Origin of the sequence: Neorhizobium tomejilense, assembly GCF_964254135.1 — a bacterium.
Lineage (GTDB): Bacteria > Pseudomonadota > Alphaproteobacteria > Rhizobiales > Rhizobiaceae > Neorhizobium > Neorhizobium tomejilense.
Genome location: NZ_CAXUSO020000001.1, coordinates 3,662,250 through 3,717,596, shown reverse-complemented (window position 1 = coordinate 3,717,596; position 55,347 = coordinate 3,662,250). Strand labels below are relative to the sequence as shown.

Sequence of the window (55,347 nt, the reverse complement as noted above, 5' to 3'; positions counted from 1 at the left end):
CACCTACAGCTTCTACCCGACCTATAGCCGGCTCTACGATATCGACGTCGTCGAAATTCCGCTCGATGAGGGCTTCCGGATCAGGCTTGCCGACTACGACCGGCCCTGCGGCGCGATCATCATCCCGAACCCGAATGCGCCTACCGGTATCGGCCTGGCCCTCCCGGAGATCGAGGCGCTGGTGGCCGCGCATCCCGACGTGCCGGTCGTGGTGGACGAGGCCTATATCGATTTCGGCGGCGAGACGGCCGCCAGCCTGATTGCCCGCTATCCAAATCTCCTCGTCATCCAGACGCTGTCGAAATCCCGCTCGCTGGCGGGCATGCGCGTCGGTTTCGCGCTCGGCCAGCGGCATCTGATCGATGCTCTGGAACGGGTGAAGGACAGTTTCAATTCCTATCCGCTCGACCGGCTGGCCCAGGTTGCCGCGACCGCTGCGATCGAGGATGTCGCATGGTTCGAGACCTGCCGGCAGAAGATCATCGCGACGCGCGACCGTGTCAGCAACGAATTGCTCGCGATGGGTTTCGATGTTCTGCCGTCGCAGGCCAATTTCGTCTTCGCCAGGCATCCGGCTCTCTCGGGCGCCGAAGTCTATTCAGCGTTGCGGGCCGAGGGCGTTCTGGTGCGCCACTGGAACAAGCCGCGCATAGAAGACCATCTGCGCATCTCGATCGGCACGGATGCCGAATGCGACCGGCTGCTGGAAGTCCTGAAGACCCTGCCGGCCGCCGGCTGATCGCGGTTCTTCTTTCTCCACATCGGATCTCTCTGCGGGGTGTCTTGATCGGTCCGGTTCCGGCCGTCCTTTGGGTCAATGACGAAGATATGCCGGCCTCCTCGCTATTGCCGCAATTCATGGTAAATGAGGTGGCACCACTGACGACGGGGACATTTGTTTACATGCTGAAGAAAATCGCAATCGTCGCACTTTGCGCGACCTATCTTTCCGCCTGCACCACGACCGACCCCTATACGGGCGAGCAGAAGGTTTCCAACACGGCCGGCGGCGCTGCCATCGGCGCGGGCCTCGGCGCGCTTGCCGGCGGCTTGACCGGCGGACGCCATGCGGGCCGCAATGCGCTGATCGGTGCCGGTATCGGCGCGCTCGCCGGTGGCGGCATCGGCGCCTACATGGACAATCAGGAAGCGGAACTGCGCGCCCAGCTGCAGGGCACCGGTGTTTCGGTGACCCGCGTCGGCGACCGCATCATCCTCAACATGCCGTCGAACATCACGTTCGCCACCGACCAGGACCAAGTCATCCCGCCGTTCTACCGGACGCTGGATTCCGTCGCGATCGTTCTGAACAAGTTCAACCGCACCCTGATCGACGTCAACGGCCATACGGACTCGACCGGCAGCCTGCAGCATAACCAGGCGCTCTCCGAACGCCGCGCCGGTTCCGTCGCCAACTACCTCGGCAGCCGTGGCGTGGACCAGCGCCGCATGTCGACGATGGGCTTCGGTCCGTCGCAGCCGGTTGCCTCCAACGCGACCTCGGACGGCCGTGCGCAGAACCGCCGCGTCGAAGTGGCGATCGCGCCGCTCACCCAGGGCTGATCATAAAAGTCTGAGGGAAGGCGAGCCGCTCAGATGCGGCTCGTCAGCAACTTCAGGCCGGCGACGCTGTAGAAAACCGCCATCGTTCCTTCGATCCAGCGCCTTGCGGCCTTGTAGCCGCGCAGCGCATGGGATGTCGAAAACACCATCGCATAGGTGGTGAAGATCAGCAGGCTCGAACTCATGCAGACGGCGATGATCAAAAGGATCGCCGAGGTCGGCGCATTTTCCGGCAGGCCGAGCGAAATGATCGCCAGCCATGCAAAGATCGCCTTCGGATTGGTGACGTGGACCGCATAGCCGCGCAGCCAGAGCTGGCGGGCGGTATAATTCGTCCGGGCATTGCCGAGGGCGACCTTGGAATCCGGCAGGCGCGCGGACTTGTAGGCCTTCCAGGCCAGGTAGATCAGGTAGATGCCGCCTAGCACCTTCATGATCTCCAGCGCGATCGCATAGTTGCGCAGCAATGCCGCGAGACCGAGTGCCGCGGCCGTCGCCCAGGTCAGCGAGCCGCTGGCGATGCCGAGCGCGGTGATCAGGCCGGCGCGGCGGCCTTGGGAAATCGAGGTGCCGATGATCGCGAAATTGGCCGGGCCGGGGCTCGCGACGTTGATGACATAGGCAACGTAGGCCGGCCACATGTAGGGCAGATAGCTCAGGACATCCGGCATTCTCGTTTCCTATCCCTGTCTAGTTTTCCCGGCTGGCGATGAAGCGCGCGGTCTCCTGCAGAATGGACGCCCTTTCGCCATAGGGCGCAAGCAGTTCCACGGCCTCGGCCGTCAAAATGTCCAGCCGGTTTTCCGCCCAGGTTATGCCATGCAAGGCTACGAGTGTGCCCTTGCCGCGGCCCGCATCCTTTCCGGTTGCCTTGCCCAGGGTGGCGGCATCCGAGGTCAGGTCGAGCAGATCGTCGGCGAGCTGGAAGGCGAGGCCGATCTTCTGGCCGAAGAGCCGCAGCCGCTGGCGATGCTCCGGCTCGGAACCGGCGATGATCGCACCCGCTTCGCAGGCAAACCGCAGCAGGGCACCTGTTTTCATCGCCTGCAATGTGGTGATGCCGGCCTCGTCGGGCGGCGATTTTTCCGCGGCAAGATCAAGCGCCTGACCGCCCGCCATGCCGCCTGGTCCCGCGGCGCGGGCAAGCGACAGGACGAGTTCCGTCTTCAGCCGGTCGGCGAGTACCGTCTCCGGTGCGGCGACGATGTCGAAGGCGTAGGTCAGCAGGCTGTCGCCGGCGAGGATGGCGGTCGCCTCGTCGAAGGCCTTGTGCACGGTCGGCTGGCCGCGGCGCAGGTCGTCATTGTCCATCGCCGGCAGGTCGTCATGGATCAGCGAATAACAATGCAGGCATTCGAGCGCCACTCCGACCCGAAGCGCTGCCTCTGCCGGCCCGCCGAGCAACGTCGCGCTCTCGCGCACCAGGAAGGGCCTCAGCCGTTTCCCGCCATTCAGCGACCCATGCCGCATGGCGGCCATCAGCTGCGCCGGGCGGGTCGTCTCGTCGGAAAGAGGGGTATCGGACAGGAGAGACGAAAGCAGGGCTCCCGTCTCGGCGGCGCTCTGCCGCAGGCGTGTTTCGAATGCCGTTTTCGCGTCCGTCATGGCCGCTGTTTGGCATGCCGAGTGTTGGCTGGCAACGGCGATTCACCAGGACGTGCGAAGTTTTCGGCGCCAGACTCGCCTTGGCCACGTTGAACGGTTATGAAACTCAAAACGAGGGACGAGTGCGATATTGGACATCACACCCGAACAGCAGTTGCAGGAGGAGGAGCCCGTGAGGGCCGGGTGGAGACGGCGCCGGGTGTCCGGCAATCTGATCCGCCGGATCGTGCAGATCGCGATCGCGCTGGTGGTGCTGCCTTATCTGTTGATTTTCGTTTACGCGCTGCCGTTCACTCGTCCGGTCTCGACGCTGATGCTGTCGGAACTCGCGCTGTTTCGTGGATACGACCGGCGCTGGGTAAACCTCGAAGAGATTTCGCCCAACCTCGTCCGATCGGTAATGATGTCCGAGGACGGCCAGTTCTGCTTCCATGGCGGCGTCGACTGGAACCAGATGCGCGGTGTGGTCGAGGATGCGCTGGACGGCGAGGCGACGCGCGGCGCGAGCACCATCCCGATGCAGACCGCCAAGAACCTGTTCCTGTGGAACGGCCGTTCCTTCATCCGCAAAGGCATGGAACTGCCCCTGGCACTGGGCGCAGACCTCGTCCTGTCGAAGTGGCGGATGATGGAAATCTATCTGAACATCGCCGAGTGGGGGCCTGGCATCTATGGAGCGGAGGCGGCCGCGCAATATCATTTCAAGGTGCCGGCTTCGAAACTGAGCCCCCGGCAGGCGGCGCTTCTGGCCGTGGCGCTTCCCAATCCGATCACCCGCGTTGCAAGCAGACCGAGCCGCGGCGTGCAGCGGCTTGCCGGTGTCGTCGAGCGCCGGGCGCGCGGATCCGGCGACTACATCAAATGCATTTATGGGTGAGGTTTATCGTTTTCATTGGTCGCACCGAGCAGGGGCCACTATAGGCTAATAAACCAACCGGAGAGCGGCCCATGGAAAAGCTTACCCTTTATATCGGCAACAAGAATTATTCCTCCTGGTCCTTCCGTCCATGGATCGCGCTGACGGCGGCCGGCATTACCTTCGAAGAGGTGCTGATCCCGTTCGATTTTCCCGCCGGCAATCCGAAATACAAGCCGATCTCGCCGACCGGCAAGGTGCCGGTGCTGCACCAGGGCGACATCCGGGTCTGGGAATCGCTGGCGATCATCGAATATGCCGCCGAGCTTTTCCCGGACAAGAGCATCTGGCCGGAAGCTGCCGCCGATCGCGCGGTCGCCCGCTCCGTCTCGATGGAAATGATTTCCGGCTTCCGGGCGCTGCGCAATGCCTGCCCGATGAACATGCGCCGGCCGAAGGGCAGGATCGAACTTGCCGACGGAGTGATGGACGACGTTGCTCGCATCGAGACGATCTGGCGCGAACTGCGGGCGAAATCCGGCGGGCCTTTCCTGTTCGGCGAATTTTCCGGAGCGGATGCAATGTTTGCGCCTGTCGTCAGCCGTTTCGACGTCTACGATCTGACGAGTGACGCGGAGGCGCTCGCCTATATGACGGCAATGAAATCTCATCCGGCCTGGCTCAAGTGGCAGGAGGCCGCACTTGCCGAAACCTGGGTCGTCCCGGAGGACGAGGCTTAAGTCGCATATTTCTCAAAAAATCCGGGCAGGGACTGGTCAAAGCCCGGTAGGGCATGTATAAGCCGCCCAAATTTCCGAGATCGAGACATGTCCAATCGGCCTCAGTTCCGGCCGGGGATTATGTTTTGCACGCAAGTGGAGTAACGAAAATGGCTGTACCGAAGAGAAAAACGAGCCCGTCGAAGCGCGGTATGCGCCGCTCCGCAGACGCACTCAAGGCTCCGACCTATATCGAAGACAAGAACTCCGGCGAACTGCGCCGTCCGCATCATGTCGATCTGAAGACCGGCATGTATCGCGGCCGTCAAGTTCTGACGCCGAAGGAAAGCGCATAAGCGTTTTTCGTTCTATTGCATCAAAGGTCGGCTCCGCCGGCCTTTTTTGTTGCGCGAAGACTTGTTTTGCCGCGCCGAAGACTTGCGAAAGCAAGGCAAGCACGTACAGTCCGGCCATATCGACTGGAGTCCGAGACCATGCTTGCCGCATTGCCGCTGATGATCATCCCGTTCATTCTCTATAACCTGGGCATGCTCGGCATTCTGGGTGGCGGCGGGGTCGCGTCGCTCGGCAACGTCATCAGCTCGCTTCAGATGCTGTCGGGTGCCGTCTGGACCATGACGCTCGGCGACGTGATCATCGTCATCTCGCTGGTCTTCCTGTTCGTGGAAATCCTCAAAGCAAGCCGCAACGGCCGCGGTTCGCTGATCAACCACATGCTGTCGATGCTGGTCTTCATCGCCTATCTGGTCGAATTCCTGCTGGTGCGGGATGCCGCGACGCAGATCTTCTTCATCCTGATGACGATCACCTTCGTCGACGTCATCGGCGGCTTTGCGGTAGCAATCCGCTCGGCCGGCCGCGACGTGTCGATCGGGCTCTAGGCGCCCTTCAGGTCAGAGATTATCGAGGCGGCTCTGCAGGTTGCGGAGCTGTTCCTTCAACTCGTCGATATCCTTGGCGTCGGTCTTCTTGGCGGCCGGTGCCTGCGGCTGTCCGGCAAACGGCGAGAACATCTGCATGGCCTGGCGGAACATGTCCGTGTTGCGGCGCACCTGTTCTTCCATCATCTGGATCGGCATCTGCAGGTTCTTGCTGAGCGGCGTATCGCCGAAGGCGCGTGTCATCTGTTCGCGCATCTGAACCTGCTGGTCCGTGAAAGCCTTCATCGAGTGTTCGAGGAAGGTCGGAACCACCATCTGCATCTGGTCGCCGTAATAGGAAATCAGCTGCCGCAGGAAGGAAATCGGCAGCAGCGTGTTGCCGGTCTTCGATTCCTGCTCGAAGATGATCTGCGTCAGAACCGAATGGGTAATATCGTCGCCGCTCTTGGCGTCCTGAACGGTGAATTCCTCGCCCTTCTTCACCATCTTCGCCAGGTCTTCCAGCGTCACGTAGGTGCTGGTGCCCGTGTTGTAGAGGCGCCTGTTGGCATATTTCTTGATTATGATTTCGCCTTCGGTCTTTGCCATGATTGCCTCCTGCTCCCGTCAATATGGTTTGGTCATTATCGACTGCCATGCTTCTCCCGACAGGAATGTAAGCCTAAATGACGAGGACTTACAAACGATTTGTGCGGCGCGGCGACGGGTTTGTTGCGCAGCAAACCCGTGAAATCTAACGGGCATTTTCGAAACGCCCGACGGGTTGGCAGCGGCGTTCGGCTGCCGTTTGACTCTCGGCTCAAGCTTTGCCAGTCTCGCAGGCAAATAACGGATAAGAGGAAACGTCCATGTCCAATCCATCCATCGTGATCGCAGCCGCTGGCCGTACCGCGGTTGGCTCCTTCAATGGCGGCTTTGCCAATGTGCCGGCGCATGAACTGGGTGCGGCGGCGATCAAGGGTGCGCTGGCGCGCGCCGGCGTCGAGGCGGCTGAGGTGGACGAGGTCATCCTCGGTCAGGTCCTGCCGGCGGGCGAAGGCCAGAACCCGGCCCGACAGGCGGCGATGAAGGCCGGCGTGCCGCAGGAAGCCACCGCCTGGGGCATCAACCAGCTCTGCGGCTCGGGCCTGCGCGCCGTAGCCCTCGGCATGCAGCAGATCGCGCTTGGCGACGCCAAGATCATCGTTGCCGGCGGCCAGGAATCGATGTCCATGGCGCCGCATTGCGCGCACCTTCGCGGCGGCGTGAAGATGGGCGATTTCAAGATGATCGATACGATGATCAAGGACGGCCTGACTGACGCCTTCTACGGCTACCACATGGGCATCACGGCGGAGAACATCGCCCGCCAGTGGCAGCTCTCCCGCGAGGAGCAGGACCAGTTCGCCGTGTCTTCCCAGAACAAGGCGGAAGCCGCGCAGAACGCTGGCCGCTTCAAGGACGAGATCATCCCCTATATCATCCAGACGCGGAAGGGTGACGTGACCGTCGAGAACGACGAATACATCCGTGCCGGCGCGACGCTCGATTCGATGGCTAAGCTGCGGCCGGCCTTCGACAAGGAAGGCACCGTCACGGCGGGCAACGCATCCGGCCTCAACGACGGTGCGGCGGCTGCCGTGCTGATGACAGAAGCCGAAGCCGCCCGCCGCGGCATCACGCCGATGGCCCGTATCGTCTCCTGGGCGACTGCCGGCGTCGATCCGCAAATCATGGGAACGGGTCCGATCCCGGCCTCGCGCAAGGCGCTCGAGAAGGCCGGCTGGCGCGTTGCCGACCTGGAACTCATCGAGGCCAACGAGGCGTTCGCGGCCCAGTCCTGCGCCGTCACCAAGGATCTCGGCTTCGATCCGTCGCTCGTCAACGTCAATGGCGGGGCGATCGCGATCGGCCATCCGATCGGCGCATCGGGTGCGCGCATTCTCAACACGCTTCTTTTCGAGATGAAGCGCCGCAACGCAAAGAAGGCACTCGCGACGCTCTGCATCGGCGGCGGCATGGGCGTTGCCATGTGCCTCGAAGCCATGTGACGCGATAGGATGATTGTGGATAATCCCGCCGGCGTTGCAAAACTTCGCGGCGGGCCTATCTCCCCGACGAAAGCAAGTCCAACTAGGTAAGTATCCAGTCACATAGAAGGACCGGATCACAACGCAAAAGGGGAAGACCGCATGAGCAGGGTTGCATTGGTTTCGGGAGGAACGCGTGGGATCGGGGCCGCCATCTCCGTCGCGTTGAAGGCGGCAGGTTATCGTGTCGCGGCAAATTTTGCGGGCAACGAGGAAAAGGCGAAAGCCTTCCACGACGAGACCGGCATTCCGGTCTTCAAGTGGGATGTCTCCAGCTATCAGGCCTGCGTCGACGGAATAGCAAAAGTGGAGGCCGAGCTCGGCCCGATCGAGGTGCTCGTCAACAATGCGGGCATCACCCGTGACGGCATGTTCCACAAGATGACGCCTGAACAGTGGAACGAGGTGGTCGGCACCAACCTGACCGGCCTTTTCAACATGACGCATCCCATCTGGAACGGCATGCGCGACCGGGGCTTCGGCCGGGTCGTCAACATCTCGTCGATCAACGGCCAGAAGGGCCAGATGGGTCAGGTGAACTATTCGGCGGCCAAGGCCGGCGATCTCGGCTTCACCAAGGCGCTGGCCCAGGAAGGTGCTTCAAAGAACATCACCGTCAACGCCATCTGCCCTGGCTACATCGCTACCGAAATGGTGCGGGCGGTGCCGGAAAAGGTGCTGAACGAGCGGATCATTCCGCTGATCCCGGTCGGGCGCCTCGGCGAGCCGGAAGAGATTGCCCGTTGCGTCGTATTCCTCGCCTCCGACGATGCCGGCTTCATCACCGGTTCGACGCTGACGGCGAATGGCGGCCAGTTCTTCGCGAGCTGATCTCCGGCATTAACCTTTGAGCGGGTTTCGGCGCATGGTGGTGCGCCGAAACGCTCGGCCTCTATGGTTAACAAATTGTTTTTGCACGACATCTTGCGGTGAACAAACCGCGAAACGGGTGATGTCGCCGATTCGTCGGCGATTCGTTCCGGCTTTGGCCAAGGGTTAATGGCGACGGCCTCTCAAGGCAAAACAAAACCGGCGCCGATTGCTCGGGCGCCGGTCCTGAGGGACTGGATTGTTGCTCGCGATTAGCGGCAACGGGCCTCGTAACGACGGCCGTAACGGTCGCGATAGATGCAGTAGCCGCGGCGTTCCGAGGACTGGCCGATCGCAGCGCCGACCAGGCCGCCTGCAACTGCGCCAACCGCCGCGCCACCCCAGCTATTGGTCACGGCGCCACCGATAACCGCACCCGTGCCGGCGCCGATTGCGGTGCCGCGTTCAGTTGCAGTACAGGAGGCGAGCGTGCCGATCATGCAGCCCGCAATCAGAATCTTCTTCATCATGTCAGTTTCCCTTCCCTTTGGTACACACGGCTACGCCGCTTTTAAATCCTGCCCATCAGCAGCAGGATAATGATGATAAGCACGACAAGGCCCAATCCGCCCGACGGACCATAGCCCCAGCCTCGGCTATAGCCCCAATTCGGCAACGCGCCAATGAGTAGCAGGATGAGGATGACGAGCAACACGGTTCCGAGCATGATTTTCTACTCCGCTAGACAATCCAGTATGGATTTGGCGAGGAAACGTAGCGCCGTGATTTTTGTTCCATCGGCTTGCAAACGTGTGCTCTCACGTGTGGTTAAACTGCGTTAGCCAATGTTAATGGCACCTGAACGCATTCGCTTCCGAGGTCTTTACCGCGACGATTTTCTTGCGGGTCTCTCGTGATGAGACCTACCATATCTTGTAAGAACAAATAGCGAAGATAGAGATGTCTGTGATTCGTCGGCGATTCGTTCCGCCTTTGGCCTGAATCTTAATTTCGTGCTTGAAGGAGGGCGGAACAGCCTGAATAGGTTGATGAAACATTAACCATATCAATGCATTGACTCTTACGATTCTTCGTGAAAGCGCAGCTTCGGGATGAGTCACGCGGTTGTATGCATCCAATCTTGATGCAGATTCACGATGTCGTGGGGAAATCCGGAGTCACATCAATATATAGCGGTGAACAAAAGCTGAATCGTCTTGAGTCTGCGATTCGTCTCCGATTCGTTCGCGTCTGTTCCTTTACGTTTAAAATTCGAATCGCCGAGCGTTGATTTGCGGCCTTCAGCGATCACTCTTCGGCCGCAAAACTATTCTTCAGGCTTGCGTTTGCCAGCCGAGATCGCCATGTGTTGCGTGGCTTCCAGTTTTGGGCGAAGGCGCGAGACCCAAGCCGTATGTGATGCGCGGAACCAGGCATTGAATTTCCAGCCCATGATGCTCAGCGGGCGCGGCGTCACCGCCGTCCTCGGACCCACCAATACCGGCAAGACCCATTATGCCATCGAGCGCATGGTGGCGCATGGCACCGGTGTGATCGGCCTGCCGCTCCGGCTGCTGGCGCGCGAGGTCTATACGCGCCTTGTCGAGAAGGTCGGTGCCTCGCAGGTGGCGCTTATCACCGGCGAGGAAAAGATCACTCCGCCCAACGCCCGCTTTTCCGTCTGCACCGTCGAGGCCATGCCACGTGAGACGAAAGCCTCGTTCGTCGCAATCGACGAAGTGCAGCTCGCGGGAGATCTCGAGCGTGGCCATATCTTTACCGATCGTATCCTGCATCTGCGCGGCCGCGATGAGACGCTGCTTCTGGGGGCGGCGACCATGCGGCCGATCCTTGAGAGGCTGTTGCCGGGAATAACCGTCGTCGAGCGGCCGAGGCTCTCGCAGCTCTTCTATTCCGGGCAGAAGAAGATCACCCGCCTGCCGCAGCGGTCGGCGATCGTGGCGTTTTCAGCCGACGAGGTCTATGCGATCGCCGAGCTTATCCGCCGCCAGCGCGGCGGCGCGGCGGTGGTGCTCGGCGCACTCAGCCCGCGTACCCGCAATGCCCAGGTCGGTCTCTACCAGTCCGGCGACGTCGAATATCTCGTCGCCACGGATGCGATCGGCATGGGGCTCAATCTCGATGTCGACCACGTGGCATTCGCCCAGGACCGGAAATTCGACGGTTATCAGTTCCGCAGTCTCAATCCGGCAGAACTGGCGCAGATCGCCGGCCGCGCCGGGCGGCATGTGCGGGACGGGACGTTCGGCGTGACGGGGCAGGTGGCGCCTTTCGAGGACGAATTGGTCGAGCGAATCGAAAGCCACCATTTCGATCAGGTCAAAGTGCTGCAATGGCGCTCGAAGGCCCTCGATTTTTCGTCGCTCAGGGCTCTGCGGGAAAGCCTGGATGCCTCCCCGACGCTGCAAGGATTGACACGGGCGCTTCCCGCGACCGACAGCCAAGCCTTTGATTATCTTTCGCGTTATCCCGAAATCAAGGACATCGCGACGACGCCCCAACGGGTCGAGAAGCTCTGGGAGGCCTGTGCGCTGCCGGACTATCGACGAATTGCGCCGGCACAGCACGCCGACCTTATTTCGACTCTTTTTTCCGATCTTGTACGCTTCGGGACGGTGAATGAAGAATTCATGGCGGAACAGGTCCGCCGCGCCGACCGCACCGACGGTGAAATCGACACATTGTCGGCCCGCATAGCGCAGATCCGGACCTGGACCTACGTCTCTAATCGCCCTGGTTGGCTTGCTGATCCGACACACTGGCAAGAAAAGACACGGGAAATAGAGGATAGGTTATCGGACGCGCTACATGAAAGGTTGACGAAACGCTTTGTTGATCGCAGGACATCTGTGCTCATGAAGCGCCTGAGAGAGAATGCGATGCTGGAAGCTGAAATCAGTGTGAATGGCGATGTCTTTGTAGAGGGACATCACGTCGGGCAATTGGCCGGTTTCCGGTTTACGCCCGTTTCGGGAACCGAGGGACCCGACGCCAAGGCGGTGCAGGGTGCCGCTCAGAAAGCGCTGGCGCTCGAATTCGAGGCGCGGGCCGCGAGGCTTTATGCCTCCGGCAACAGCGATCTGGCGGTCGGCTCCGACGGGTCCGTTCGCTGGCTCGGCGAGCCCATCGCCCGTCTTGCGCCGACCGAGCATGTCATGCGGCCGCGCGTCATCCTGCTCTCCGACGAGCAGCTGACCGGCAATGCCCGCGAACATGTGCTCGCCCGCCTCGAGCGCTTCGTCAACCATCACATCGCCACGGTTCTGAAGCCGCTCGACGATCTGTCGCGCGCCGAAGACCTGCAGGGCCTCGCCAAGGGCCTCGCCTTCCAGCTGGTCGAAAGTCTCGGCGTGCTGTTCAGGCGCGATGTTGCGGACGACGTGAAGTCGCTCGATCAGGATGCGCGCGCCTCGATGCGTCGCTACGGCATCCGTTTCGGCGCCTATCACGTCTTCATGCCGATGCTTCTGAAGCCCGCACCGGCGGAGCTCATCACGCTCCTCTGGGCGCTGAAGAACGACGGCCTCGACAAGCCCGGTTACGGCGATCTCATCCCGGCGCTTGCCGCAGGGCGCACTTCGGTGGTCGCCGATCCGACGTTTGAGCGGATGTTCTACAAGCTCGCGGGTTTCCGCTTCCTCGGCAAGCGTGCCGTACGGATCGACATCCTGGAACGACTTGCCGATCTCATCCGTCCACTCCTGCAGTGGAAGCCGGGCTCGACGCCGCGTCCGGAAGGGGCATATGACGGCCGCCGCTTCACGGCCACGACCGCGATGCTCTCCATTCTCGGCGCGACGCCGGACGATATGGAAGAAATTCTTAAGGGCCTCGGATATCGTGCCGACGCCGTGAAGCCGGAAGAAGCGCAGGCATTCCTGGCGGGCCAGGATGCAGGTTCCGTGAGCGCTGTTCCTGCAGCTGCTTCGGCTTCGGCAGGAGACGCGCCGGAAGCCTCCGACGGCGATGACGCCGATGCGAGCGACGCTTCGGCCGAGACGACGGCAGAAACCCCTTCGGCAGAGGTTGCGCCTGAGGCCACCCCGGTAGAGGCCGTGGCTGATGCTGCGCCGGCTGAGACGGCTACTGCAGAACCGGTTGCTTCGGAGGAAGCTCCGGCTGAGCACGCTGCGGCTGAAGACGTCACGGACGAGGCAAAGGCTGCCGAGACTGGAGAGCCAAAGCCGGTCCTGCTGTGGCGTCCGGGCGGCGGCCGTGAAAACAACCAGCGCGGCGGCCGGCCTCAGCATGGCGATCGCCGTGGCCATGGCGGCCAGCGCAACAATGCCGGTGGCGAAGCCGGCCAGCCGGCCCCGGGCCGTCGTGATGAGCGTCGCGACGGTGGTGGCGAGCGGCGTGATGCGCGCCCGGCCGGCGAACGCGGTGGCGAACGCAAGGACGGCGGCAAGCCGAACCGCGACAACAACCGCCGGCCAGACAACAACAATACCAACAACCGCGGGGGCGATCGCCCCAACCGCGGGGAGCGCCACGAAGGTGGCCCGCGTCCGGACCGCAACGACCGCGGCAAAGGGTCGCAGCCTGCGCGCTTCGAGGCCAAGCCGCCCCGCAAGGAGAAGCCGATCGATCCGGATTCGCCCTTTGCAAAGCTTGCAGCTCTCAAGGAGCAGATGAAGAAGTAAGGCCCATGACGGAAAAACAGCCACAATCCGGTTCGCGCCAGCGCATCGACAAGTGGCTGTTTTTTGCCCGCATGGCGAAGTCGCGGTCGATCGCCCAGGATCTCATCCGCTCGAACCACGTGCGGGTGAATGGAGACCTGGTGTCCCAACCCAGCTCCCAGGTGAAGCCGGGCGACCGTATCGATCTCAAGCTCGAGCGTCGCGATCTCGTGCTGGTGGTCAAGGCCGGCGGGGAAAGGCGAGGACCTTTCGAAGAGGCCCGGCTGCTCTACGAAGATCTCAGTCCTCCTCCCGAAGAAGCCAAGAGGCTGACGTTGTTCGAACAGGCGCAACGCGCGCAGGGAAGCGGCCGACCGACCAAGAAGGAGCGTCGCGACACCGATCGGCTGTTTCCGGGTATGGACGCGGACCTAGATTAGAAAAAACGACCCGCTGCGCCTAGGTTTTCAGCACGGATATCCTTGCTAAGCCAAGCCAAAGGCTTTACCTGACTGTCGAAAAGCCGGATCGCCTACCTCCTGTCATTTTTGCAGTTGGGTTTTCGCCTCTCCCGGCTTTCCGGTGTGCCGGCGCTTCCCATCCGTCGACGTGCCGTTGATCCGCGATAGTCCTGGAGTGCCGCATGACGTATGTCGTGACCGACAATTGTATCCGCTGCAAATACACCGACTGCGTCGAGGTCTGCCCGGTCGACTGCTTTTATGAAGGTGAAAACTTCCTCGTCATCCATCCCGACGAGTGCATTGATTGTGGCGTCTGCGAACCGGAATGTCCCGCCGAGGCGATCAAGCCGGACACGGAGCCAGGCCTCGACAAATGGCTCAAGATAAACACCGAGTTCGCTCAGATCTGGCCCAACATCACGGTCAAGCGCGATGCGTTGCCCGAAGCCAAGGAGATGGACGGCGTCACCAACAAGTACGAGCAGTATTTCTCCGCCGAACCCGGCAAGGGCGATTGAGATTTGCCGCGACGGAATGGCTCGGAAGCAGTTTCGAATCACTTTGCCTTTTTGTTGGGCAGAGCGCGGCTATAGTGCTCTGTGCACCTGCAAAAGCAAATTATTGATTTCCGCACTTTTTTGTGGTAGACAATAAGAACTGTTCCACAAGGCGGCACGTGCGTGCCCAAAAAACATCACGAAAGCAACAGACCACCCAAAGCGCGGTTTCCGTGACATTGCAACGCTTGAATGTTGTCGGTCGCAGTACCCCGATGGGTGTTTTTTCGCTCGCGTTGGTCGGACCAGTATGGAGTGACCCGACGGTTTCCCCCGTCTCATCCGGGCCTGACAGACCCGGTTCCCCCGACCCGGCAATGGGTGAGTAACAGGGAGTTTGTGAAACGAATGACGACTCAGCAGAAAAAGACTTCTCCCGCACGCCAGGGCTTCAAGACTGGTGAATCGATCGTATACCCCGCTCATGGTGTAGGCACTATCTCTGCGATTGAAGAGCAGGAAGTTGCCGGCATGAAGCTTGAGCTTTTCGTAATCGATTTCGAAAAGGACAAGATGCGCCTCAAGGTGCCAGTCGCAAAGGCCGTCAGCATCGGCATGCGCAAGCTGTCCGAAACGGATTTTGTCGAACGCGCTCTCAAGGTTGTTCAAGGCAAGGCTCGCGTGAAGCGCACCATGTGGTCGCGCCGCGCCCAGGAATATGATGCAAAGATCAATTCCGGCGATCTGATCTCGATCGCGGAAGTGGTTCGTGACCTCTATCGCGCCGACAACCAACCGGAACAATCCTATTCCGAGCGTCAGCTTTACGAAGCCGCTCTCGACCGCATGGCTCGTGAAATCGCTGCCGTGAACAAGATGTCCGAAACCGAAGCCGTTCGCCTTGTCGAGGTCAATCTCGCCAAGGGTCCCAAGCGCGGCAAGAATGTAGAGGAAGATGAGGCGCAGGAAGAAGCGGCCTGATCATCCATCCATAGTTCTCCCAAAAACCCGGCCTTCGAGCCGGGTTTTTTATTGGAACTTTTTCTCCGCCTCCGCGTTAACCCGCCGGAACGGCGAACTGATGTGCGTCGGTTTGCGTTCGGGACAGCTAAGTGCGGGGCGGAAGATCGGTCTCTTGAGCCGGTTGTGAATCCCCCGCGGAACATAAGACGAGGGGAGCAAAAGCGGCAGGATATTCATTCCATCATCGTTCGGGCTTGTCGCGTGCACGGTGTCCCTGGTTTGTGCCTCGCTGTTTTTGTCGGATCAGACCGTTCACGGAGAACACCATGACAGCCATGTCCGCAGACCGCACGATGATCAAGATAGCAATGTCCGCTCCATATCTCGCCCGCGAGGAGGAGCGCGATCTGGCGGTCCGCTGGAAGGACGATCAGGACCAGGATGCCCGAAACCAGATTGCCCTTGCGCATATGCGTCTGGTGATCGCCATGGCCTCGAAGTTCCGTGGCTTCGGTTTGCCGATGAGCGATCTCGTACAAGAGGGCTATGTAGGGCTGCTCGAAGCGGCGGCAAGGTTTGAACCGGCTCGCGACGTGCGTTTTTCCACTTATGCCAGCTGGTGGATCCGAGCCTCGATGCAGGATTACATCCTTCGAAACTGGTCGATCGTGCGGGGCGGCACCAGTTCCGCGCAGAAAGCGCTGTTCTTCAATCTTCGCCGGCTGCGCGCCAAGCTCGCCCGCGGCGATTCCAATCTCACCGCCCGGGCAATTCACGAAGAGATCGCAGTGGCGCTCGGCGTCAGCGTCTCCGATGTCCAGACCATGGATGCCCGCCTTTCCGGCAATGATTCCTCGCTGCAGGCGCCGTCGATCGCTGGCGATGCGGATAGCGGCGAACGGCTCGACATGCTGGCCAGCGCCGAACCGCTGCCGGATGAGCAGGTTTCCGGGATGATCGACGGCGAGCGGCGGCTGAAATGGCTGCAGGGCGCGCTCACCAAGCTCAACGACCGTGAAAAGAAGATTATTCGGGCCCGCCGCCTGACGGACGATGGCGCGACGCTCGAAGCGCTCGGCGCCGAACTCGGCATTTCAAAGGAACGTGTGCGCCAGATCGAGAGCCGGGCGATCGAAAAGCTCAAGTCGGCGCTGGTGTCGGCCAATCCGCAGATGGCTGCGGCCGCCTGCTGAGGCGGCCCCCGATCCTATTCGGAAATGATCTTGAACTTTTGGCCCGGGGAGATCGTCGCCCCGGCCGGCAATGCATTGATCATCTTGAAAAGATCGAGCTTGCGATCCGTTCCCATCACCCGCGCCGACAGCGATGCGATGGTGTCGTCCTTGGCCGCCGTGACGATGCGTACCCGCAGCGGCTTCAGCGTCGCGATTTCCGGAGGCGTCATCCGGCGGAAGGTCGAACGCAGAATCTCGGCAGTCGTATCGAGCGCCGGACTGCCCTTCGGCACCGCCGTCAAGAAGCGGAAGATCTGATTGTCGACGCGGATGACGGTCACATCGAAATCCCAGCGTTCGGCTGAAGCCCTTGCGGTTGCCGCAGGCATGCCATTCACCTGGATCTCCCGCACCGTCTCCGGCTGCAGGCCCGCGACCCAGCCGCTCGTCAGATAGTTCGGCAGATTGTCGTTATCGCCCGCCGCAACGCCGTCGAAGCGGATCGCCGTTTCGCCGGGGCCGGTCGCCAGCACCGCTTCCACCTTGTTGTCGATCCGGAAGTCCGGCGGCACGTCGAAACGGATGCCGAGGCCGCCATGCAGGAAAGTCTGGCCGCGGACGTAGCCCTCCTGAGGGCTGTCGCCATAAAGCAGGCCATCGATGCCGGCGATGTAATAATCACGGCCCTTGTCGCCGACGGTGCCTTCCTGGCCGAAATTACGAGCATGGCGGCGGGCAAGATCGACACGCTGGGTGGAGTTCGGATGGCTCGACAGGAAGTCGAGGCTCTGGTCGCTGTCCGGATCGACCGCCGAATAACGGGCATAGGCCGCCATCGAATCGAGGAAACGCGCCGCAGCATAGGGGTCGTAACCCGCTTCGCCGAGCATCCGGACGCCGATCACGTCGGCCTGCAGTTCCTGCTGGCGCGAGAATGCCGCCAGGCGAAGCTTGCCGCGGGCCAGCGCCTGCTTGCCGGCAAGGTCGCTGGAGAGGACTTCGGCGACGACGCGGCTCGCGATCACTTCCGCCTCTTCGCGGCGCTGGCGTTCGATGCCGTGGTTGGCGGTGACGTGGCCCATCTCGTGGGAAAGCACGGCTGCGACTTCCGATGCGTCATTGGCAAGCGCCAGAAGGCCGCGCGTCACGTAAAGATAACCGCCCGGCAGCGCGAAGGCGTTGATCGCCGGCGAATTCAGGATGGTGATGCGGAAGGACTGGTTGGGATTTTCCGAAACGGCCGTCAGCGCGCCGGCGATGCGGGCGACTAGCCGCTCGGTCTTGGCGTCGCGATATTCGCCGCCGTAGCTCGCAACGATACGCGGATGCTCGCGCGCGCCCATCTGCGCCCGCGGATCGTTCTTCTGCACCTCGTCGACGATCTGCGGCGAGTCGGAGGGAGAGACATTCGGGGTATAGGCCTGGTCGAAGAGCGACTGGCAGCCGGAAAGGATCGCACCGCTGAACAGCAGGGCGCCCAAGGCCCGCCGACCGGGCAGGGCACGGACAATCGTCCAGACAGCCGGGATCGCTGTGTCGCGCCTCATCGTCCTCGTCTTCCGCACCATCATTCCCAAGGTCCGCCATCCGGCTTGACAGAGGTCCTCTCGATCCAAGCCGGCTCCTTCTCTATGTCGCTTAGCGATTTTCGCGTCGAATGCACAGATGCTGTTGTTGAAATATGTCTTGCTGGTGCGTTTGCAATGAAAATCCCCGCTACCTTTCCGCGATGCCATCGTGGCACGTCCAAATTGTGGCGAGTTCCATAACGGTCCGGCCGTCCCCGTCGCCAAACGTGATCACGCAGATAGTGACTTGCAAATTGCAAGTTACTTGTGCCACAAGGCAACGTCGTGCCGGAGAAGAACCCATGAAACGGACAGGTCCCCTCGACACCGGATGCCCGGTGTTGCGCAGTCTCAAACATGTCGGCGAGGTCTGGAGCTTCCTGATCCTGCGCGATGCACTGGGAGGTGCGACACGTTTCGACGAATTCCAGCGCAACCTCGATATCGCCCCGAACATCCTGACCAGCCGTTTGAACTCGCTTGTCGAATCCGGGCTGATGGAACGACGGCGCTATTCCGAGCGGCCGCCGCGGGACGAATACCACCTCACGCAGCGCGGTCGCGACTTCAAGCCTGTGGTGCAGGCGATGCTTGCCTTCGGCAACCAGCATTTCGCGCCGGAGGGGGAAAGCGTGGTGATCGTCAACAGGGAGACCGGCGATCAGGCCGACCCAGTGATGATCGACCGCCGCAGCGGCCGGCCGCTGAGCGATCCGATCTTCACCAACGCGGCCGGCCCGGCGGCAAGCGAGCGCATCCGCCGCCGCTATCCGTCCATGAACGAGCTAATGCAGCATAGAGAGGCCGATCGATGAGTGCCGTGACCACCGAAGCCGTCGAGGCGGCGTCTCCTTTCGAAGACGCGGACGCGGCACCGATCAATCCGCGGACCCGGCAGCTGCTGCAAGATCCGATCCTGCCGATGCTGATCCGGCTCGCATGGCCAAATATCCTGATCATGCTCGCCCAGGCATCGACAGGCCTTATCGAAACCTGGTGGATTTCGCATATGGGTACCGCGGCGCTGGCGGGCATGGCCCTGGTCTTTCCGGCCGTGATGCTGATGCAGATGATGTCTGCCGGCGGTTTCGGCGGAGCTATTTCCTCGGCAATCGCCCGCGCGCTCGGTGGCGGCCGGCGTGACGATGCCGATCTGCTTGCCTGGCATGCCGTCGTCGTCAATGTCGCGATCGGGCTGTTGTTTTCGGCGATCATGCTCGCCTATGGCCGGCCGATCTATCGGGCGCTCGGCGGCGAAGGCGCGGAACTCGAGGCTGCGCTCGTCTATTCCAACGTGGTGTTCGGCGGCATGATCTTCGTCTGGCTGATGAACGGCCTGGCGAGCGTGGTGCGCGGCACGGGCAATATGCTGTTCCCGGCGCTGGTTACCTGTGTCGGTGCCGCACTCCTCGTGCCCGTATCGCCGCTTCTCATTTTCGGCTTCGGTCCGTTCCAGGGGCTCGGCATCGCTGGCGGCGGTCTGGCCCTGGTGCTCTACAGTTTCGGCAGCACCGCGGTGCTTGCCTGGTACATCCTCTCCGGCCGCAATCTCGTGCGCTTCGGCGTCGGACCGCTTCGCTGGGCGATGTTCCGGGATATCGTCCGCCTCGGCGCTGCCGCGGCGATCAATTCCGTTCTCACCAATGTGACCATCGGCATTGCCACGGCTCTGGTGGCGACAAAGGCGGGCGTCTCGGCGGTGGCCGGTTTCGGTACCGGCGCGAGGCTCGAATATCTGCTGATCCCCGTGATCTTCGGCATCGGTGCGCCGATGGTGGCGCTTGTTGGCACCAACATGGGCGCCGGCCAGAAAGATCGCGCAATGCGCATCGCCTTCACCGGCGCCGCCATTGCCTTCGTCATCACCGAAGTGATTGGCCTGATCGCGGCGATCTTCCCCGTCGCGTGGATTTCGCTGTTCAGCGAGGAGCATGGAGCGATCGATGCGGGAGTCGCCTATCTGCAGATCGTCGGGCCAGTTTATGGTTTCTTCGGCGGCGGGTTGGCGCTCTATTTCGCCTCTCAAGGCGCGGGCCAGCTACTCTGGCCGCTTGCCTGTGGTTTTCTGAGACTCGCCATTGCAGGTCTCGGGGGCTGGCTGGCGCTGGAATTTACCGGATCGCTCAACGGTCTGTTCTTTGCGCTGGCAGCTGGTCTGGTCGCCTATGGTGGGATCCTGTTCCTCGCCATCCGCTCCGGTGTCTGGTTCCGCGGAAAGGCTGCCTGATCAGCCGGCAAGAAACTCGGCAAGTGCCGGAATATCGCGCCGGGCGAGGAATTCCTCGGCCGGCGCCTGCAACAGGATATGGCCGTGGTCGATGAAGATCGCATGGTCAGCCAGCCGGCCGACCTCATCCGGATCATGGGTCACGACCAGTACCGTATTGCCCGTCTCGCGATGCAGGTCGATGAGGAGGCTGGCCATCGAAAGCCTGAGCCCGGGGTCGAGCGCCGCGAACGGCTCGTCCATCAGCAGAACCGGTTTTTTGCGCACCAGAGCCCGTGCGAAGGCGGCCCGCTGCCTTTCGCCACCGGAAAGCGTCCCCGGCATCCGTTTCTCAAAACCGCTCAAGCCCACGCGCTCCAGCGCCTGTGATATGGCGGCCCGATCACTGTTGGAAAGTTTCAGCGAGGGGCTGATGCCGAGGCCGATATTGGTGGCGAGGTCCAGATGGGCGAAGAGATTGTTGTCCTGAAAGACCAGCGATACGGGACGCTCGGAGGGATGTTTTTCCGTCACGTCCCCGCCTGCGATCTGGATACGGCCGCGGTCCGGCGTCTCGAAGCCGGCAACGAGGTTGAGGAAGGTCGATTTGCCGGAGCCAGATGGGCCGGTAATCGCCGTCACGGCACCGGCCGGCAAAGCACAGTCGAAGCGGAATTCTCTGACGCCGAGCTTCAGTTCAACCTTGTTCAGCGCGATGCCGTCAGCCATGGTTTGTTTCCCTCCGGCCGGCAGTGCCGATCATCGTCAAAGCCAGGCAGATGATGCCGAGGATGAGCGCCAGTCCGTCAGCGTCATTGGTTCGATAGCTGGATAGCCGGCTATAGACAAGCCAGGGGAGGGTGGTGACCTCGCTGGAGCCGAATAGCGCCACCGCGCCGAGATCGCCGAGCGACAGCGCCATGGCGAAGGACAGCGCCGTCAGCAGCGGCCTTGCCAGAACCGGCAGATCGATCCTCCATGCCCGTGAAAAGCCGGACAGGTCGAGGCTTGCCGACAACCTGCCTGTCCGCTTGCGGTGCGTTTCGACGGCTGGCGACAAAACGCGCATCACGAAGGGAAGCGCCATCAGCATGTTGATGATCGCGACCAGCGCCGGGGCGAAACGGGCGACATCGCCGAACGGGCGCAGCATCAGGAACCAGCCGGTCCCGAGCACGACCGGCGGCACAAGCAGCACCAGCGAGGACATTCCACCCAAGGACACGGAAAACGCTCTGGCCGTTCCGGCAGGCCTCTTCATGTCTGAGATTGCACCGCGTCCGGCAATGATAGCCAGGGAGGTCAGCACTGCCAGCAGGCCAGAGGAAAGCGCGATCGTGAAACTGGTCCAGGCGGCGCGCAGGAAGGCGGCGCTGTTGACGAGGCTCCAGAGATTGGCCTGGGCGCCCGCGCCGACAATCGAGGCGAGCGGCAGGATCAGGAATATCGTGGCAAGCAGGATAGCCAGCACATCCCAAAGCCGTGCGGGCAACGTCCGGCCATCGAACCGGCGGGTCGCCCGACCGGCCGTGATGCCAGCGTCGTCAGGAGCTGGAAGCAGCGAAATCACAATCAGGATCAGCGCCGTTATGCCGATCTGCAGCAGCGACAGCGCTATGGCGCGCGGAGGGTCGAAATCGAAACGCAGCGACTGGTAGATCGCCACTTCGAGCGTGGTCGCGGCCGGCCCGCCGCCGAGCACCAGGACGAGCGTGAAGCTCGTGGCGCACAGCATGAAGATCAGGCCGGCAATGCCGGGGATGACTCGGCGGGCCGCCGGCCACTCGATGAAGCGGAAAACGGAGAAGGGCTTCATCCCGAGGCTGGAGGAGAGCAGCCAATATTCCGGCGGCAGGCGCTCCAGCGCGGCAAGCAGCAGTCTCGCGGCGAGCGGCAGGTTGAAGAACACATGTGCCAGCAATATGCCGGAAAGCCCGTAAATGCTGACCGGCTGTTCGAGGCCAAGCTTCAACAGCAGGCTGTTCATCGCCCCCTGCCGCCCCCAGATACCGATCAGGCCGAGCGCGCCGATCAGCACCGGCAGGCCCATCGGCAATGCCATCAGCCGGATGACCCATACACGGCCCGGAAAGCGCGGACGGCGTGCGAGCGCGAGTGCGACGGGAAGGGCGAAGACGACCGACAGCAGCGTCGAAAGAACCGCCTGCAGCAGGGTGAAACGCAGAATTCGCCAGGTATAGGCGGTGAACAGCCGGCTTTGGGTGTTGCCGGCGTCCCAGGAGAGAAGGGCGGCGACTGCGATGCCGACGAAGAGGGCGATGCCGATCAGGCTCAGCAGCCCCCAGCCTATCCCGCGTCTCCGCTCGGCCCTCGTCAGCATGGGATCAGTTCATGCTCATGGCGGTCAGCCATTCGTCGATCCAGGCCTGCCGGTTCTTGGCCACCTGGTCCGACCCCATCAGGAAAGTCTTGGTCGGCTGCACCAGCTTGTTGAATGCGTCGGGGAGCGGCTGGGAGGTCTTGGCGGCCGGCATCATCCAGTTGGTGGTCGGGATGACGTCCTGGAAGGCCGGCGAAATCATGAATTTCAGGAACTGTTTCGCCAGATCCTTTTCCTTCGCCCCCTTCAGCATGCCGGCAACTTCGATCTGGATGTAATGGCCTTCGGAGAACGAGGCGGCCTGGTAGCGCTCCGTCTTCTCCTCGACCATGTGATAGGCCGGCGAGGTCGTGTAGGAAAACACCATCGGCACTTCGCCCTTGGTGAACAGGCCATAGGCCTCCGACCAGCCCGGCGTGACGGTCAGCACGCGTTTCCTGAGCTTCGCCCAGGCCTCCGGTGCCTGGTCGCCATAAACCGATTTCACCCAGAGCAGCAGGCCGAGGCCGGGTGTCGAGGTGCGCGGGTCCTCGATGGCGATCTTCTGCGCCGGATCGCCGTCCACCAGTTCCTTGAGGCTTTTCGGCGGGTTCTTGATCGCCTGCGTATCGTAGACAACGGCGAAATGGCCGTAGTCGTAGGGGATGAACGTGTCGTCGCTGTAATTGCCGGGGACCTTGGCCGCCGAAGCGTCGAGCCCGTGCGGCTCGAACAGGCCGGTCGCCTTCGCCTCGGAGATCAGGTTGGTATCGAGGCCGAGCGCGATATCGGCGTCGGTGCCTTTGCCCTCCAGTTTCAGGCGGGTCAGAAGCGCCACGCCATCGGCGACGCCGACGAAATTGAGCTTGCAGGCGCAGGTCTTTTCGAACGCCTCTTTCACCTTGGGACCCGGACCCCAATCGGAGACGAAGCTCTCGTAGGTGTAGATGGTCAGCGTCTTTTCCTGCGCTTCGGCCGGCGCGGAAAGGGAAAGGGCGGCAGCGGCCGCGAATATAGAAAGAATGGTGCTGCGCATCAGCGTCTCCTCGTTTTGGTGACAAAGGGGAATAGGCGCTGATGAAGAGCCGTCTAATCCCTCCGCCGGTGTTAACCGGATCAGGTTCCGCGGGTTGGCCAAAGGCCTCTCAGCCGCACGAAAACGCGCGGCACCCCGTTAGAGCAGGATCAGATTTAGCGGCGAGGCGAATGGCTGGCAAGAGGCGGTCTGCGGCCGGCTCAAGGCGCATTCGGCAGGTGCAACACGGCTCAGTGGTTTTGCGGAAACACTTTCAGTTCACGCGGAACGATCGCCATGCCGCCCAGCCGGTTGGCAACGGCGTAGTCGATGGTCTTCTCGACCACATCGGGCATGACCGGTTTGGTGAGAACGCCGAGCGAGCCTTCGACGCCGGCTTCCACATCGTCCGGATTACCGGTCATGAACACGACGGTGATGCCATATTGCTCGGCAAGCTCGCGGCCGATCTCCGGACCGGTCCGGCCGTCCGAAAGATTGACGTCGACCAGGGCGATATCGGCATAGGCGGCGAGCGCCAGGGCATGTTTGCGGGCATTGGCAAAACCGGCGACTTTCAGGCCCATGGCTTCGATCGTCTCGGCAACATCGAGCGCGATCAGAAACTCGTCTTCGACAATCATAACTCTTTGATTCATCGCCTCAGTGGCCAGCCGACGACGCGTAACATTTGTCAGCATTGGATGTCCCCATTCGGTTGATCGGTTCCTGGCAGGCCGATCCGTCCCCGGGACATTTCGACCACTACTCACACCCCAGAACGCCCCGGGACATCATATGTTCCGCTCCGCGACAAATATTTTTCTAGCTAACTATCTGTTAAGCTTAACAAATCACAAATCAGCCTTCGATTTCCTCACGCAGCATTTCGAGTTCCAGCCATTCTTCTTCCATTTTGCTGATGCTTTGGCGCAGCTTTTCCATCTCCGCAGCCAGCTTGTTGAAGGCGGCGGGATCCTTGGTGAAGAGGTTGGGGTCGGCCATTTTCTTCTCGCGGGCGGCGATCTCGGCTTCGGCTTTGGCCATTTCCTTCGGCAGGTTCTCGAGCGCGAATTTCTGCTTGAAGGAAAGCTTGCCTTTGCCCTTGGGGGTGCCAGAAACCGATGCTGCAGTATCGGTTTTTGCCCTGTCAGCTTTTTCCGTGCGGCGCCTTTCCTCCAGCGCGCCCTTCCGCTGCGCCAGCATATCCGTGTAGCCGCCGGCATATTCGATCCAGCGGCCGTCCGGTGCGTCCGGATTGGCGGGGGCGATGGTCGAGGTCACGGTGCGGTCGAGGAAGTCACGGTCGTGGCTGACGAGGATGACGGTGCCGGTATAGCCGGCGACGATTTCCTGCAGCAGGTCCAGCGTCTCGATGTCGAGGTCGTTGGTCGGTTCGTCCAATATCAGGAGGTTGGACGGCCGGGCCATGATGCGGGCGAGCATCAGCCGGGCGCGCTCGCCGCCGGAAAGGTTCCTGATCGGTGTCCTGATCTGCTCCGGCTGGAACAGGAAATCCTTCATGTAGCCTGCGACATGCCGCTGTTCGCCGTTGACCAGCAGCGTCTCGCCGCGTCCATCCGTCAGATAGTGGGACAGCGTGTCCTCGGGGTCCAGGTCCTCGCGCTTCTGGTCGAGCGTGGCGATTTCCAGGTTGGTGCCGAGCTTGACGGTGCCGGTGTCAGGCGCCAGCTGGCCGGTCAGCATCTTCAGAAGCGTCGTCTTGCCGGCACCGTTCGGGCCGACGAGACCGATGCAGTCGCCGCGATGCACGCGGATCGAGAACGGCGCGACGATGATCCGCTCGTCGTAGCTCTTGGTGATGTTTTCGGCCTCGATGACCAGCTTGCCGGATTCACGGCCTTCGCTGACGCTCGCCTGCACGGTGCCCTGCGGTCCTTTGTGGCCGCGGTAATTGCCGCGCATCGTCTGCAACTCGCCGAGGCGGCGCATGTTGCGCTTGCGGCGGGCCGTCACGCCGTAGCGCAGCCAGTGCTCCTCGCGCTCGATCGCCTTGCCGAGCTTGTGCTGTTCCAGCTCTTCCGCCTCCAGCACCTCGTCGCGCCACGCTTCGAACTCGCCGAAACCGCGGTTGAGGCGTCGTGACGTGCCGCGATCGAGCCAGACCGTGGCATTCGAGACTTTTTCGAGGAAGCGCCTGTCGTGCGAGATCACCACCAGCGCGCTTCTGGTCTTGCGCAGCTCCTCTTCCAGCCATTCGATGGTCGGCAGGTCGAGATGGTTGGTGGGCTCGTCGAGCATCAGGATGTCCGGCTCGGGCGCCATGACGCGGGCAAGTGCTGCGCGTCGGGATTCTCCGCCGGAGAGCGTGTTCGGGTGTTCCTGGCCGGTGAGGCCCAGATGTTCGAGCAGGTAGGTGACGCGATAGGGATCGTCGCCCGGGCCGAGGCCTGCTTCGGCATAGGCCTGCACCGTCGAATAATCGGCGAAATCCGGCGCCTGTTCGAGATAGCGGATGGTCGAGGAGGGATGGCGGAACACCTCGCCCGACTGGGGCTCGACCATGCCGGCGGCGATCTTCATCAGCGTCGACTTGCCGGAACCGTTGCGGCCGACGAGGCAGATGCGGTCGCCCGGCTCTACCTGCATGCCGGCGCCGGCGAGAAGCGGCGCGCCGCCGAAGCTCAGAAAAATATCGTCAAGTTTCAGAATTGGGGGCGCCAACAGTCAGGCTCCTGTAAAGTCGTGGGGGCGGGCAAGGATCATGGCCTTGCCCTTCCTCAAATGGAATTCCACCCGGCCTTCTGCAACGTTCGAGACGGTGCGCGAGGAGCCGAAGGGGAGCGAGAAGTTGTCGAGCGGATAACGTGCGCCGATGATATCGAGCCCTTCCAGGTCGGAAAAACCGATGACCGAAAACAGCGAACCCTTCGGCAGGTCCAGGGTCCTTGTGCCCGGCAGCAGCGGCACGGCCTCCTCGTCGCCCGACGTCAGCAGGATGTCAAGGTCGCGTTCGGCCAGGCTCATGGCGTGAAAGAGATGCTGAAGCGCATGGTCGCTGCGCTCGCCGCCGAGCGCGCCGGCAAGGATCAGCCTCGTCGCGCCGCGTTCGATGGCTTCGGCCGTTGCGATCTCACCGTCCGTCTCGTTCTTGGCCGGCGGAAAGGCCTGCCGCTCGACATGCGGGAACTGCGCGATCAGCGCGGCGTCGGAGGAATCGAAATCGCCGACCCAGAGTTCAGGCTTCACGCCGAGTGCTGACGCATGGCGCATGCCGCTATCGGCCGCGATGAAGCGGCTGCCGGCGATCGTGTCCCGCAGGCGATCGGTGACGCGCAAATTGCCGCCGAGCAGAATGGTGAAGGTCGAATGGGTCATGTGCATTGCCCATAGCGCAAAGCCGGTGGAAAGGGAAAGCTGTTGCACCGCCACGGGTGAGCTTTTAGTTTGCGGCGCGTTTACCGATCAGGATCACGAGATGCAGTTTCAGGGTACAGCGGACTATATTGCCGACAAGGATCTGATGGTGGCGGTCAATGCTGCGATCCGGCTCGAACGTCCGCTGCTGGTGAAAGGCGAGCCCGGCACCGGCAAGACCGAGCTTGCGCGGCAGGTGGCCGCCGCCCTCGGGCTCGATCTGATCGAGTGGAACATCAAGTCCACCACCAAGGCACAGCAGGGGCTCTACGAATACGACGCCGTGTCGCGGCTCCGCGACAGCCAGCTCGGCGACGAACGCGTCCATGACGTGGCCAACTATATCCGCCGCGGCAAGCTGTGGCAGGCCTTTGCCTCCGACAGGAAGCTCGTCCTGTTGATCGACGAGATCGACAAGGCCGATATCGAGTTCCCGAACGACCTGCTGCAGGAACTCGACCGCATGGAATTCCATGTCTACGAGACCGGCGAGATGGTGCGCGCCAAGGTCCGGCCGATCGTCATCATTACCTCCAACAACGAGAAGGAACTGCCGGACGCCTTCCTGCGCCGCTGTTTCTTCCACTATATCCGCTTCCCTGACGTGGATACGCTCGCCCGCATCGTCGAGGTCCATTATCCCGGCATCAAGCAGGCGCTGGTGCGCAACGCGCTCACTCAGTTCTACGAGATCCGCGAGATGCCGGGGCTGAAGAAGAAGCCCTCGACCTCCGAAGCGCTCGACTGGATCCGGCTGCTGGTCTCGGACGATGTCGATCCGTCGGACCTGCGCGGCGACGTCAAGAACGCGCTGCCGAAGCTGCATGGCGCTCTCCTCAAGAACGAGCAGGACGTGCATCTCTTCGAGCGGATGGCCTTCCTGGCGCGGCGGGAGCGGTGAGCGGAAGATTATGCTCCCATTGACGCCGGTCGTAGCAAGGCGTATTTGAACTTTCGAGAATTCGTGGTGATTTGGCCGGCCGGCTTGCAGCCACGTTAAAAAAGTCGCTAAAGGGCCGCGAGAAGATGTCTTCCCACGGACCGGTCGCGATTTATTTTGCCGCCGGTTTTATTTTTGTTGGGTTGAGACATGCCGATCAAAATTCCCGATACGCTGCCCGCATTCACTACGCTCGTTTCCGAAGGCGTGCGGGTGCTGACCGAAACCATGGCTGTACGGCAGGACATTCGTCCGCTGCAGATCGGGCTCCTCAATCTCATGCCGAACAAGATCAAGACCGAGCTGCAGATGGCGCGCCTCGTCGGCGCCTCGCCCCTGCAGGTCGAGTTCTCGCTGATCCGCGTCGGCGGCCACAAGGCCAAGAACACCTCGGAAGATCACCTCCTGTCCTTCTACGAGACCTGGGAAGAGGTGAAACACCGCAAGTTCGACGGTTTCATCATCACCGGCGCGCCGATCGAGACGCTTCCCTTCGAGGACGTCACCTATTGGGACGAGATGAGACAAATCCTCGACTGGACGGCGACCAACGTACATTCGACCATGAATGTCTGCTGGGGCGCGATGGCGGCGATCTACCATTTCCATGGTGTGCCGAAATACGAGCTCAAGGAAAAAGCGTTCGGCGTCTATCGCCACCGCAACCTGGTGCCGTCCTCGATCTATCTCAACGGCTTTTCGGACGATTTCCAGGTTCCGGTGTCGCGCTGGACGGAAGTCCGCCGCGCCGACATCGAGAGGAACCCGGACCTCGAAATCCTGATGGAATCCGAGGAAATGGGCATCTGCCTGGTGCATGAGAAAGCCGGCAAGCGGCTCTACATGTTCAACCATGTGGAATACGATTCGACCTCGCTGGCGGACGAATATTTCCGGGACGTCAATGCCGGCGTGCCGATCAAGATGCCGCATAACTACTTCCCGCATAACGACGATACGCTGACGCCCTTGAACCGTTGGCGCAGCCATGCACATCTTCTGTTCGGCAACTGGATCAACGAGATCTACCAGACGACCCCTTACGACCTGGAGAAGATCGGTACCGAATAGGTTTCGACGCGATGTTCATTCCCTTCTTCCTTCACCTCAAGGAAGCGAAGATCCCGGTGACGCTCCGGGAATTCCTCGACCTTCTCGAAGGCATGGCGGAAGGGATCGCGGATTTCGACGTGGAAGCCTTCTACTTTCTCGCCCGCACGGCGCTGGTGAAGGACGAGCGGCATATCGACAAGTTCGACCGGGTCTTTTCGGCCTATTTCCGAGGGCTCGAGGCGGTCTCCGGGGAGCCCGGTCTGGACGTCGCCAGCATCCCCGAAGAATGGCTGCGCAGGCTCACCGAGAAACATCTCACCGACGAAGAGAAGAAGCTCGTCGAGGCGCTCGGCGGTTTCGAGAAGCTGATGGAGACGCTGCGCCAGCGGCTGGAGGAGCAGAAGGGCCGGCATCAGGGCGGCTCGAAATGGATCGGCACCGGCGGCACCTCCCCTTTCGGGGCCTATGGCTATAACCCGGAAGGCGTGCGGATCGGCCAGGACCAGTCCCGCCACCGCCGGGCGGTAAAAGTCTGGGACAAACGCGAGTTTGCCGATTTCGACGACAAGGTGGAGCTCGGCACCCGCAATATCAAGCTGGCGCTGAAGCGGCTGCGCCGCTGGGTGCGGGAAGGGGCGGTCGAAGAACTCGACCTGGCCGGTACGATCCGCTCCACCGCCGAACACGGTTATCTCGACGTCCAGACCCGGCCGGAACGGCGCAATGCGGTGAAGCTGCTGATGTTCTTCGATGTCGGCGGCTCGATGGACGACCATATCCGGGTGGTCGAGGAGTTGTTCTCGGCAGCCCGCGCCGAGTTCAAGCATATGGAGCATTTCTACTTCCACAATTGCCTCTATGAAGGCGTCTGGAAGGAGAACGGCCGCCGGTCGGAGCGGACGCCGACGCTCGACCTGATCCGCAGCTATGGCGCCGACTACAAGGTGATCTTCGTCGGAGATGCCTCGATGAGCCCCTATGAGATCACCCATGCGGGCGGCTCCGTGGAGCACTGGAACCAGGAGCCGGGCGAGGCCTGGATAAGGCGCGTCACCGAGCATTTCCACCGCTGCGTCTGGCTCAACCCGGTGCCGCAGGACCATTGGAGCCATACGACCTCGATCGGCTTCATGCGGCAGCTGATGACCGAGCGGATGTTCCCGCTGACGCTCGGCGGATTGGAACAGGCGACGCGTGCGCTCACGCGCTAGAGCCTTTTTTCTTCTCCATGGCGTTGCGGGTCGCCGCCAAATCGCGCAGGTTGCCGCAAACATATCGGTGGAGGAGTAATCTCATGGCGGACCAGAATTTCGAAGTTTTCGGCACCACGGAAAAGGGCGAAACCGTCTATCGTGTCAGGATCTCCGGCGGCGGGCTCACCGCTAATGTCATCACCTGGGGTGCGGTGATCCAGGACCTCAGGCTCGACGGCCATCAGCCGCCGCTCGTGCTCGGTTTCGAACGGTTTGACGACTACCTGAACCATTCTCCTTATTTCGGCGCGACGCCCGGCCGTTCGTCCAACCGTATCGGCGGCGGCCGCTTCGTGCTGGACGGCAAGCAATATCAGCTGGAACTGAACGAGCGGGGCGTGACCCATCTCCATGGCGGCTCGGACGGCATCGGCCGCAGCAACTGGACGATCGTCGAATATGCGGCCGACAAGGTGGTGCTGCGGATCACCGATCCCGACGGCCGTGCCGGCTATCCGGGAAACTGCACGGTCACGGCGACGTACCAACTCAAGAGCGACGGCGCTCTTTCCGTTGTCTACCAATCCACCACGGATCAGCCGACGCTCGCCAATATCTGCCAGCATACCTATTTCAATCTCGACGGCCACGAGGATGCGCTCGATCACGACATCATGATTGCCGCCGACCATGTACTGGTCTTTGACGACAAGCAGGTGCCGACCGGCGAACTGATGGCGGTCGCGGGGACGCCCTTCGACCTGCGCGACATGGGGCCGATGAAGCGGTTCGACGGCGATGCCCAGGTCCTGTTCGATCATAACTTCTGCCTGTCGCCGGAGCGTACCCTCAAGCGTTCCGTGGCTTTGGCGCGCAGCATCCATTCCGGCGTGTCGCTAGAAGTTCGCACCACCGAGCCGGGCGTGCAGCTCTATGCCGCCTTCAAGCTGTCGCAGATTCCCGCAGAGGGCCTCGATGGGCGCCGCTATGGCCCATTCGCCGGGTTCTGCCTCGAAACCCAGGTCTGGCCGGATGCCATCAACCACGCCAACTTCCCGAATGCGGTGCTGCGGCCGGGCGAGGTGTTGCTGCAAGAAACGGACTATGTTTTTTCAAAGCAATGATCGCTGCCGGCTTTGTCCGGATCGGGATTATCTGAGCCCGAATTGACGACGCTGCCGGCCCGAAAGCCGGCGGCGTTTGCCGTTTTCCGGCTATGTCGGCTGGATCATGCGGCGCAGTTCGCCTTCCAGCAGCGCCATGTTCACTGGTTTCCGGATGGTCGTCCGGTTTCTGAAACCGTGGTGATCGTCGAGCTGCTCATATCCGGTGCAGAACAGGAAGGGCACGCCATGGGTCTGCAGCCATTCCGCAAACGGGTAGACGGGCTTTCCCCCGAGATTGACATCGAGGACGGCGATGTCGGGAAGTTGCGAGCCGTCGACCAGCCGCATGGCTTCGTCGGCAGTTGCCGCCGGTCCGACAATTTCCCAGCCGCGCGATTCAAGTTCGCTGCAGAGCTCCATGGCGATAAGGGTCTCGTCCTCGACGACAAGTATCCGCCCCGCCGAGCCGGGTTCCGATGACCTCGGCGCGACCTCTTCGCCAGCAACCGAGCCGGCCGAAATGTCGGGTCGATAGACAGACCGGGGCAGTATCGCGGTCAGGCGCATACCGGCAGTTGGCCAGCTGATGTCGAGTTCGCCCGCCAATTGACGGGTGGCGACTTCCCTCACCAAGGTGGAGCCGAAACCCCTGGATTCAGGCTTCAGCACCGCCGGCCCGCCGGTCTCGGTCCAGCGGAGCTCCAGTTCCAGGGAGGGCAGGATGCGCCAGGAGACATCGACGCGCCCTTCCGTGACCGACAATGCCCCGTATTTGACGGCGTTGGTGGCAAGCTCGTGGATGAGGAGGCTGACCGGCTGCACGGCATTGGGGGTGAGAGTGACTGAAGGCCCGCCAATCATCAGCTGGTTGACGCTCTGGTAGGCCCGGGTTTCCTCGGTGAGGACGGCTGCGAGATCTCCGCCCTCCCACCGGTTCTGCGCGAGCAGCGAATGGGCGCGGCTCAGCGCCGAAACGCGGCCTCGAACTGCGACGATGAAAGCCTCCTTGGTTTCGGCACGGGTCAGGGAGACCAGGGCCTGCACCACCGCCAGAGCGTTCTTGGCCCGGTGATCGACCTCGCGGGCCAGCAACTGGCGGGAATCCTCGTTGGCCTTGCGTTCGGTGATGTCGCGCAAGATGACCGTTGCCAGCTTTCCGTCGCCGATCTGTACTTGCGAGATCGATGCCTCGACAGGGAATTCCTCGCCATTGGCGCGCAGGCCGCTGATCGCCCCCAATGCACCCATCCGGCGGTTTGTAACGCCGGTCTCCTTGAAGAGGCGGATATGTGCGGCATGCCCATGCCGAAACCGCTCGGGGATGAAGCGTTCGATCGGCGAGCCGATCGCATCCTCGCTTGCGATGCCGAACATGCGCTCGGCGGCCGGGTTGAACAGCACGATTCGCTGGCCTTCATCGACGGTGATCAGCGCGTCCATCGCCGATTCCACAATCCCCTCCATGCGCCGCCGGCTTTCCAGCAGGGCATCCTCGGCGGCCTTTCGTTCGGTGATATCGCGCAGGATGACGGTGGCCAGCCGCTCGCCGCCGATCTCCACCTGCGAGATCGACGCCTCGATCGGAAATTCCTGGCCGTCGGCGCGCAAACCGCTGATGGCACCCAGCGATCCCATCTGGCGGGTGGTCACGCCGGTTTCGGTGAAACGATGAATATGCGCCGCGTGGGTCGGGCGATGGCGTTCCGGCATGAAACGGGAGATGTGCTGGCCAAGCGCCTCGTTGGCCGCCAGCCCGAACATGCGCTCCGCGGCCGGATTGAACAGGATCACCCGTTGTTCGTCGTCAATAGTGATGATCCCGTCCATCGCAGAGGCGACGATGCCCTCGAGGCGTCGCATGGTTTCAATAGCGGTTTTCTCACTGAGCTTTGGGTGGTGCGGGCGAGATTCCACGACGGCACATCTCCGGTTCAACCCCCGAATCACTGGCGCGACATCGCCTGGGTAGTTGCAACCAGTATGGCACCTCCCGCATTTGGTGAATATGCGGAAGTTGTCAAATTCATGGGGAAAGGTGCTGGAGGGGAAGCGCCCGCTTTGCGTCTGCAATCGGGGCGTCGCTGTCGAGCGTCTTGGCCCTGTGGCCGGGCTGGTAGAGTATAGTCTCAAAAGGGAATTTGGAGCGGGCGAAGGGATTCGAACCCTCGACCCCAACCTTGGCAAGGTTGTGCTCTACCACTGAGCTACACCCGCTCATCAATCCACCGGTCCGTGGTAGTGAAGCTTGACCGTGGCGTCGTGGCTCGTTGCCGGCGACGGGCGCTATATGGCCCAGTCCTTTTTCAAATGCAACAGGGAAATGACGATTGGCGCCAAGAAAAATTGCGATCCCGCCAAAGCCCCTGCAAACCGCCGGTTCCGGCCGGAACCGGCGGCTGCTTCATTCTCAGGAGGCCGGACAGGCCGCTCCGGACTTCACCCAGGCGCTGATGAGCTCGCCGAATTCGGCCTGGGTGCCCGGCACCGGTTCGCGTCCGGCACCCGGGTTCCAGCCCCAGCCGACCAGTTCGTCATGCGCCATGTGCTCGACGATCTGATCCATGGTCTTGCCGCCGTTGCGGGCCGGGTCCTTGATCTGCTGGCAGATCTGGCCGAGCGATTTGCCGACCCAGGCCATTTCGATCGGCGCGAGATGCCAGGCGGGATTGCCCGGAATGCTCTTGATCGTGTCGGCCTGGCCGACAACGGGCGTGTTTTCCGCGCTGTGGCAGGTGGTGCACTGCATGCCGGGCAGGCCCATGCCGCCGTCGCCGCGGACGACCGGCGGCTGGTGCGGGTGCATGTTGATGCCCTGCAGCGGGCGGTCGGTCGCCGGATGACAGTTGACGCAGCGCGGGTGCTGGATGACCTTGCCGGCCTCCTGGAAGAGCGCCACGGAGCGTTCCCGCTGGTTGGCGATCGTCTCGAAGGAGGTGGCGGGCTTCAGCGTCTTGGCGTCCGTCTTGGCATCCTGGGCGACCGAGGCGGGCGACAGCAGCGTGCCGACACCCACGAAAAGACAGAGGGTAGCGACGCCGGTGATAGCGAGTTTCCAATTCATCGGGGTTTGATCCTCAGGCCGAAACGATGTTGACGATAGGCAGCTGCCGGACCGGCGCTCCGGTCAGGCGACGCCAGGCATTGGCAACCGCCGGACCGACAGGCGGCACGCCAGGTTCGCCGACGCCACTCGGCTTTTCGCTCGACTTGATGATCTCCACCGCCACGTCCGGCATTTCGTTGATGCGGATGGAGCGGTAGTCGTGGAAGTTCGACTGCATGATCTTGCCGCCCTTGGCCAGGGTCACCGCGTCGAAGAGAACCGCGCCGAGGCCGTAGCCGATGCCGCCTTCCATCTGCGCCTTGATGACGTTCGGATTGACGGCGACGCCGCAATCGACCGCACACCAGACCTTGTGGACACGCGGCGCGCCTTCCGGCCCGATCGAGACTTCGACGATTTGGCCGACGAAGGTGCCGAAGCTTTCGACCACCGCAACGCCGCGGGCGCGGCCTTCCGGAGCCGGCGAACCCCAGTTGGCCATTTCAGCAGCCTTCCTCAGCACGCCTGCATGACGCGGCTTTTCGCCAAGCAGCGCAAGCCGTCCCTCGACCGGATCCTTGCCGATCTTCTGGAACAGCTCGTCGACGAAGGTCTCGACTGCAAAGCCGGTATGGGTGTGGCCGACCGATCGCCACCAGAGCGGCGGGATGGAGAGCTGGACGTTATGGGCGCTGACCTTCAGGTTCGGGATCGCGTAGGGCAGGTTCGAAGCACCTTCGACGGAGCTCTCATCGAGATCCGCCTTGCCCATGATCGACTGGCCGACGATCACCTGTTCCCAGGCCGTGATCTGGCCCTGCGCATTGATGGCGCCACGCATCCTGTGGGCATACATCGGGCGGTAGAAGCCGCCGCGGATGTCGTCCTCGCGGGTCCACATGTGCTTCAAAGGGCGGCTGCGATCGGTTGCGGCATAGACGGCTGCCGCTTCCTGTATGTAGGGCGAGCCGAACTGCGCCTTGCGGCCGAAGCTGCCGCCGGCGAGCTGGGTGTTCACCCTGACCTTCGCCTCGTCGAGCCCGAGGACCTTGGCGGCGACCGACTGGTCCATGCCCGGGAACTGGGCGCCGTTATAGATATCGACCGATCCGTCGGCCGCCTTGATGAAGACGGCGTCGAGCGGTTCCATCGGCGCATGCGCCAGGAAGGGGAAGACGATCTCGGCTTCCACCGTCTGCAGGCCGGACGCCTTGAAGGCGTCGTCGACATTGCCGTTATTGGTCGCTTCAAGCCCCTTTTCGGCGAAGAGCTTCCGGTAATCGGCGGAAAGTTCTTCCGAGGAGCGGGTTTCGGCCTTGGAGAGATCCCATTCGATGCTCAGCGCATCGCGGCCCTTGAGCGCCGCGAACGTGTTGTCCGCATAAACGGCGATGCCCGACGGCACCTGCTTCACGTCGACCACGCCCTGCACCTTGCGGGCTTCGGCATCGTCGAAGCTCTTCACCGTCGCGCCGAAATGCTCCGGGTGGGCGACGACGGCGATCAGCAGGTTGTCCGGCGTGATGTCGAGCGTGAAAACCGCCGTGCCATTGGTCTTGCCGTGGGTGTCGAGCTTCGGCAGGTCAGTGCCGATCAGCACGAAATCCTTGGGGTCCTTGAGTTTCGGCTCGGCAGGCGGCGTCTGGCGGGCCGCCTTTTCGGCAAATGCGCCGAAACCGCTCTCCTTGTTGGAGGCGGCATGCTTGATGCGGCCTTTCTGGACGGTGATCTCGGAGGCCGGCACCTTCCAGTCTTCGGCAGCGGCGGCGACCAGCATCGCCCGCGCGGTGGCGCCCGCCTTGCGCATCTGCTCGTAGGAATTGGCAATCGCGCTCGAACCGCCGGTTCCCTGCAGGCCGAAGCTCAGGTTGGCATAGACCTTGTTGTCGGTCGGCGAATGGACGGCGCGCATCTGGCTCCAGTCGGCATCGAGTTCTTCTGCCACCAGCGTGGCAAGGCCGGTGAATGGACCCTGGCCGAATTCGATGTGCTTGGAAAGCACGGTCACGGTGTCGTCGGTGCCGATCTTGACGAAGGCGTTCATCGGCGCAAGCGCCGGATCGCCGCCGGCATGCACGCCTGTTGGGGCGGCGGAGAGCATTTTCGGCGCGATCGCGACGCCGATGACGAGGCCGGAGCCGGCGAGGAAGGCGCGGCGGGTGGTGTTGATGTCCTGGATGGTCATGGCTCAGCCCTCCATCGAATTGGCGGCGTTGTGGATCGCCGCACGGATGCGATGGTAGGTGGCGCATCGACAGATATTGCCGGTCATCGCACCGTCGATATCGTCATCCGTCGGCTTCGGCACCATCTGCAGCAGGGCGACTGCCGACATGACCTGTCCGGACTGGCAGTAACCGCATTGGGGCACGTCAAGGCCCGCCCAGGCCGTCTTCACAGCATCGGCTTCCTTGCCGGAAACACTTTCGATGGTGACCACGTCCGAACCTTCGATCGTGGCGATCGGGGTAATGCAGGAGCGGCGCGGCATGCCGTCCAGATGGACCGTACAGGCGCCGCACTGGGCAACGCCGCAGCCGTATTTGGTGCCGGTGAGTTTTTCGAAATCGCGGATGACCCAGAGAAGTGGGGTGTCGGGGTCGCCGTCGAACGTTCTTTCCTGTCCGTTGAGCGTGAAGGTGACCATGAGGCAGACCTTTCAGTTAGGAAGCCGGGCGCTGCGCCGGCACTGGAGATTGAGTGGCTAAAATCGGCCGGGGCCGGTATCGAGGCGCGCGAAACACTGCGCGAAATAAACCTGAGTCAACTGGAGTAGTTATTATTTATCAATTGGCTACCGGCCGCCGATCGAATGCCGCAGACCGGTTCTCCACGCCTGATTAGATGGTCGGCCGTCAGACCAGGTCAAGCGCCTCACGAGATCGTGTGCACCTGTCTTGGCCGGCCCAACCATTCCGGTTATAGTCCGCCCGCCCGCCAACAGAGCCAATTCCATCAGCATGACAGAGACAAAGCCGAAAACCGCCGAGGATCTTTTCCGTTTCCTCGACAGCTTGGATATTCCCCATTCGACCAAGACGCACCCGCCGGTTTTCACCGTGGCGGAGTCCGAAAGCCTGCGTGACGAAATCCCCGGAGGCCATACGAAGAACCTGTTCGTGAAGGACAAGAAGGACCAGTATTTCGTCCTGACGGTCGAGGAGCGTGCGACGGTCGACCTGAAGACCGTGCACAAGGTGATCGGAGCGTCGAGCCGCGTCTCGTTCGGCCGGCCCGAAATGCTTCTGGAATATCTCGGCGTGGTTCCCGGTTCGGTGACGGTATTCGGCGCGTTCAACGATACGGGCCGAAATGTTACCTTCGTGCTCGACGAAGATCTGCTGAAGCACGACGTCATCAACGGCCACCCGCTGTCGAACGACGCCACGACCTCCATCGCCAGCAGCGATCTCATCCGCTTTCTGGAGGCGACCGGCCATCAGCCGCTTGTCTTGAAAGTGACGGACTGACATACGATCTTTGCAGCCTATATGGCAAAGATGCGAAAGCGTTCCCGGGAGAACATTCATGAGCGGCAGCAATAACCCCTATGGCGGTTCCTACGGCGGGCAGATGACTGCTTCGGCAAGCTTTGGGGCGGCGCCGGCCGCATCCGGTCCTGCCGGAGTCTATGTATCCGACACCAGCACCGCCGGCTTCACCAAGGACGTGCTCGAAGAATCGCGCCGCCAGCCGGTTCTCGTCGATTTCTGGGCGCCCTGGTGCGGTCCCTGCAAGCAGCTGACGCCGGTGCTCGAAAAGGTCGTCAACGAAGGCCAGGGCCGGGTCAAGCTCGTCAAGATGAATATCGACGATCACCCGTCGATCCCGGGCCAACTCGGCATCCAGTCGATCCCGGCCGTCATCGCCTTTGTCGACGGCCGTCCGGTCGACGGTTTCATGGGCGCGGTGCCGGAAAGCCAGGTTCGCCAGTTCATCGACAAGCTCGCAGGACCTCCGGGCGCCGACCAGGCTGCCGAGATCGAAGCGGCTCTCGCCGAGGCAGAGACCCTGCTTGCCGGCGGTGAAATCCAGGAAGCCGCCCAGCTTTATGGCGCCGTCCTGCAGGCCGATCCGGAAAATGCCAAGGCCGCCGCCGGAATGATGCAGTGCCTGATCGCCATGGGCGAGACGGCGCGTGCCAGCCAGATGCTGGCCTCTCTCCCGGAAGAGCTTGCCAAGGAACCGGCGATCCAGGCGGTCGCCAAGAAGCTCGAGCAGATCGAGGAAGCCCGCAAGCTCGGCGATCCGGTGGCTCTCGAGCGCCAGCTCGATGCCAACCCGGACGACCACGACGCTCGCCTGAAGCTCGCCAAGATCCTCAACGTCCAGGGCGAACGGGACAAGGCTGCCGAGCACCTGCTGACGATCATGCGCAAGGACCGCACGTTCGACGACGACGGCGCCCGCCGCCAGCTCCTGGCATTCTTTGATGTCTGGGGACCGAAGGATCCGGCGACGATCGCCGCCCGCCGCCGCCTGTCCTCAATCCTGTTTTCGTAGACCGGGGCCTGTTTTCGTAAACACGGGTCCGTGTTCGCAGCCAAGGCCAATCCTCGAGGATTGGCCTTGCGTTCTCCGGTGGGTGCCCCACATTATTCCAAGCGACGAATCTTGGTCTGCGCCAGTGGTCGTCTGGGAGGTGTCGGACCCATGCATGTGGGAAATGCGAGATATCTGAAGCGGGAGGATTTGCCGGAGACGGTTCCTGTCTTTCCTCTTACCGGCGCATTGCTTCTGCCGGGCGGACAGTTGCCGCTCAACATCTTCGAGCCACGGTATCTCGCCATGTTCGACGCGGCGCTTGCAGGTAACCGGCTGATCGGTATCGTACAGCCGTCATTGCTTGAATCCGGCGAGGCCGTCGAAGGCCCGCGGGCTCCGCTCTCGACGGTCGGCTGCATTGGCCGCATCACATCGTTTGCCGAAACCGGCGACGGCCGATACATCACCTCGATCAGCGGCATCTGCCGGTTCCGGCTCATCGAAGAAGTGGGCCACGGCCATCCCTATCGCACCTTCAAGATCGCGCCGATGATGACGGACCTCTCCACCGAGGACGACGAGGGTACGGTCGACCGCGCCGAATTGCTGCGCGTCTTCCGCGCCTATCTCGACGCCAACAAGCTGGAAGCGGATTGGGAAAGCGTCGAGCGCGCCGGCAACCGCACGCTCGTCAACTCCCTGTCGATGATGTCGCCCTTCGGGCCTGCCGAGAAGCAGGCTCTCCTCGAAGCGCCGGACCTGCGCACACGTGCTGAAACGCTGATCGCCATCACGGAAATCCTGCTGGCGCGCGATTTCGGCGATTCCGACACCATCCTCCAGTAAGGCCCAAGCGCATGGACGAAAAACTCAGCAAGGTCGATCCGAAACTGCTCGACCTGCTCGTCTGCCCGCTCTCCAAGAGCCGGCTATCCCTCAACCGGGAAACCAACGAGCTCATCTCCCAGAAGGCGCAGCTTGCCTACCCGATCCGCGACGGTATCCCGATCATGCTGATTTCCGAGGCCCGCAAGATCGAAGACTGAGAGGTTGCCGGACGGGTGGCTAGATTGCCTCGCCCGCCAGCAGTTTGGGGCCCTCTTCGCCGCTCTTTCCGGCCGCTTGGTCGATGAAGAAGGTCTTCAGCTTCGGGAGCTTTTCGACGATGCCGAGGCCGAAGTCGCGGGCGATGCGGATCGGGGTGATGTCGTTGGAGAACAGCCGGTTCAGCACGTCGGTCGTCACGCCCATGCGGAACGTATCGAAACGCCGCCAGGACTGATAACGCTCCAGCACGTTGAGCGCGCCGATGTCGAGGCCGAGCCGGTCGGCTTCGACCACCGTCTCGGCAAGTGCCGCGACGTCCTTGAAGCCGAGATTGAGGCCCTGGCCGGAAATCGGGTGGATGCCGTGCGCCGCATCGCCGGCAAGGGCGATGCGCGGGGCCACGAAGGCGCGGGCAAGCGTCAGGCCGAGCGGGAAGGCACGTTTGTCGCCGACTACCGTCAGTTCGCCGAGCTTGTGGCCGAAACGGCGCTGAAGCTCTTCCTCGAACACCAGGTCGTCCGCGGCGACCAGCCGGTTGGCCTCCGCCGTCCGTTCGGTCCACACCAGCGAGGAACGGTTGTTGGTGAGCGGCAGGATGGCAAACGGGCCGGACGGCAGGAAATGTTCTTCCGCCACACCTTCATGCGGCCGCTCGTGGGCAACCGTCGCGACGATGCCCGATTGGCCGTAATCCCAGGTGACGGTCTTGATGCCGGCCATGTCGCGCAGTTTCGAGCGCACGCCGTCGCAGGCGACCAGAAGGCGGGTTTCGACGGCCGAGCCGTCGGAGAGCGACACGGTGCAACGGGTGCTGCCGGACTGGAAGCCGGTGGCGGAAAGTCCGTGGCGGATGGCAATCCCGAGGCGTTCGGCGGCGCCGCGCAGTGCCCGCACCATGGCGACGTTCGCCACCATGTGGGCGAACGGCCTGCCTTCTTCGATTTCGCCGTCGAAGGTGAGGAAGACCGGCCGCACCGGATCGGACGTGCGGCTGTCGGTGACGACCATCCGGTTGATCGGTTGGGCGTCCACGGCAATCTCGTTCCAGACGCCGATGACGTCGAGCATGCGGGTTGCGGCGGCGATGATGGCGGAGGCCCGCTCGTCCTTTTCCCAGGTGCCGGCAGGAGCCGCCTCGATCACCTCGACCTGCAGATGCGGCGCCGCCTGCTTGACCGCGACAGCGGCGGCGAGACCCACATAACCGCCTCCAACAACCAGCATGTCCAGCATTTGCCTAAACTCCCGTGAGACTTGAGAATATCATGTGGTGGATATAGATCATCCGACAGCCGCTTCCTATCGCCGGAGTTCGTCATAATGTCGCGCCAGACCGATTCCCCCTCCGCCATGGAACAGCTGATCGCGACGCTCGACCTCGAAAAGCTCGAGGAGAACATCTATCGCGGCACCAGTCCCGATGTCGGCTGGCAGCGGGTATTCGGCGGCCAGGTGATCGCCCAGGCCCTGATGGCCGCCCAGCGAACCGTCGAGGCCGATCGTTTCGTGCATTCGCTGCATGCCTATTTCATGCGCCCCGGCGATCCTTCCGTTCCGATTCTCTATCAGGTGGAGCGCATCCGCGACGGGTCAAGCTTCACCACCCGCCGGGCGGTGGCGGTGCAGCACGGCAAGGCGATCTTTGCCATGTCCGCCTCCTTCCAGGTGGAGGAGGGCGGTTATGATCACCAGATCGACATGCCTTCGGTGACGCAGCCGGAGGATCTGATGGGCGAAAAGGAGTTCAAGGAACTCTTCCTCAAGAAGGCGCCGGAGAACGTGCGTCGCTACTGGAGCCGTGAGCGGCCGATCGAAGTGCGCCCGACCTCGCTCGTGCATTATCTCACCAGGGACAAGCTCGAACCGCGGCAGGACATCTGGGTCCGGACCGTTGGCGAGGTGCCGTCCGACCGCCACTACCAGGCAGCCGTGCTCGCCTATCTCTCCGACATGACGCTGCTCGATGCGTCGCTCTATCCGCACGGCACGTCGATCTTCGATCCGACGCTTCAGGCGGCGAGCCTCGACCACGCCATGTGGTTTCACAGGCCCGCCACATTCGACGACTGGCTCCTCTACACGCAGGACAGCCCGAGCGCTTCCGGCGCCCGCGGAATGACCCGCGGCAGCATTTACACCCGTTCTGGCACACTGATCGCCTCGGTCGCCCAAGAAGGACTGATTCGGAAAAAGGCAAATGATTAATAGTTGTGCAATTTTTCAATTTTGCCCAAGTTTTGGACGTATTTGCGCCATCCAAATGCCCGTTTTTTGAGACCGGCGTTGTAAGCCTTTACATTTCAATAACTTATAGGCGTCATCGAAACTGGCACGCCCCTTGAATGTATCTCGTCAGTCGCTGTCATGATCTTGACGTCGATGAGGAGAGTCGGCCTTGGCCGAGGACAAACAAAGGATGGGAAAGCCAGATGAAAATCGTGATGGCCATTATCAAGCCGTTCAAGCTGGATGAGGTGCGCGAAGCCCTCACGGCTGTCGGTATCCAGGGCCTGACCGTGACCGAAGTCAAAGGTTACGGGCGCCAAAAGGGACACACCGAAATCTACCGCGGTACCGAATATGCCGTAAGTTTTCTGCCAAAGCTGAAGATCGAAATCGCAGTCCCCTCCGACCTCGTCGAAAAGGCCGTGGATGCGATCGCTTCGGCCGCCAAGACTGGCCAGATCGGCGATGGCAAGATCTTCGTCTATTCGATCGAGCAGGCCGTGCGCATCCGTACCGGCGAAACCAACACAGAAGCGCTTTAAGCACGGCTTGACAGGGGAGTTTTTTAGCTATGCAATTTAATAGGATTTCCACTCTGGGACGCCTGAGTGCCGCTGCCGCGGCGCTTCTCGCGCCCGCCGTCGCTTTTGCGCAGACGGCTGCCGCACCGGCCGCGGAAGCTGCAGCCGCAGCTCCGGCCATGACGGTCGACAAGGGCGATACGACCTGGATGCTGATTTCTTCCATCCTTGTCCTTCTGATGATCGTGCCTGGTCTGGCACTGTTCTACGGTGGTCTCGTTCGCGCCAAGAACATGCTCTCGGTTCTCATGCAGGTCATGATGATCGCCGCCGTGGCGATGATTGTCTGGGTCACCTACGGTTATTCGCTCACCTTCACTGACGGCGGCTCGATCAACAGCTTCATCGGCGGCTTCTCCAAGATGTTCCTTGCAGGCGTCGATACGACGACGATGTCGGAAAGCTTCACCAAGGGTGCGGCCATTCCGGAACTCGCCTTCGTTTGCTTCCAGATGACCTTCGCAGCCATCACTCCTGCGCTGATCATCGGTGCGTTTGCCGAACGCATCAAGTTCTCGGCAGTCATCCTGTTCACCATCCTGTGGCTCACCTTCGTCTACTTCCCGATGGCCCATATGGTCTGGTTCTGGGGCGGCCCGAGCGCCTATTCCGGCCCGACCGGCCTGATCTTCGGCTTCGGCGCGATCGACTTCGCAGGCGGCACCGTCGTCCACATCAACGCTGGTATCGCAGGTCTCGTCGGCGCCATCATGGTTGGCAAGCGCACCGGCTTCGGCAAGGACATGATGGCTCCGCACTCGATGACGCTGACCATGGTCGGTGCAGCACTTCTGTGGGTTGGTTGGTTCGGCTTCAATGCCGGTTCGAACCTCGAAGCCAATGCCTACGCAGCCCTTGCAATGATGAACACTTTCGTTGCGACCGCTGCCGCTATCGTTGGCTGGGCCCTCGTTGAAACCTTCGCTCGCGGCAAGGCTTCCATGCTGGGTGCTGCTTCGGGTGCTGTTGCCGGCCTCGTCGTGATCACCCCGGCTGCCGGTTTCGTCGGCCCGATGGGCGCTATCATCATGGGTCTGATCGTCTCGCCGGTCTGCTACTTCTTCGTCTCGACCGTCAAGAACAAGTTCGGTTACGACGATACGGCTGACGTCTTCGGCGTACACGGCGTCGGTGGCATCATCGGTGCGATCCTCACCGGTGTGTTCGTCAACCCGGCTCTCGGTGGCGCAGGCATCGTCGACTATTCGACGGCTGATTTTGCTGCCAGCTATGCCGGCACGGCAACCCAGGTCTGGGCTCAGTTCAAGGGCGTGATCGTCACTGTCCTGTGGTCCGGCATCGGTTCCGCGATCCTCTACAAGATCGTCGATCTGATTGTTGGCCTGCGCGTCACCGTCGAAGCCGAACGCGAAGGTCTCGACCTCGCGACCCACGGCGAAGCCGCTTATCACTCCTAATCAACGATTCACGGCGGCGGGCAACCGCCGCCGCGGCACATTGCACCGCAGCTTCCGCATGAGCTGCATTGGCCCGGGTTTCGACCCGGGCTTTTTTATTCATGTTTTCAGCCTTCGCCCGGCCTGTTGTGGTTAAAGGGACATTAACCACCGTCGCGCTATTCTCCGCTGGAATTGCGTGAATCAGCTCTCAGCTTGCCGATTCGCGCCTGGAGTTGCGTTCAAGGACGGCGGGCAGACACGATGGGCAGAAGCAGTTCAGCGGCTATGGCAAACCGGTCCACCCGCCTGGTGCTCACCGCCTTCGTGTGGCGCCAGGCGCTGGCGCTCGCCGGTTTCGGGATATTCTTTGCTTTGGCGCTGGCGGTCGCTGCATTGGCGACCTGGAACGTCGCCGACCCGAGCTTCTCCTACGCGACCGATAACGCGCCGACCAATATTCTCGGCTTTCCGGGTGCGGCCTTCGCCGACCTGATGATGCAGTTCCTCGGGCTTGTAAGTCTCGTCGCCCTGCTGCCGGTACTCGCCTTCGCCCTGGCTCTGATCGCCGGGCGCAAATACGACCGCGTTCCGGCGCGCCTTGCGGCCTGGGGCGGCGGCACACTACTCGCCTCGGCAACATTGGGCTGCTTTCCCGCACCGCTCACCTGGCCGATCCCGAACGGCATCGGCGGCGTCATCGGCGACATGATCCTGCGCTTCCCGGCGTTGTTCGTCGGCGCCTATCCGACGGGTACCGTGGCTATGGTGCTCGGCTGCCTGTTCATCATTCCCTGCGCCTGGCTGATGCTGTTTGCCTCCGGCCTTGTCGGTGAAGCCTTCGAGGAGGATGCCGAGGACGACGACCAGCCGGTCGCGGCCGCCAAGACCCGTTCCAAGCGTGAAGAGGTCGAGGAAGAGGACGACGAGGACCGGTTTGCCGGTTTCCTGGCGTTCGGCGCCATCGCTCACTACTGGTATATCGCCCAGGCCAGATTGCGACGCCTTGCCGGCATCAAGCCGCGCAGCCGGATGGATTTCGACCAGCCCTACGATTTCAACGAGGATGAATTCGGGACGCTGAACGAGCCGGTCCGCGCGAGAGCGGCATCCGTGGCCCCCGGCCGTCGCATGGAGCCCTCGCTCGATGGTCCCGCCGAGCGGGCTACCTCGCCGCGTCGGGTGGTGGCGGCTCCACCGATTTCCCGCCATGACGAAGACGACGACTACGATCCGCCCTTCGACTTGGACGACATGCCGCCGCGTCCGGCCGGCATCCTGGCCGATGACGACGAGGACGACGACGCGCCGTTCGTCGCCTCCCGCGCACCGCAGACCGTCAACGGCGTTCGCGTCCAGCAGCGTGTCGCGCCCTCGGCCGCGCCGCCGAAGCCAAGCGCCCGCGTTGCCCGCGAGGCCCAGGGCTCGTTCATCGCGCCGGATGGGTTCCAGCTGCCTTCCGTGCATCTGCTGAACGAACCGAAGGCCGTCGCCCGCGACGCTTCGCTGTCGGCGGATGCGCTGGAGCAGAATGCCCGGTTGCTCGAAGGTGTTCTCGAAGATTTTGGCGTCAAGGGCGAGATCATCCATGTTCGCCCCGGCCCGGTCGTCACGCTTTACGAACTCGAGCCGGCGCCAGGCATCAAGTCGTCTCGCGTCATCGGCCTTGCGGACGATATCGCCCGGTCGATGAGCGCGATCGCTGCCCGCGTCGCTGTCGTCCCCGGCCGCAATGCTATCGGCATCGAACTGCCGAACCGCACCCGCGAGACGGTCTATCTGCGCGAAATGATCGGCTCCAAGGATTTCGAGGGCAGCAAGGCGAAGCTCGCCATGGCGCTCGGCAAGACGATCGGCGGCGAGCCTGTCGTGGCCGACCTTGCCAAGATGCCTCACCTGCTCGTCGCCGGCACCACCGGTTCGGGCAAGTCGGTCGCCATCAACACGATGATCCTGTCGCTTCTCTACCGCTACACGCCGGAGAAGTGCCGCCTGATCATGATCGACCCGAAAATGCTCGAACTCTCCGTCTATGACGGCATCCCGCATCTCCTGTCGCCTGTGGTCACCGACCCGAAAAAGGCCGTTGTCGCGCTGAAGTGGACCGTCCGGGAGATGGAAGAGCGCTACAAGAAGATGTCGAAGATCGGCGTGCGCAATATCGACGGCTTCAACAGCCGCGTCGAGCAGGCGCTGGAAAAGGGCGAGGTGCTGACCCGCACCGTGCAGACCGGTTTCGACCGCCATACGGGCGAAGCCATGTACGAGACGGAAGAATTCGATCTCCAGCCGATCCCCTATATCGTCGTGATCATCGACGAAATGGCCGACTTGATGATGGTCGCCGGCAAGGATATCGAAGGCGCCGTGCAGCGCCTGGCGCAGATGGCGCGTGCCGCGGGTATCCATGTGATCATGGCGACCCAGCGGCCTTCGGTCGACGTCATCACCGGCACGATCAAGGCCAACTTCCCGACCCGCATCTCGTTCCAGGTGACGTCGAAGATCGACAGCCGCACCATTTTGGGCGAGCAGGGCGCCGAACAGCTGCTCGGCATGGGCGACATGCTCTACATGGCCGGCGGCGGTCGTATCCAGCGCGTCCACGGGCCTTTCGTCTCCGATACCGAGGTCGAAGACATCGTCGCCTACTTGAAAACTCAAGGGCACCCCCAATATCTCGATGCGATCACGGCCGATGACGACGAGGACGGTGACGGTTCCGGCCCGGCCGGCATGTCTAACCTCGCTGAGTCGGACGACCCTTATGACCAGGCGGTGGCGATCGTGCTGCGGGACGGCAAGGCGTCCACGTCCTATGTCCAGCGCCGTCTCGGCATCGGCTACAACCGTGCCGCTTCGCTCATCGAGCGGATGGAGCAGGAGGGGCTGATCGGGCCGGCCAACCACGCCGGCAAACGCGAAATCCTGGTGCCAACCGAGGGTGACATCCTCGAACGGTAAGGCTTTCGTGATCACCACGGGCCGGCCATCAAGCCGCCGCCTTTGGTGCGGAGGAGTAACGAAAGGAGACCAGAATGAAGAACGAAAAGACCATCCTTTCAAACATCAATTCCAGCGCGCTTGGCCGCCGGCAGTTTTCGCTGGGTCTTGCGGGCCTGGCCGCGGCCGCCTTTGCGCCGAATCTCGGCTTCGCCCAGAGCGCCGGCAGCGCTGCAGCCCAGAAGATCGCCGACCACTTCTCGTCGGTCAAAACCATGATGGGCGAATTCGTGCAGTTCGGGCCGCGCGGCGAGCAGACCGGCGGAAAATTCTTCATCGAGCGCCCCGGCAAGCTGCGCTTCAACTTCGAGGATCCGTCGCCGATCCGCGTCATCGCCGACGGCAATAACGTCGTCATCGGCAATATGAAGCTCAAGACCTGGGACATCTATCCGCTCTCCAAGACGCCGCTCAGCCTGCTGCTCGCGAGCCGCATCGACCTCGGCAACCAGATGGTCCGCAACGTGAAGGAAGAGTCCGACCTCACCACGATCGTGCTCGGCAACAAGACCGTGTTCGGCGATTCGACCATCACCATGATGTTCGATTCCAAGACCTACGACCTGCGCCAATGGACGATCACCGATGCCCAGAACAAGGATACGTCGGTGATGATCTACAACGTCCAGAACGGGGTCAAACTCGATGATAAGGTGTTCATCATACCCTATGAGGACGTCCGCAAGGGCTGACCGCGGCAGGACCTGAAATCAATGAAGGGCTGCGCCTGGCTGCGCGGCCCTTTTTGCTTCTCAGGGATGGCAAAATTCCCTAAAGCTCGCGGGGCAGAGCCCCGAGGGATATCATGACATTTTCGATTACGACCTGGAATATCAACTCCGTGCGGCTGCGCATGCCGATCGTCCAGCAGTTCCTCGTCCGCCACAAGCCGGACATCCTCTGCCTGCAGGAAATCAAGTGCCAAGAGCCCGAGTTTCCGCTGCAGCCGCTGAAGGATCTCGGTTACCAGCACATCATCATCCACGGCCAGAAAGGCTATCACGGCGTCGCCATCGCCTCCAAGGTGCCGCTCCTCGAAGACCATCGCCAGAACTACTGCAATGTCGGCGATGCCCGGCACATCTCGGCGCTCTTCGAGCGCGGCTCGCGGCGGATCCGCCTGCATAATTTCTACGTGCCTGCCGGCGGCGACGAGCCGGACCGGACGATCAACCCGAAATTCGGCCACAAGCTCGACTTCATCGAGGAGATGAAGGCGCTGAAGGCCGACGCGATGCCCGGCATTTCCTCTGTCCTCGTCGGAGACCTCAATATCGCGCCGCTGGAACACGACGTCTGGTCGCACAAGCAGCTCCTGAAAATCGTCAGCCATACGCCTGTCGAGACCGAGGGCATGAAGGAGATCATCGCCAAGGGCGGCTGGCTCGACCTGATGCGCCAGCACACGCCGGAGCCCGAAAAGATCTACACGTGGTGGAGCTACCGCGCCAAGGACTGGGAAGCGGCGAACAAGGGCCGGCGGCTCGACCATATCTGGTCCTCGCCCGATCTCGGGCCGTTCCTCGACCGCATCGACGTGCTGAAGGAAGCCCGCGGCTGGAACCAGCCTTCGGACCACGTGCCCGTGACGGCGGTTTTCAAGTTCTGAGATCGTGCCCGGCCTGTGGATCCTCGGGTCAAGCCCGAGGATGACGAAAACAAAGGATGTGCCTTACCGTCAAATCCGCCTGAGGAGCATCAAGGTCGTCATCCTCGGGCTTGACCCGAGGATCCACGCCACGAGGCTCGACAATCGAGGGCAAGCGTCCTCCGAAATTCAGGCAAACCGGTCCTGCATCGCTGCTGCCGCCCTGGCGAGGCTGGCGATGTTGTCGCGGATGCGGCTTTCGATCACCCGGCCGACCTGGGGATATTCCTCGAGCAGGCGGTGGAACAGCGAGCGGCTGATCTTCAGGGCCTCGGAATCCTCGATCGCAATCGCGGTGAACTTGCGCTCCACCATGGTGACGAGCGCCAGCTCCGACAGCAGCGTGCCGGGACCGACCGTCGCCTCCACCTTCAACTCGCCACCCCGATCCGCCATCAGCAGCTCGAAACGGCCCCTGGCGACGATGAAGGCCGATTCCGCCGGGGATTTCTCCCGGAACAGCTGCTGGCCGGTCGTCACCTGCCGACGCTCGGCACCGAAAGCGACGAGGCGCAGCTGGTCGTCGTTCATGTCCCGGAACAGCGGGACCTGCGAAAGCAGGCGGATATCTTCGGTCAGCGACATCAGGGCCCTTTACGGTACGATCTTGTAGCCGCCGTTTTCAGTGACCAGGATTTCGGCGCTCGACGGATCGCGCTCGATCTTCTGGCGAAGACGGTAGACATGGGTTTCCAGCGTATGCGTAGTCACGCCGGAATTATAGCCCCAGACTTCCTCCAGGAGGACATCGCGGGTCACTACCTTCTGGCCGGCGCGATAGAGGTAGCGAATGATCGCCGCTTCCTTTTCGGTCAGGCGAATCTTCTTGCCGTCCTCGGTGGTCAGCAGCTTCTGGCTCGGCTTGAAGAGATAGGGGCCGACCGTGAAGGTGGCGTCCTCGCTCTGCTCGTACTGGCGAAGCTGGGCACGAATGCGGGCGAGCAGCACGGCGAAGCGGAAGGGCTTGGTCACATAGTCGTTGGCGCCGGCTTCGAGGCCGAGAATGGTGTCGGAATCGGTGTCGTGGCCGGTCAGCATGATGATCGGGGCCTTGAAGCCGTTCTTGCGCAGCAGTTTCACCGCCTCGCGGCCGTCCATGTCCGGCAGGCCGACATCCATGATCAGCAGGTCGATCTGGGCATTCTTGGCGGCCTGCAGCGCCTTGGCCGCATTCGCCTCCTGGAGGATTGCGAACTCGTCATAGAACGACAACTGCTCGACAAGCGTCTCGCGCAGATCATCGTCGTCGTCCACCAGGAGTATCGTGCGCGCTGCCATGCGTTCTTGCCTTTCGTCTCGCCGTTGCGTCCGGACTGTTGTCATTGCCAGTCAATCGAAGCGCATTTAGGGCTCCTCGACCTAAATCCCTACAGCATCGACCCAAAAATCGGAATCGATTTTCGGAAAGTACGATGTTTCGATTCAATATGCGCAGCGCTTTAGTGTGCTATGAATTCAAACGAAATCATATTCAAAGCAAAACCTTGTGAGAGAAATGCAGCGTTTTCGCGAGGGAAATCACAAAAACACTGCCGTCGTCACCGTTCGCACCGCGCCACGCGACCGGCGCCGTGCGATCGTCTCCTTCGGCGGCATCACCGTGCCGGCGGCACTCGGGCGGTCCGGCACCACTCCCTTCAAGCGGGAAGGGGACGGCGCAACGCCGATCGCGCCGATGCGCTTTCTCTACGGTTATGTCCGTGGGGACCGCGTGACGCTGCCCCCGACGCCGCTTTCGATGACGCGCATCGGTAAAGGCCTGCTGTGGTGCGACCAGCCGGAGCACCCGTCGTACAATCGTCCTGTGAAGGCGCCGTTCCGGCCAAGTCATGAAGAGATGATGCGGGCCGACGGGCTCTACGACATCTGCCTCGTGCTCGACTGGAACGTCACCTCGCGAGCCCGCAACCGGGGTTCGGCGATCTTCTTCCACCTGATCAAACCCGGCTACCAGCCGACCGCCGGCTGCATCGCCGTCAGCCTTCCCGACATGAAGCGGCTGATCCGCTTCATGCGCAAGGGGACGGTGGTGAGGGTGCTGGGGTAGCGGCGTCGTCAAATCCCCTCACCAACAAAATCTAAGACTTAGCTGCGCTAAGATCTTGATTTTGTAACCTCTCCCGCAAGGGGAGAGGTAGGCTGCGGCAGCGCGGCTGCTCTATCTCTCCCCTTGCGGGAGAGAAAGCGATTTCAACATCTTAGCTTCAGCTAAGTGTTAGAAATCGCAAGTGAGGGGATCGCTTCCGGAAACGAAAATGCCCGGCGCGAAGGCCGGGCATTTCGAGGTCAGATGATAGGGAAGCCTACTTCCACTCGCGGATGTCGACGAAGTGGCCGGCGACCGCGGCTGCGGCGGCCATGGCCGGCGAGACGAGATGGGTGCGGCCCTTGTAACCCTGGCGACCCTCGAAATTGCGGTTGGAGGTGGAAGCGCAGCGCTCGCCCGGCTTCAGGCGGTCGTCGTTCATCGCCAGGCACATCGAGCAGCCCGGTTCGCGCCATTCGAAACCGGCATCCTTGAAGATCTTGTCGAGACCTTCCGCTTCCGCCTGTTCCTTGACGATGCCGGAGCCCGGGACGACCATGGCGGACACGGTCGACGCGACGGTGCGGCCTTCGACGACCTTGGCTGCGGCGCGCAGGTCTTCGATGCGGCCGTTGGTGCAGGAGCCGATGAAGACGCGGTCGACGGCGATATCGGTGATCTTGGTGCCCGGCTTCAGGCCCATATAGTCCAGAGCGCGCCATTTCGAGGTGCGCTTGGTTTCGTCCGGGATGTCGTCCGGGTTCGGAACGGAACCTTCAACCGAGATGACGTCTTCCGGCGAGGAGCCCCAGGAGACGATCGGCGGCAGGTTGGCGGCGTCGAGCACGACGACCTTGTCGAAATGCGCGCCTTCGTCCGTCTGCAGCGTCTTCCAGTAGTCGAGCGCCATGTCCCAGGCCTTGCCCTTCGGGGCGCGCGGCTTGTCCTTGATGTATTCGAAGGTCTTTTCGTCCGGCGCGATCAGGCCGGCGCGGGCGCCGCCTTCGATCGTCATGTTGCAGACCGTCATGCGGCCTTCCATGGAGAGCGCGCGGATCGCCTCGCCGGCGAACTCGATGACGTGGCCGGTGCCGCCGGCGGTGCCGATCTCGCCGATGATGGCAAGGATGATGTCCTTGGCGGTGACGCCCGGCGGCAGCTGGCCGTCGACGCGCACCAGCATGTTCTTCGCCTTCTTCTGCACCAGCGTCTGGGTGGCGAGCACGTGCTCGACTTCAGACGTGCCGATGCCGTGCGCAAGTGCGCCGAAGGCGCCGTGGGTCGACGTGTGGCTGTCGCCGCAGACGATGGTCATGCCCGGCAGGGTAAAGCCCTGTTCCGGGCCCACGATGTGGACGATGCCCTGGCGGACGTCCTTTTCCGAATAATATTCGACGCCGAAATCGCGGGCGTTCTGGGCAAGCGCTTCCACCTGGATGCGGCTTTCCTCGTTCTTGATGCCTTCGTGGCGGTCGGCCGTGGTCGGGACGTTATGGTCCACGACGGCGAGCGTTTTTTCCGGTGCACGGACCTTGCGGCCGGCGATGCGCAGGCCTTCGAATGCCTGCGGCGACGTCACTTCGTGAACGAGGTGACGGTCGATGTAGAGAAGACAGGTGTGGTTCTCATCCTCGGAAACGACGTGGTCGTCCCAGATCTTGTCATAAAGGGTGCGGGGTGCGCTCATGGCTGCTGTCCGTAAAGCTGACTGAAACAGGAAATGGGTGTCCGGCAGCTTAGGGCTGCCGCAAGCTGAGACAATCAGCTAAGTCGGTCGCAAAGCGCCCCGGATACCCGCGCGAAAAACCGTGCCGGCAGACGTTTGTGGTCCTGCAGCACGACGATATGGTTCGCGAGGCATCCGAATTTCGATCCCATGGCCGCTGCAATAGCAGTTTCCGAAGAAATCGGCAATCGAATTGCTTCGCAGAAAATCTGTCGCATCTCTGTCATAAAGCTTTCGCGGAAACGTGGTTGATCTGAGTTTCCATAAAGGAGGAATGCCCACCATGTCCGAACCCATGCAAGACCAGCTCAGCCGCATCAAGGAAGAGATCGCCGACAGCTTCGATGAAGAGCTCGAAATGCAGATGGAAGAGGACCGGCTCGACGAGCTGGTCGCCGAGGGCATGTCCGAGCCCGCCGAGGCGACGATCGACCGCCGGATCTATTTCCGCGAACTCTTCCGCCTCCAGCACGAGCTGGTCCGTCTGCAGGACTGGGTGCAGTACAAGAAGCTGAAGATGGTCGTGCTGTTCGAAGGCCGCGACTCGGCCGGCAAGGGCGGCGCCATCAAGCGCGTCACCCAGCGCCTCAATCCGCGTGTCGCCCGCGTCGTCGCGCTGCCCGCGCCGACCGAGCGCGAACAGAACCAGTGGTATTTCCAGCGCTACGTCCCGCATCTGCCGACCGCCGGCGAAATGGTGATGTTCGACCGCTCCTGGTACAACCGCGCCGGCGTCGAGCGGGTCATGGGCTTCTGCACCAAGGACGAGCTGGAAGAGTTCTTCCGTTCGGTGCCGGAATTCGAACGCATGCTGGTCCGCTCGGGCATCATCCTCGTCAAATACTGGTTCTCGATTACCGACGAGGAGCAGGAATTCCGCTTCAAGATGCGCATCCACGATCCGCTGAAGCAGTGGAAGCTGTCGCCGATGGACCTCGAAAGCCGCGTCCACTGGGAAGAATATACCAAGGCGAAGGAAGAGATGCTCCAGCGCACCCACATCCCGGAAGCGCCGTGGTGGGTGGTGCAGGCCGTCGACAAGAAGAAGGCGCGGCTCAACATGATCTCCCACCTTCTCGCCCAGGTGCTTTACGAGACCGTGCCGAAGGAGCAGATCGACCTGCCAGGCCGCGTCCGGAACGACGACTACATCCGCCATCCGGTGCCGGCGGACATGTACGTCCCGGAAGTGTACTGAACAGAACCGCGCCCTGCCATCGTTGACGCTGCGGGGCGCTCGGCAGGGACTGAAACGGCGAGGCGGCCTTCGGGCCGCCTTTTGCGTTAGCGCTCCGTCCTTCTCCGCAAACGTCCTTCGATGCCGCGCAGGGCCAGCGACAGGCCGATCGTCAGCAGCAGGTAGATATAGGTGACGATCGAATAGGTCTCGAAGAAGCGGAAGGAGCCGGCTGCATAGACCTTCGCCATCTGGGTGATGTCGGCGACGCCGAGGACCGAGACGAGCGATGAATCCTTCACCATCGAGACGAAGTCGTTGGAAAGCGGCGGCAGGATCACCCGCATCGCTTGCGGAAATACGATCAGCCGGAAACGCTGCCAGCGGGTCAAGCCCAGCGCCTTTGCCGCCTCGATCTGGCCGATATCGACGGCCTGGAACCCGGCACGAAAGATTTCGGCGATGAAGGCTGCATAACCGATCGTCAGTGCGATGATCGCCCGCCAGAGCAGCGAGACGTCGCGCACCAGAAGCGCCTGGGCCCAGCCGCCCTCGATCAGCGGCTCCAGCGCCCAATTGTAGAGCGTCACGAAGGCCGGTGCGCCGACGAAGGCGATGTAGAAGAGCAGCACGAGGATCGGGATGCCGCGAATGAGCTCGATATAGAAACGCGCCGCCTGCCGCAGCACGACATTGCCGGAAAGCCCTGCAAGCGCGATGCCGAGCCCGAGCAATGTCGCCAGGAGAAAGGCGGCGAGCGTCACGCCGACCGTGATGCCGATGCCCTTGGCGACGACATTGAAGACCTGGGAATAGAGGTCGTTGAGTGCGATGACCGCCGCCAGGCCGAAACAAAGGACCCCGAAGGCGACCAGCCACCAGGGGAAATCCTGCGGCTGCGATGTGCTGCGGCGCGGAGGCGCCATGCCCTTACTCGCCCATCTTGTAATCGAGGAACCACTTCTTGTTCAGCGCGTCGAGCGTGCCGTCGGCTTTCAGCGCGGTGATCGCCGCATTGACCGGCGCAACGAGATTTGAGCCCTTCTTGAAGATGAAGCCGAAATCCTCGGTGCCGAGCGGCTGGCCGATCAGCTTCAAGGAACCGCCGGAAGCCTTGACGTACCCGTCACCGGCGGTGCTGTCCGTTAGAACCAGATCGACGTCTCCCGCCTTCAGCGCCTGAACCGTCGCGCCGAAGGTCTCGAACAGCTTGATCCGCGGGTTCTGCTCGTTGCCGTCGAGGATTTCGTAGACCGCGGTGTAGAAGGGGCTCGTTCCCGGCTGTGCGCCGATAAGTCCAGTCCCCAGGGCGCCAAAACTCTTGGCGTCGGTGAAACGCTTCTCGTCGCCGCGCACCAGCATCAACTGCTGCGAGCGCATATAGGGATCGGAGAAATCGACCTTCTCCTTGCGGTCGTCCTTGATGGTGATGCCGGTCATGCCGATGTCGTATTGCCCGTCGGAAACGGCCTGGATCATCGCGTCCCAGCTGGTGCCCTGGTATTCGAGCTTGAAATTCAGCCGCCTGGCGATCTCGTTCATCGCATCGTATTCCCAGCCGATCGCCTTGCCGCTCTTCGGATCGACGAATTGCAGCGGCGGATAAGCGTTTTCCGTGACCACGACAACCGTCCGGCCCTTCATGTCCGGCAGTTCGGCGGCGCTGGCGGCGGGTGCAAAGGCAAGGGCGGCAAGGCCGGAGATCAGCATACGGCGTGAGAGCATTGTGGCACTCCTGACAAATGGCTGGCGAATCCCTCTCATGAAAAGCCGGCCGATAGCAAGCGGCCGGCAGCGGGCATCTTTTTCTTGCCGCGCATAAGGGGGTCCCCTACATCCCCTTCACCGAAACACGCTGCTTCCTCTGCAGCAAATGCTTTGGAGTAAATAATTTGGTTCAGGAAAAAGAGCTAATTTCAAAGATCGTTTGGCGGCTTATGCCG

Annotated in this window: 53 protein-coding genes, 1 tRNA gene, 1 pseudogene and 2 riboswitches (2 of these 57 running past the window's edge); of the genes and pseudogenes, 32 read left to right on the top strand and 23 right to left on the bottom strand. The window is 62.1% G+C overall.

From position 1 onward, the window contains the following. Both hisC and ACSQ3G_RS18525 read left to right on the top strand, forming a co-directional pair. Nucleotides 1–739, top strand: the 3' portion of a protein-coding gene (gene hisC / locus ACSQ3G_RS18530; protein WP_436111055.1) for a histidinol-phosphate transaminase. It extends 326 nt beyond the left edge of the window; the window shows 739 of its 1,065 coding nt (coding positions 327–1,065); its start codon lies off the left edge, out of view; it ends in the stop codon at nt 737–739. A gap of 164 nt (nt 740–903) precedes the next feature. After that, complete coding sequence (locus ACSQ3G_RS18525; protein WP_105423289.1) at nt 904–1,563, top strand: YiaD family glycine zipper/OmpA-like lipoprotein; 660 nt, start codon at nt 904–906, stop codon at nt 1,561–1,563. 29 nt (nt 1,564–1,592) lie between these two features. Here the strand turns inward: ACSQ3G_RS18525 and ACSQ3G_RS18520 are convergent, their stop codons facing one another. After that, nucleotides 1,593–2,234, bottom strand: coding sequence for a LysE family translocator (locus ACSQ3G_RS18520; RefSeq protein ID WP_046637341.1), 642 nt, complete (start codon nt 2,232–2,234; stop codon nt 1,593–1,595). Between the two features lie 19 nt (nt 2,235–2,253). Further along, nucleotides 2,254–3,168: a polyprenyl synthetase family protein gene (locus tag ACSQ3G_RS18515; RefSeq protein ID WP_436111054.1), complete on the bottom strand. Its 915-nt coding sequence runs from the start codon at nt 3,166–3,168 to the stop codon at nt 2,254–2,256. 130 nt (nt 3,169–3,298) lie between these two features. Here ACSQ3G_RS18515 and mtgA point away from each other — a divergent pair, with 130 nt between their 5' ends. The 4 genes from mtgA to ACSQ3G_RS18495 all read left to right on the top strand — a co-directional run bounded on the left by mtgA (nt 3,299) and on the right by ACSQ3G_RS18495 (nt 5,645). After that, on the top strand, nt 3,299–4,045 hold the full coding sequence (gene mtgA, locus ACSQ3G_RS18510) for a monofunctional biosynthetic peptidoglycan transglycosylase (protein ID WP_371681943.1): 747 nt from the start codon (nt 3,299–3,301) through the stop codon (nt 4,043–4,045). Between the two features lie 71 nt (nt 4,046–4,116). Further along, on the top strand, nt 4,117–4,764 hold the full coding sequence (locus ACSQ3G_RS18505; RefSeq protein WP_436111053.1) for a glutathione S-transferase family protein: 648 nt from the start codon (nt 4,117–4,119) through the stop codon (nt 4,762–4,764). Between the two features lie 149 nt (nt 4,765–4,913). Continuing rightward, nucleotides 4,914–5,099: a 50S ribosomal protein L32 gene (rpmF, locus tag ACSQ3G_RS18500; protein WP_038546808.1), complete on the top strand. Its 186-nt coding sequence runs from the start codon at nt 4,914–4,916 to the stop codon at nt 5,097–5,099. A gap of 138 nt (nt 5,100–5,237) precedes the next feature. Continuing rightward, nucleotides 5,238–5,645 (top strand): hypothetical protein, encoded by a 408-nt coding sequence (locus tag ACSQ3G_RS18495; protein WP_046637345.1) that lies wholly within the window; start codon nt 5,238–5,240, stop codon nt 5,643–5,645. A gap of 12 nt (nt 5,646–5,657) precedes the next feature. On the opposite strand, the gene phaR is transcribed toward ACSQ3G_RS18495, so the two are convergent. Further along, nucleotides 5,658–6,233 (bottom strand): polyhydroxyalkanoate synthesis repressor PhaR, encoded by a 576-nt coding sequence (phaR, locus tag ACSQ3G_RS18490; protein WP_038546804.1) that lies wholly within the window; start codon nt 6,231–6,233, stop codon nt 5,658–5,660. A gap of 260 nt (nt 6,234–6,493) precedes the next feature. Here phaR and ACSQ3G_RS18485 point away from each other — a divergent pair, with 260 nt between their 5' ends. Continuing rightward, complete coding sequence (locus tag ACSQ3G_RS18485; RefSeq protein WP_105403823.1) at nt 6,494–7,675, top strand: acetyl-CoA C-acetyltransferase; 1,182 nt, start codon at nt 6,494–6,496, stop codon at nt 7,673–7,675. Nucleotides 7,676–7,816: 141 nt separating this feature from the next. Continuing rightward, on the top strand, nt 7,817–8,545 hold the full coding sequence (locus tag ACSQ3G_RS18480) for a beta-ketoacyl-ACP reductase (protein WP_105403824.1): 729 nt from the start codon (nt 7,817–7,819) through the stop codon (nt 8,543–8,545). Nucleotides 8,546–8,796: 251 nt separating this feature from the next. On the opposite strand, the gene ACSQ3G_RS18475 is transcribed toward ACSQ3G_RS18480, so the two are convergent. Both ACSQ3G_RS18475 and ACSQ3G_RS18470 read right to left on the bottom strand, forming a co-directional pair. After that, on the bottom strand, nt 8,797–9,054 hold the full coding sequence (locus ACSQ3G_RS18475) for a YMGG-like glycine zipper-containing protein (RefSeq protein ID WP_037081355.1): 258 nt from the start codon (nt 9,052–9,054) through the stop codon (nt 8,797–8,799). Between the two features lie 41 nt (nt 9,055–9,095). Then, a complete protein-coding gene (locus ACSQ3G_RS18470) occupies nt 9,096–9,251 on the bottom strand; it encodes a DUF3309 family protein (RefSeq protein ID WP_007775119.1) in 156 nt (51 codons plus the stop codon). Nucleotides 9,252–9,975: 724 nt separating this feature from the next. Here ACSQ3G_RS18470 and ACSQ3G_RS18465 point away from each other — a divergent pair. The 5 genes from ACSQ3G_RS18465 (at nt 9,976) to ACSQ3G_RS18445 (ending at nt 16,284) form a co-directional block, all read left to right on the top strand. Continuing rightward, nucleotides 9,976–13,188, top strand: coding sequence for a helicase-related protein (locus ACSQ3G_RS18465; protein ID WP_436111739.1), 3,213 nt, complete (start codon nt 9,976–9,978; stop codon nt 13,186–13,188). A 5-nt stretch (nt 13,189–13,193) separates the two neighbouring features. Beyond that, nucleotides 13,194–13,607, top strand: a complete 414-nt coding sequence (locus ACSQ3G_RS18460) for an RNA-binding S4 domain-containing protein (RefSeq protein WP_436111052.1) — start codon at nt 13,194–13,196, stop codon at nt 13,605–13,607. Nucleotides 13,608–13,810: 203 nt separating this feature from the next. After that, entirely contained in the window at nt 13,811–14,149 is a 339-nt protein-coding gene (fdxA, locus tag ACSQ3G_RS18455; RefSeq protein WP_046637350.1) for a ferredoxin FdxA, read from the top strand. A gap of 387 nt (nt 14,150–14,536) precedes the next feature. Next, on the top strand, nt 14,537–15,109 hold the full coding sequence (locus tag ACSQ3G_RS18450) for a CarD family transcriptional regulator (RefSeq protein WP_046605164.1): 573 nt from the start codon (nt 14,537–14,539) through the stop codon (nt 15,107–15,109). A gap of 308 nt (nt 15,110–15,417) precedes the next feature. Next, nucleotides 15,418–16,284, top strand: a complete 867-nt coding sequence (locus tag ACSQ3G_RS18445) for an RNA polymerase factor sigma-32 (RefSeq protein ID WP_037081362.1) — start codon at nt 15,418–15,420, stop codon at nt 16,282–16,284. A 14-nt stretch (nt 16,285–16,298) separates the two neighbouring features. Here the strand turns inward: ACSQ3G_RS18445 and ACSQ3G_RS18440 are convergent, their stop codons facing one another. Further along, on the bottom strand, nt 16,299–17,813 hold the full coding sequence (locus tag ACSQ3G_RS18440) for a M48 family metalloprotease (RefSeq protein WP_436111051.1): 1,515 nt from the start codon (nt 17,811–17,813) through the stop codon (nt 16,299–16,301). A 323-nt stretch (nt 17,814–18,136) separates the two neighbouring features. On the opposite strand from ACSQ3G_RS18440, the gene ACSQ3G_RS18435 reads away from it, so the two are divergent. Beyond that, nucleotides 18,137–18,649, top strand: coding sequence for a winged helix-turn-helix transcriptional regulator (locus ACSQ3G_RS18435; RefSeq protein WP_436111050.1), 513 nt, complete (start codon nt 18,137–18,139; stop codon nt 18,647–18,649). Next, a complete protein-coding gene (locus ACSQ3G_RS18430; RefSeq protein WP_105423258.1) occupies nt 18,646–20,061 on the top strand; it encodes an MATE family efflux transporter in 1,416 nt (471 codons plus the stop codon). The genes ACSQ3G_RS18435 and ACSQ3G_RS18430 overlap by 4 nt, the downstream gene beginning before the upstream one ends. Here the strand turns inward: ACSQ3G_RS18430 and ACSQ3G_RS18425 are convergent, their stop codons facing one another. The 6 genes from ACSQ3G_RS18425 to ACSQ3G_RS18400 form a co-directional block, all read right to left on the bottom strand. Further along, nucleotides 20,062–20,769 carry a thiamine ABC transporter ATP-binding protein gene (locus tag ACSQ3G_RS18425; protein ID WP_436111049.1) on the bottom strand — a complete coding sequence of 236 codons (708 nt, stop codon included), beginning with the start codon at nt 20,767–20,769 and terminating at the stop codon, nt 20,062–20,064. After that, nucleotides 20,762–22,381, bottom strand: a complete 1,620-nt coding sequence (gene thiP / locus ACSQ3G_RS18420; RefSeq protein ID WP_436111048.1) for a thiamine/thiamine pyrophosphate ABC transporter permease ThiP — start codon at nt 22,379–22,381, stop codon at nt 20,762–20,764. Before thiP ends, ACSQ3G_RS18425 begins: the two co-directional genes overlap by 8 nt. Nucleotides 22,382–22,385: 4 nt before the next feature. Beyond that, nucleotides 22,386–23,396, bottom strand: a complete 1,011-nt coding sequence (gene thiB, locus ACSQ3G_RS18415) for a thiamine ABC transporter substrate binding subunit (protein WP_436111047.1) — start codon at nt 23,394–23,396, stop codon at nt 22,386–22,388. A gap of 40 nt (nt 23,397–23,436) precedes the next feature. Continuing rightward, a riboswitch (TPP riboswitch) is annotated at nt 23,437–23,544 on the bottom strand. A gap of 82 nt (nt 23,545–23,626) precedes the next feature. Further along, nucleotides 23,627–24,076: a response regulator gene (locus ACSQ3G_RS18410; protein WP_436111046.1), complete on the bottom strand. Its 450-nt coding sequence runs from the start codon at nt 24,074–24,076 to the stop codon at nt 23,627–23,629. A 160-nt stretch (nt 24,077–24,236) separates the two neighbouring features. Next, on the bottom strand, nt 24,237–26,060 hold the full coding sequence (locus tag ACSQ3G_RS18405; protein WP_436111045.1) for an ABC-F family ATP-binding cassette domain-containing protein: 1,824 nt from the start codon (nt 26,058–26,060) through the stop codon (nt 24,237–24,239). Nucleotides 26,061–26,063: 3 nt separating this feature from the next. After that, entirely contained in the window at nt 26,064–26,720 is a 657-nt protein-coding gene (locus ACSQ3G_RS18400) for a thiamine diphosphokinase (RefSeq protein ID WP_436111738.1), read from the bottom strand. A gap of 94 nt (nt 26,721–26,814) precedes the next feature. On the opposite strand from ACSQ3G_RS18400, the gene ACSQ3G_RS18395 reads away from it, so the two are divergent. The 4 genes from ACSQ3G_RS18395 to ACSQ3G_RS18380 all read left to right on the top strand — a co-directional run bounded on the left by ACSQ3G_RS18395 (nt 26,815) and on the right by ACSQ3G_RS18380 (nt 31,063). Continuing rightward, a complete protein-coding gene (locus ACSQ3G_RS18395; RefSeq protein WP_105425795.1) occupies nt 26,815–27,654 on the top strand; it encodes an AAA family ATPase in 840 nt (279 codons plus the stop codon). Nucleotides 27,655–27,707: 53 nt separating this feature from the next. Next, nucleotides 27,708–27,785: riboswitch (SAM riboswitch) on the top strand. A 58-nt stretch (nt 27,786–27,843) separates the two neighbouring features. Continuing rightward, on the top strand, nt 27,844–28,764 hold the full coding sequence (metA, locus tag ACSQ3G_RS18390) for a homoserine O-acetyltransferase MetA (RefSeq protein WP_436111044.1): 921 nt from the start codon (nt 27,844–27,846) through the stop codon (nt 28,762–28,764). An 11-nt stretch (nt 28,765–28,775) separates the two neighbouring features. Next, a complete protein-coding gene (locus tag ACSQ3G_RS18385) occupies nt 28,776–29,957 on the top strand; it encodes a vWA domain-containing protein (RefSeq protein ID WP_436111043.1) in 1,182 nt (393 codons plus the stop codon). An 83-nt stretch (nt 29,958–30,040) separates the two neighbouring features. Further along, nucleotides 30,041–31,063, top strand: a complete 1,023-nt coding sequence (locus ACSQ3G_RS18380) for an aldose epimerase family protein (protein ID WP_436111042.1) — start codon at nt 30,041–30,043, stop codon at nt 31,061–31,063. A gap of 90 nt (nt 31,064–31,153) precedes the next feature. Here the strand turns inward: ACSQ3G_RS18380 and ACSQ3G_RS18375 are convergent, their stop codons facing one another. The 5 genes from ACSQ3G_RS18375 to ACSQ3G_RS18355 form a co-directional block, all read right to left on the bottom strand. Then, nucleotides 31,154–32,905, bottom strand: coding sequence for a PAS domain S-box protein (locus ACSQ3G_RS18375; RefSeq protein ID WP_436111041.1), 1,752 nt, complete (start codon nt 32,903–32,905; stop codon nt 31,154–31,156). 279 nt (nt 32,906–33,184) lie between these two features. Then, nucleotides 33,185–33,259 (bottom strand) — tRNA-Gly (locus ACSQ3G_RS18370). A 193-nt stretch (nt 33,260–33,452) separates the two neighbouring features. After that, nucleotides 33,453–34,106, bottom strand: a complete 654-nt coding sequence (locus ACSQ3G_RS18365; RefSeq protein ID WP_436111040.1) for an Isoquinoline 1-oxidoreductase subunit — start codon at nt 34,104–34,106, stop codon at nt 33,453–33,455. Nucleotides 34,107–34,119: 13 nt separating this feature from the next. Then, nucleotides 34,120–36,273 carry a xanthine dehydrogenase family protein molybdopterin-binding subunit gene (locus ACSQ3G_RS18360; protein ID WP_436111039.1) on the bottom strand — a complete coding sequence of 718 codons (2,154 nt, stop codon included), beginning with the start codon at nt 36,271–36,273 and terminating at the stop codon, nt 34,120–34,122. A gap of 3 nt (nt 36,274–36,276) precedes the next feature. After that, a complete protein-coding gene (locus ACSQ3G_RS18355; protein WP_436111038.1) occupies nt 36,277–36,735 on the bottom strand; it encodes a (2Fe-2S)-binding protein in 459 nt (152 codons plus the stop codon). A gap of 313 nt (nt 36,736–37,048) precedes the next feature. Between ACSQ3G_RS18355 and ACSQ3G_RS18350 the strand changes: the two genes are divergently transcribed. From ACSQ3G_RS18350 to ACSQ3G_RS18335, 4 genes are all read left to right on the top strand, one after another. Then, complete coding sequence (locus tag ACSQ3G_RS18350; protein WP_105440842.1) at nt 37,049–37,558, top strand: prolyl-tRNA synthetase associated domain-containing protein; 510 nt, start codon at nt 37,049–37,051, stop codon at nt 37,556–37,558. A 58-nt stretch (nt 37,559–37,616) separates the two neighbouring features. Then, on the top strand, nt 37,617–38,591 hold the full coding sequence (trxA, locus tag ACSQ3G_RS18345; RefSeq protein WP_436111037.1) for a thioredoxin: 975 nt from the start codon (nt 37,617–37,619) through the stop codon (nt 38,589–38,591). Between the two features lie 150 nt (nt 38,592–38,741). Beyond that, a complete protein-coding gene (locus tag ACSQ3G_RS18340; RefSeq protein ID WP_105403843.1) occupies nt 38,742–39,419 on the top strand; it encodes an LON peptidase substrate-binding domain-containing protein in 678 nt (225 codons plus the stop codon). Nucleotides 39,420–39,430: 11 nt separating this feature from the next. Then, nucleotides 39,431–39,619, top strand: a complete 189-nt coding sequence (locus ACSQ3G_RS18335) for a Trm112 family protein (RefSeq protein WP_037081395.1) — start codon at nt 39,431–39,433, stop codon at nt 39,617–39,619. A gap of 19 nt (nt 39,620–39,638) precedes the next feature. On the opposite strand, the pseudogene ACSQ3G_RS18330 reads toward ACSQ3G_RS18335, so the two are convergent. Then, a pseudogene (locus ACSQ3G_RS18330) lies at nt 39,639–40,856 on the bottom strand (ubiquinone biosynthesis hydroxylase); the annotation flags it as partial. A gap of 84 nt (nt 40,857–40,940) precedes the next feature. Between ACSQ3G_RS18330 and tesB the strand changes: the two are divergent. The 6 genes from tesB (at nt 40,941) to ACSQ3G_RS18300 (ending at nt 48,436) form a co-directional block, all read left to right on the top strand. After that, nucleotides 40,941–41,825, top strand: a complete 885-nt coding sequence (tesB, locus tag ACSQ3G_RS18325; protein WP_436111036.1) for an acyl-CoA thioesterase II — start codon at nt 40,941–40,943, stop codon at nt 41,823–41,825. Nucleotides 41,826–42,049: 224 nt separating this feature from the next. Beyond that, on the top strand, nt 42,050–42,388 hold the full coding sequence (locus ACSQ3G_RS18320) for a P-II family nitrogen regulator (RefSeq protein WP_007773854.1): 339 nt from the start codon (nt 42,050–42,052) through the stop codon (nt 42,386–42,388). 29 nt (nt 42,389–42,417) lie between these two features. Next, nucleotides 42,418–43,845 (top strand): ammonium transporter, encoded by a 1,428-nt coding sequence (locus ACSQ3G_RS18315; protein WP_046665152.1) that lies wholly within the window; start codon nt 42,418–42,420, stop codon nt 43,843–43,845. Nucleotides 43,846–44,088: 243 nt separating this feature from the next. Continuing rightward, on the top strand, nt 44,089–46,788 hold the full coding sequence (locus tag ACSQ3G_RS18310) for an FtsK/SpoIIIE family DNA translocase (RefSeq protein ID WP_436111035.1): 2,700 nt from the start codon (nt 44,089–44,091) through the stop codon (nt 46,786–46,788). Nucleotides 46,789–46,862: 74 nt separating this feature from the next. Then, nucleotides 46,863–47,519: an outer membrane lipoprotein carrier protein LolA gene (locus tag ACSQ3G_RS18305; RefSeq protein WP_038590969.1), complete on the top strand. Its 657-nt coding sequence runs from the start codon at nt 46,863–46,865 to the stop codon at nt 47,517–47,519. Between the two features lie 113 nt (nt 47,520–47,632). Next, the gene (locus ACSQ3G_RS18300) at nt 47,633–48,436 is read left to right on the top strand and encodes an exodeoxyribonuclease III (RefSeq protein WP_105425806.1); all 804 of its coding nucleotides are present in this window, start codon (nt 47,633–47,635) and stop codon (nt 48,434–48,436) included. 168 nt (nt 48,437–48,604) lie between these two features. Here ACSQ3G_RS18300 and ACSQ3G_RS18295 read toward each other — a convergent pair whose 3' ends face one another. Together ACSQ3G_RS18295 and ACSQ3G_RS18290 are read right to left on the bottom strand one after the other, a co-directional pair. Further along, the gene (locus ACSQ3G_RS18295; RefSeq protein ID WP_105403850.1) at nt 48,605–49,060 is read right to left on the bottom strand and encodes a cyclic nucleotide-binding domain-containing protein; all 456 of its coding nucleotides are present in this window, start codon (nt 49,058–49,060) and stop codon (nt 48,605–48,607) included. 9 nt (nt 49,061–49,069) lie between these two features. Next, nucleotides 49,070–49,753, bottom strand: a complete 684-nt coding sequence (locus ACSQ3G_RS18290) for a response regulator transcription factor (RefSeq protein WP_105440834.1) — start codon at nt 49,751–49,753, stop codon at nt 49,070–49,072. Nucleotides 49,754–49,970: 217 nt separating this feature from the next. Here ACSQ3G_RS18290 and ACSQ3G_RS18285 point away from each other — a divergent pair, with 217 nt between their 5' ends. Then, the gene (locus ACSQ3G_RS18285; RefSeq protein ID WP_436111034.1) at nt 49,971–50,522 is read left to right on the top strand and encodes a L,D-transpeptidase family protein; all 552 of its coding nucleotides are present in this window, start codon (nt 49,971–49,973) and stop codon (nt 50,520–50,522) included. Between the two features lie 256 nt (nt 50,523–50,778). On the opposite strand, the gene leuC is transcribed toward ACSQ3G_RS18285, so the two are convergent. Then, nucleotides 50,779–52,188 carry a 3-isopropylmalate dehydratase large subunit gene (gene leuC / locus ACSQ3G_RS18280; RefSeq protein ID WP_436111033.1) on the bottom strand — a complete coding sequence of 470 codons (1,410 nt, stop codon included), beginning with the start codon at nt 52,186–52,188 and terminating at the stop codon, nt 50,779–50,781. 322 nt (nt 52,189–52,510) lie between these two features. On the opposite strand from leuC, the gene ppk2 reads away from it, so the two are divergent. After that, on the top strand, nt 52,511–53,425 hold the full coding sequence (ppk2, locus tag ACSQ3G_RS18275) for a polyphosphate kinase 2 (RefSeq protein WP_436111032.1): 915 nt from the start codon (nt 52,511–52,513) through the stop codon (nt 53,423–53,425). An 86-nt stretch (nt 53,426–53,511) separates the two neighbouring features. Here the strand turns inward: ppk2 and ACSQ3G_RS18270 are convergent, their stop codons facing one another. Together ACSQ3G_RS18270 and ACSQ3G_RS18265 are read right to left on the bottom strand one after the other, a co-directional pair. After that, nucleotides 53,512–54,330 (bottom strand): amino acid ABC transporter permease, encoded by an 819-nt coding sequence (locus ACSQ3G_RS18270; protein WP_436111031.1) that lies wholly within the window; start codon nt 54,328–54,330, stop codon nt 53,512–53,514. Nucleotides 54,331–54,334: 4 nt separating this feature from the next. Further along, nucleotides 54,335–55,129, bottom strand: coding sequence for a transporter substrate-binding domain-containing protein (locus ACSQ3G_RS18265; RefSeq protein WP_436111030.1), 795 nt, complete (start codon nt 55,127–55,129; stop codon nt 54,335–54,337). A gap of 167 nt (nt 55,130–55,296) precedes the next feature. Here ACSQ3G_RS18265 and ACSQ3G_RS18260 point away from each other — a divergent pair, with 167 nt between their 5' ends. Next, a protein-coding gene (locus tag ACSQ3G_RS18260) for an MFS transporter (protein ID WP_436111029.1) crosses the window boundary here: on the top strand, nt 55,297–55,347 show its beginning. It continues 1,230 nt past the right edge of the window; the window shows 51 of its 1,281 coding nt (coding positions 1–51); it begins with the start codon at nt 55,297–55,299; its stop codon lies beyond the right edge, outside the window.

Coding starts and splice junctions, on each gene's coding strand:
- ACSQ3G_RS18525 (WP_105423289.1), top strand. CDS start 904: ATGCTGAAGAAAATCGCAATCGTCGCACTTTGCGCGACCTATCTTTCC.
- ACSQ3G_RS18520 (WP_046637341.1), bottom strand. CDS start 2,234: ATGCCGGATGTCCTGAGCTATCTGCCCTACATGTGGCCGGCCTACGTT.
- ACSQ3G_RS18515 (WP_436111054.1), bottom strand. CDS start 3,168: ATGACGGACGCGAAAACGGCATTCGAAACACGCCTGCGGCAGAGCGCC.
- ACSQ3G_RS18505 (WP_436111053.1), top strand. CDS start 4,117: ATGGAAAAGCTTACCCTTTATATCGGCAACAAGAATTATTCCTCCTGG.
- rpmF (WP_038546808.1), top strand. CDS start 4,914: ATGGCTGTACCGAAGAGAAAAACGAGCCCGTCGAAGCGCGGTATGCGC.
- ACSQ3G_RS18495 (WP_046637345.1), top strand. CDS start 5,238: ATGCTTGCCGCATTGCCGCTGATGATCATCCCGTTCATTCTCTATAAC.
- phaR (WP_038546804.1), bottom strand. CDS start 6,233: ATGGCAAAGACCGAAGGCGAAATCATAATCAAGAAATATGCCAACAGG.
- ACSQ3G_RS18485 (WP_105403823.1), top strand. CDS start 6,494: ATGTCCAATCCATCCATCGTGATCGCAGCCGCTGGCCGTACCGCGGTT.
- ACSQ3G_RS18480 (WP_105403824.1), top strand. CDS start 7,817: ATGAGCAGGGTTGCATTGGTTTCGGGAGGAACGCGTGGGATCGGGGCC.
- ACSQ3G_RS18475 (WP_037081355.1), bottom strand. CDS start 9,054: ATGATGAAGAAGATTCTGATTGCGGGCTGCATGATCGGCACGCTCGCC.
- ACSQ3G_RS18470 (WP_007775119.1), bottom strand. CDS start 9,251: ATGCTCGGAACCGTGTTGCTCGTCATCCTCATCCTGCTACTCATTGGC.
- ACSQ3G_RS18465 (WP_436111739.1), top strand. CDS start 9,976: ATGATGCTCAGCGGGCGCGGCGTCACCGCCGTCCTCGGACCCACCAAT.
- ACSQ3G_RS18460 (WP_436111052.1), top strand. CDS start 13,194: ATGACGGAAAAACAGCCACAATCCGGTTCGCGCCAGCGCATCGACAAG.
- fdxA (WP_046637350.1), top strand. CDS start 13,811: ATGACGTATGTCGTGACCGACAATTGTATCCGCTGCAAATACACCGAC.
- ACSQ3G_RS18450 (WP_046605164.1), top strand. CDS start 14,537: ATGACGACTCAGCAGAAAAAGACTTCTCCCGCACGCCAGGGCTTCAAG.
- ACSQ3G_RS18445 (WP_037081362.1), top strand. CDS start 15,418: ATGACAGCCATGTCCGCAGACCGCACGATGATCAAGATAGCAATGTCC.
- ACSQ3G_RS18440 (WP_436111051.1), bottom strand. CDS start 17,813: ATGAGGCGCGACACAGCGATCCCGGCTGTCTGGACGATTGTCCGTGCC.
- ACSQ3G_RS18435 (WP_436111050.1), top strand. CDS start 18,137: ATGAAACGGACAGGTCCCCTCGACACCGGATGCCCGGTGTTGCGCAGT.
- ACSQ3G_RS18430 (WP_105423258.1), top strand. CDS start 18,646: ATGAGTGCCGTGACCACCGAAGCCGTCGAGGCGGCGTCTCCTTTCGAA.
- ACSQ3G_RS18425 (WP_436111049.1), bottom strand. CDS start 20,769: ATGGCTGACGGCATCGCGCTGAACAAGGTTGAACTGAAGCTCGGCGTC.
- thiP (WP_436111048.1), bottom strand. CDS start 22,381: ATGCTGACGAGGGCCGAGCGGAGACGCGGGATAGGCTGGGGGCTGCTG.
- thiB (WP_436111047.1), bottom strand. CDS start 23,396: ATGCGCAGCACCATTCTTTCTATATTCGCGGCCGCTGCCGCCCTTTCC.
- ACSQ3G_RS18410 (WP_436111046.1), bottom strand. CDS start 24,076: ATGCTGACAAATGTTACGCGTCGTCGGCTGGCCACTGAGGCGATGAAT.
- ACSQ3G_RS18400 (WP_436111738.1), bottom strand. CDS start 26,720: ATGCACATGACCCATTCGACCTTCACCATTCTGCTCGGCGGCAATTTG.
- ACSQ3G_RS18395 (WP_105425795.1), top strand. CDS start 26,815: ATGCAGTTTCAGGGTACAGCGGACTATATTGCCGACAAGGATCTGATG.
- metA (WP_436111044.1), top strand. CDS start 27,844: ATGCCGATCAAAATTCCCGATACGCTGCCCGCATTCACTACGCTCGTT.
- ACSQ3G_RS18385 (WP_436111043.1), top strand. CDS start 28,776: ATGTTCATTCCCTTCTTCCTTCACCTCAAGGAAGCGAAGATCCCGGTG.
- ACSQ3G_RS18380 (WP_436111042.1), top strand. CDS start 30,041: ATGGCGGACCAGAATTTCGAAGTTTTCGGCACCACGGAAAAGGGCGAA.
- ACSQ3G_RS18375 (WP_436111041.1), bottom strand. CDS start 32,905: ATGCGACGCCTCGAGGGCATCGTCGCCTCTGCGATGGACGGGATCATC.
- ACSQ3G_RS18365 (WP_436111040.1), bottom strand. CDS start 34,106: ATGAATTGGAAACTCGCTATCACCGGCGTCGCTACCCTCTGTCTTTTC.
- ACSQ3G_RS18360 (WP_436111039.1), bottom strand. CDS start 36,273: ATGACCATCCAGGACATCAACACCACCCGCCGCGCCTTCCTCGCCGGC.
- ACSQ3G_RS18355 (WP_436111038.1), bottom strand. CDS start 36,735: ATGGTCACCTTCACGCTCAACGGACAGGAAAGAACGTTCGACGGCGAC.
- ACSQ3G_RS18350 (WP_105440842.1), top strand. CDS start 37,049: ATGACAGAGACAAAGCCGAAAACCGCCGAGGATCTTTTCCGTTTCCTC.
- trxA (WP_436111037.1), top strand. CDS start 37,617: ATGAGCGGCAGCAATAACCCCTATGGCGGTTCCTACGGCGGGCAGATG.
- ACSQ3G_RS18340 (WP_105403843.1), top strand. CDS start 38,742: ATGCATGTGGGAAATGCGAGATATCTGAAGCGGGAGGATTTGCCGGAG.
- ACSQ3G_RS18335 (WP_037081395.1), top strand. CDS start 39,431: ATGGACGAAAAACTCAGCAAGGTCGATCCGAAACTGCTCGACCTGCTC.
- tesB (WP_436111036.1), top strand. CDS start 40,941: ATGTCGCGCCAGACCGATTCCCCCTCCGCCATGGAACAGCTGATCGCG.
- ACSQ3G_RS18320 (WP_007773854.1), top strand. CDS start 42,050: ATGAAAATCGTGATGGCCATTATCAAGCCGTTCAAGCTGGATGAGGTG.
- ACSQ3G_RS18315 (WP_046665152.1), top strand. CDS start 42,418: ATGCAATTTAATAGGATTTCCACTCTGGGACGCCTGAGTGCCGCTGCC.
- ACSQ3G_RS18310 (WP_436111035.1), top strand. CDS start 44,089: ATGGGCAGAAGCAGTTCAGCGGCTATGGCAAACCGGTCCACCCGCCTG.
- ACSQ3G_RS18305 (WP_038590969.1), top strand. CDS start 46,863: ATGAAGAACGAAAAGACCATCCTTTCAAACATCAATTCCAGCGCGCTT.
- ACSQ3G_RS18300 (WP_105425806.1), top strand. CDS start 47,633: ATGACATTTTCGATTACGACCTGGAATATCAACTCCGTGCGGCTGCGC.
- ACSQ3G_RS18295 (WP_105403850.1), bottom strand. CDS start 49,060: ATGTCGCTGACCGAAGATATCCGCCTGCTTTCGCAGGTCCCGCTGTTC.
- ACSQ3G_RS18290 (WP_105440834.1), bottom strand. CDS start 49,753: ATGGCAGCGCGCACGATACTCCTGGTGGACGACGACGATGATCTGCGC.
- ACSQ3G_RS18285 (WP_436111034.1), top strand. CDS start 49,971: ATGCAGCGTTTTCGCGAGGGAAATCACAAAAACACTGCCGTCGTCACC.
- leuC (WP_436111033.1), bottom strand. CDS start 52,188: ATGAGCGCACCCCGCACCCTTTATGACAAGATCTGGGACGACCACGTC.
- ppk2 (WP_436111032.1), top strand. CDS start 52,511: ATGTCCGAACCCATGCAAGACCAGCTCAGCCGCATCAAGGAAGAGATC.
- ACSQ3G_RS18270 (WP_436111031.1), bottom strand. CDS start 54,330: ATGGCGCCTCCGCGCCGCAGCACATCGCAGCCGCAGGATTTCCCCTGG.
- ACSQ3G_RS18265 (WP_436111030.1), bottom strand. CDS start 55,129: ATGCTCTCACGCCGTATGCTGATCTCCGGCCTTGCCGCCCTTGCCTTT.